Annotated in this window: 55 protein-coding genes and 1 pseudogene; 42 read left to right on the top strand and 14 right to left on the bottom strand. The window is 40.3% G+C overall.

What is annotated here, in order from left to right; genetic code table 11:
* Positions 1-110 precede the first annotated feature (110 nt).
* From BIV59_RS01570 to BIV59_RS01520, 11 genes are all read left to right on the top strand, one after another.
* Positions 111-1,490, top strand: a complete 1,380-nt coding sequence (locus tag BIV59_RS01570; RefSeq protein ID WP_071349678.1) for a Mur ligase family protein — start codon at positions 111-113, stop codon at positions 1,488-1,490.
* Between the two features lie 183 nt (positions 1,491-1,673).
* The gene (locus BIV59_RS01565) at positions 1,674-2,405 is read left to right on the top strand and encodes a MurR/RpiR family transcriptional regulator (protein ID WP_071349677.1); all 732 of its coding nucleotides are present in this window, start codon (positions 1,674-1,676) and stop codon (positions 2,403-2,405) included.
* Positions 2,406-2,528: 123 nt separating this feature from the next.
* Positions 2,529-3,998 carry a glycoside hydrolase family 1 protein gene (locus tag BIV59_RS01560; protein WP_071349676.1) on the top strand — a complete coding sequence of 490 codons (1,470 nt, stop codon included), beginning with the start codon at positions 2,529-2,531 and terminating at the stop codon, positions 3,996-3,998.
* Between the two features lie 32 nt (positions 3,999-4,030).
* Positions 4,031-4,351 (top strand): PTS sugar transporter subunit IIB, encoded by a 321-nt coding sequence (locus tag BIV59_RS01555; protein ID WP_071349675.1) that lies wholly within the window; start codon positions 4,031-4,033, stop codon positions 4,349-4,351.
* A 64-nt stretch (positions 4,352-4,415) separates the two neighbouring features.
* Positions 4,416-5,765 carry a PTS sugar transporter subunit IIC gene (locus BIV59_RS01550; protein WP_071349674.1) on the top strand — a complete coding sequence of 450 codons (1,350 nt, stop codon included), beginning with the start codon at positions 4,416-4,418 and terminating at the stop codon, positions 5,763-5,765.
* 10 nt (positions 5,766-5,775) lie between these two features.
* Positions 5,776-6,012: a hypothetical protein gene (locus BIV59_RS01545; protein WP_071349673.1), complete on the top strand. Its 237-nt coding sequence runs from the start codon at positions 5,776-5,778 to the stop codon at positions 6,010-6,012.
* 8 nt (positions 6,013-6,020) lie between these two features.
* Positions 6,021-6,923: an ROK family protein gene (locus BIV59_RS01540; RefSeq protein ID WP_170846064.1), complete on the top strand. Its 903-nt coding sequence runs from the start codon at positions 6,021-6,023 to the stop codon at positions 6,921-6,923.
* A gap of 28 nt (positions 6,924-6,951) precedes the next feature.
* Positions 6,952-7,296, top strand: a complete 345-nt coding sequence (locus tag BIV59_RS01535; RefSeq protein WP_071349672.1) for a PTS lactose/cellobiose transporter subunit IIA — start codon at positions 6,952-6,954, stop codon at positions 7,294-7,296.
* Between the two features lie 36 nt (positions 7,297-7,332).
* Positions 7,333-8,661: a 6-phospho-beta-glucosidase gene (locus tag BIV59_RS01530; RefSeq protein ID WP_071349671.1), complete on the top strand. Its 1,329-nt coding sequence runs from the start codon at positions 7,333-7,335 to the stop codon at positions 8,659-8,661.
* Positions 8,662-8,914: 253 nt separating this feature from the next.
* On the top strand, positions 8,915-10,156 hold the full coding sequence (locus BIV59_RS01525) for an NAD(P)/FAD-dependent oxidoreductase (protein WP_071349670.1): 1,242 nt from the start codon (positions 8,915-8,917) through the stop codon (positions 10,154-10,156).
* A 254-nt stretch (positions 10,157-10,410) separates the two neighbouring features.
* Complete coding sequence (locus BIV59_RS01520; protein ID WP_240501832.1) at positions 10,411-11,424, top strand: M42 family metallopeptidase; 1,014 nt, start codon at positions 10,411-10,413, stop codon at positions 11,422-11,424.
* A 177-nt stretch (positions 11,425-11,601) separates the two neighbouring features.
* Here BIV59_RS01520 and BIV59_RS01515 read toward each other — a convergent pair whose 3' ends face one another.
* The 4 genes from BIV59_RS01515 to BIV59_RS01500 form a co-directional block, all read right to left on the bottom strand.
* Positions 11,602-14,691, bottom strand: a complete 3,090-nt coding sequence (locus BIV59_RS01515; protein WP_071349669.1) for an efflux RND transporter permease subunit — start codon at positions 14,689-14,691, stop codon at positions 11,602-11,604.
* Positions 14,692-14,770: 79 nt separating this feature from the next.
* Positions 14,771-15,394 carry a TetR/AcrR family transcriptional regulator gene (locus BIV59_RS01510; RefSeq protein ID WP_071349668.1) on the bottom strand — a complete coding sequence of 208 codons (624 nt, stop codon included), beginning with the start codon at positions 15,392-15,394 and terminating at the stop codon, positions 14,771-14,773.
* 309 nt (positions 15,395-15,703) lie between these two features.
* Positions 15,704-16,348 (bottom strand): GDSL-type esterase/lipase family protein, encoded by a 645-nt coding sequence (locus BIV59_RS01505; RefSeq protein WP_071349667.1) that lies wholly within the window; start codon positions 16,346-16,348, stop codon positions 15,704-15,706.
* Positions 16,349-16,387: 39 nt separating this feature from the next.
* Positions 16,388-17,125, bottom strand: a complete 738-nt coding sequence (locus BIV59_RS01500) for a class I SAM-dependent methyltransferase (RefSeq protein ID WP_071349666.1) — start codon at positions 17,123-17,125, stop codon at positions 16,388-16,390.
* 179 nt (positions 17,126-17,304) lie between these two features.
* On the opposite strand from BIV59_RS01500, the gene BIV59_RS01495 reads away from it, so the two are divergent.
* The 8 genes from BIV59_RS01495 to BIV59_RS01460 all read left to right on the top strand — a co-directional run bounded on the left by BIV59_RS01495 (position 17,305) and on the right by BIV59_RS01460 (position 22,931).
* On the top strand, positions 17,305-17,583 hold the full coding sequence (locus BIV59_RS01495) for a hypothetical protein (RefSeq protein WP_071349665.1): 279 nt from the start codon (positions 17,305-17,307) through the stop codon (positions 17,581-17,583).
* Between the two features lie 256 nt (positions 17,584-17,839).
* A complete protein-coding gene (gene poxB, locus BIV59_RS01490; protein ID WP_071349664.1) occupies positions 17,840-19,564 on the top strand; it encodes a ubiquinone-dependent pyruvate dehydrogenase in 1,725 nt (574 codons plus the stop codon).
* Positions 19,565-19,589: 25 nt separating this feature from the next.
* Positions 19,590-19,883 (top strand): hypothetical protein, encoded by a 294-nt coding sequence (locus tag BIV59_RS01485; RefSeq protein WP_071349663.1) that lies wholly within the window; start codon positions 19,590-19,592, stop codon positions 19,881-19,883.
* Positions 19,884-19,986: 103 nt separating this feature from the next.
* Positions 19,987-20,190 carry a DUF1657 domain-containing protein gene (locus BIV59_RS01480; RefSeq protein WP_071349662.1) on the top strand — a complete coding sequence of 68 codons (204 nt, stop codon included), beginning with the start codon at positions 19,987-19,989 and terminating at the stop codon, positions 20,188-20,190.
* A gap of 118 nt (positions 20,191-20,308) precedes the next feature.
* Positions 20,309-20,788: a stage V sporulation protein AC gene (gene spoVAC / locus BIV59_RS01475; RefSeq protein WP_071349661.1), complete on the top strand. Its 480-nt coding sequence runs from the start codon at positions 20,309-20,311 to the stop codon at positions 20,786-20,788.
* On the top strand, positions 20,788-21,801 hold the full coding sequence (spoVAD, locus tag BIV59_RS01470; RefSeq protein ID WP_071349660.1) for a stage V sporulation protein AD: 1,014 nt from the start codon (positions 20,788-20,790) through the stop codon (positions 21,799-21,801). Before spoVAC ends, spoVAD begins: the two co-directional genes overlap by 1 nt.
* 34 nt (positions 21,802-21,835) lie before the next feature.
* Positions 21,836-22,042 (top strand): DUF1657 domain-containing protein, encoded by a 207-nt coding sequence (locus BIV59_RS01465; RefSeq protein ID WP_071349659.1) that lies wholly within the window; start codon positions 21,836-21,838, stop codon positions 22,040-22,042.
* Positions 22,043-22,070: 28 nt separating this feature from the next.
* Positions 22,071-22,931, top strand: coding sequence for a DUF421 domain-containing protein (locus tag BIV59_RS01460; RefSeq protein ID WP_071349658.1), 861 nt, complete (start codon positions 22,071-22,073; stop codon positions 22,929-22,931).
* A 123-nt stretch (positions 22,932-23,054) separates the two neighbouring features.
* Here the strand turns inward: BIV59_RS01460 and BIV59_RS22630 are convergent, their stop codons facing one another.
* Positions 23,055-23,159: a YjcZ family sporulation protein gene (locus tag BIV59_RS22630; RefSeq protein WP_083391989.1), complete on the bottom strand. Its 105-nt coding sequence runs from the start codon at positions 23,157-23,159 to the stop codon at positions 23,055-23,057.
* A gap of 34 nt (positions 23,160-23,193) precedes the next feature.
* A complete protein-coding gene (locus tag BIV59_RS22625) occupies positions 23,194-23,319 on the bottom strand; it encodes a YjcZ family sporulation protein (protein WP_083391988.1) in 126 nt (41 codons plus the stop codon).
* Between the two features lie 242 nt (positions 23,320-23,561).
* Here BIV59_RS22625 and BIV59_RS01455 point away from each other — a divergent pair, with 242 nt between their 5' ends.
* The 5 genes from BIV59_RS01455 to BIV59_RS01435 all read left to right on the top strand — a co-directional run bounded on the left by BIV59_RS01455 (position 23,562) and on the right by BIV59_RS01435 (position 27,369).
* Positions 23,562-24,173: a TetR/AcrR family transcriptional regulator gene (locus BIV59_RS01455; RefSeq protein ID WP_071349657.1), complete on the top strand. Its 612-nt coding sequence runs from the start codon at positions 23,562-23,564 to the stop codon at positions 24,171-24,173.
* A 244-nt stretch (positions 24,174-24,417) separates the two neighbouring features.
* Complete coding sequence (locus BIV59_RS01450) at positions 24,418-24,948, top strand: GNAT family N-acetyltransferase (RefSeq protein ID WP_071349656.1); 531 nt, start codon at positions 24,418-24,420, stop codon at positions 24,946-24,948.
* Positions 24,911-26,146 carry an MFS transporter gene (locus BIV59_RS01445; RefSeq protein ID WP_083391987.1) on the top strand — a complete coding sequence of 412 codons (1,236 nt, stop codon included), beginning with the start codon at positions 24,911-24,913 and terminating at the stop codon, positions 26,144-26,146. The genes BIV59_RS01450 and BIV59_RS01445 overlap by 38 nt, the downstream gene beginning before the upstream one ends.
* 21 nt (positions 26,147-26,167) lie before the next feature.
* Positions 26,168-27,052: a GNAT family N-acetyltransferase gene (locus BIV59_RS01440; RefSeq protein ID WP_071349655.1), complete on the top strand. Its 885-nt coding sequence runs from the start codon at positions 26,168-26,170 to the stop codon at positions 27,050-27,052.
* A gap of 134 nt (positions 27,053-27,186) precedes the next feature.
* Entirely contained in the window at positions 27,187-27,369 is a 183-nt protein-coding gene (locus BIV59_RS01435) for a hypothetical protein (protein WP_071349654.1), read from the top strand.
* Positions 27,370-27,463: 94 nt separating this feature from the next.
* On the opposite strand, the gene BIV59_RS01430 is transcribed toward BIV59_RS01435, so the two are convergent.
* The 4 genes from BIV59_RS01430 to BIV59_RS01410 form a co-directional block, all read right to left on the bottom strand.
* Positions 27,464-28,423 (bottom strand): D-2-hydroxyacid dehydrogenase, encoded by a 960-nt coding sequence (locus tag BIV59_RS01430; protein WP_071349653.1) that lies wholly within the window; start codon positions 28,421-28,423, stop codon positions 27,464-27,466.
* A 155-nt stretch (positions 28,424-28,578) separates the two neighbouring features.
* Positions 28,579-29,454 (bottom strand): aldose 1-epimerase family protein, encoded by an 876-nt coding sequence (locus BIV59_RS01425; RefSeq protein WP_071349652.1) that lies wholly within the window; start codon positions 29,452-29,454, stop codon positions 28,579-28,581.
* A gap of 774 nt (positions 29,455-30,228) precedes the next feature.
* Complete coding sequence (locus BIV59_RS01415) at positions 30,229-31,179, bottom strand: MerR family transcriptional regulator (protein WP_071349734.1); 951 nt, start codon at positions 31,177-31,179, stop codon at positions 30,229-30,231.
* 335 nt (positions 31,180-31,514) lie between these two features.
* Positions 31,515-32,459 carry a glycine-rich domain-containing protein gene (locus BIV59_RS01410; RefSeq protein WP_071349650.1) on the bottom strand — a complete coding sequence of 315 codons (945 nt, stop codon included), beginning with the start codon at positions 32,457-32,459 and terminating at the stop codon, positions 31,515-31,517.
* 230 nt (positions 32,460-32,689) lie between these two features.
* Here BIV59_RS01410 and hutP point away from each other — a divergent pair, with 230 nt between their 5' ends.
* From hutP to BIV59_RS01380, 6 genes are all read left to right on the top strand, one after another.
* Positions 32,690-33,127: a hut operon transcriptional regulator HutP gene (hutP, locus tag BIV59_RS01405; RefSeq protein ID WP_071349649.1), complete on the top strand. Its 438-nt coding sequence runs from the start codon at positions 32,690-32,692 to the stop codon at positions 33,125-33,127.
* Positions 33,128-33,254: 127 nt separating this feature from the next.
* Positions 33,255-34,781, top strand: a complete 1,527-nt coding sequence (hutH, locus tag BIV59_RS01400; RefSeq protein WP_071349733.1) for a histidine ammonia-lyase — start codon at positions 33,255-33,257, stop codon at positions 34,779-34,781.
* A gap of 19 nt (positions 34,782-34,800) precedes the next feature.
* Complete coding sequence (gene hutU, locus BIV59_RS01395) at positions 34,801-36,468, top strand: urocanate hydratase (RefSeq protein WP_071349648.1); 1,668 nt, start codon at positions 34,801-34,803, stop codon at positions 36,466-36,468.
* A gap of 6 nt (positions 36,469-36,474) precedes the next feature.
* The gene (hutI, locus tag BIV59_RS01390; RefSeq protein WP_071349647.1) at positions 36,475-37,752 is read left to right on the top strand and encodes an imidazolonepropionase; all 1,278 of its coding nucleotides are present in this window, start codon (positions 36,475-36,477) and stop codon (positions 37,750-37,752) included.
* Positions 37,721-38,662 (top strand): formimidoylglutamase, encoded by a 942-nt coding sequence (gene hutG / locus BIV59_RS01385; RefSeq protein ID WP_071349646.1) that lies wholly within the window; start codon positions 37,721-37,723, stop codon positions 38,660-38,662. The genes hutI and hutG overlap by 32 nt, the downstream gene beginning before the upstream one ends.
* 221 nt (positions 38,663-38,883) lie before the next feature.
* Positions 38,884-39,105 (top strand): hypothetical protein, encoded by a 222-nt coding sequence (locus BIV59_RS01380; protein WP_071349645.1) that lies wholly within the window; start codon positions 38,884-38,886, stop codon positions 39,103-39,105.
* A 72-nt stretch (positions 39,106-39,177) separates the two neighbouring features.
* Here the strand turns inward: BIV59_RS01380 and BIV59_RS01375 are convergent, their stop codons facing one another.
* The gene (locus BIV59_RS01375) at positions 39,178-40,386 is read right to left on the bottom strand and encodes a cytochrome P450 family protein (protein ID WP_071349644.1); all 1,209 of its coding nucleotides are present in this window, start codon (positions 40,384-40,386) and stop codon (positions 39,178-39,180) included.
* Positions 40,387-40,630: 244 nt separating this feature from the next.
* On the opposite strand from BIV59_RS01375, the gene BIV59_RS01370 reads away from it, so the two are divergent.
* The 3 genes and pseudogenes from BIV59_RS01370 to BIV59_RS23990 all read left to right on the top strand — a co-directional run.
* A complete protein-coding gene (locus tag BIV59_RS01370) occupies positions 40,631-41,224 on the top strand; it encodes a carboxymuconolactone decarboxylase family protein (protein ID WP_071349643.1) in 594 nt (197 codons plus the stop codon).
* 155 nt (positions 41,225-41,379) lie between these two features.
* Positions 41,380-42,117 carry a hypothetical protein gene (locus BIV59_RS01365; RefSeq protein WP_071349732.1) on the top strand — a complete coding sequence of 246 codons (738 nt, stop codon included), beginning with the start codon at positions 41,380-41,382 and terminating at the stop codon, positions 42,115-42,117.
* A gap of 149 nt (positions 42,118-42,266) precedes the next feature.
* A pseudogene (locus BIV59_RS23990) lies at positions 42,267-42,356 on the top strand (YjcZ family sporulation protein); the annotation flags it as partial.
* 114 nt (positions 42,357-42,470) lie between these two features.
* On the opposite strand, the gene BIV59_RS01360 reads toward BIV59_RS23990, so the two are convergent.
* The gene (locus tag BIV59_RS01360; protein ID WP_071349642.1) at positions 42,471-43,349 is read right to left on the bottom strand and encodes a VanW family protein; all 879 of its coding nucleotides are present in this window, start codon (positions 43,347-43,349) and stop codon (positions 42,471-42,473) included.
* Between the two features lie 299 nt (positions 43,350-43,648).
* On the opposite strand from BIV59_RS01360, the gene BIV59_RS01355 reads away from it, so the two are divergent.
* The 9 genes from BIV59_RS01355 to BIV59_RS01315 all read left to right on the top strand — a co-directional run bounded on the left by BIV59_RS01355 (position 43,649) and on the right by BIV59_RS01315 (position 55,740).
* Complete coding sequence (locus BIV59_RS01355) at positions 43,649-44,902, top strand: M20 family metallo-hydrolase (protein ID WP_071349641.1); 1,254 nt, start codon at positions 43,649-43,651, stop codon at positions 44,900-44,902.
* Positions 44,903-45,535: 633 nt separating this feature from the next.
* Positions 45,536-46,426 carry a nitrilase-related carbon-nitrogen hydrolase gene (locus tag BIV59_RS01350; protein ID WP_071349640.1) on the top strand — a complete coding sequence of 297 codons (891 nt, stop codon included), beginning with the start codon at positions 45,536-45,538 and terminating at the stop codon, positions 46,424-46,426.
* 37 nt (positions 46,427-46,463) lie between these two features.
* Positions 46,464-47,831: an NAD(P)-dependent oxidoreductase gene (locus BIV59_RS01345; RefSeq protein WP_071349639.1), complete on the top strand. Its 1,368-nt coding sequence runs from the start codon at positions 46,464-46,466 to the stop codon at positions 47,829-47,831.
* Between the two features lie 22 nt (positions 47,832-47,853).
* Positions 47,854-49,134 carry an NAD-dependent dihydropyrimidine dehydrogenase subunit PreA gene (preA, locus tag BIV59_RS01340; protein ID WP_071349638.1) on the top strand — a complete coding sequence of 427 codons (1,281 nt, stop codon included), beginning with the start codon at positions 47,854-47,856 and terminating at the stop codon, positions 49,132-49,134.
* Between the two features lie 11 nt (positions 49,135-49,145).
* Entirely contained in the window at positions 49,146-50,561 is a 1,416-nt protein-coding gene (gene hydA, locus BIV59_RS01335) for a dihydropyrimidinase (protein WP_071349637.1), read from the top strand.
* Positions 50,562-50,639: 78 nt separating this feature from the next.
* The gene (locus BIV59_RS01330; protein ID WP_071349636.1) at positions 50,640-50,864 is read left to right on the top strand and encodes a hypothetical protein; all 225 of its coding nucleotides are present in this window, start codon (positions 50,640-50,642) and stop codon (positions 50,862-50,864) included.
* A gap of 187 nt (positions 50,865-51,051) precedes the next feature.
* Positions 51,052-52,668: a PucR family transcriptional regulator gene (locus BIV59_RS01325; RefSeq protein WP_071349635.1), complete on the top strand. Its 1,617-nt coding sequence runs from the start codon at positions 51,052-51,054 to the stop codon at positions 52,666-52,668.
* A gap of 243 nt (positions 52,669-52,911) precedes the next feature.
* Positions 52,912-54,372 (top strand): CoA-acylating methylmalonate-semialdehyde dehydrogenase, encoded by a 1,461-nt coding sequence (locus tag BIV59_RS01320; RefSeq protein WP_071349634.1) that lies wholly within the window; start codon positions 52,912-52,914, stop codon positions 54,370-54,372.
* A 30-nt stretch (positions 54,373-54,402) separates the two neighbouring features.
* Positions 54,403-55,740, top strand: a complete 1,338-nt coding sequence (locus tag BIV59_RS01315; RefSeq protein ID WP_071349633.1) for an aspartate aminotransferase family protein — start codon at positions 54,403-54,405, stop codon at positions 55,738-55,740.
* A gap of 115 nt (positions 55,741-55,855) precedes the next feature.
* Here the strand turns inward: BIV59_RS01315 and BIV59_RS01310 are convergent, their stop codons facing one another.
* Positions 55,856-56,893 carry an alpha/beta fold hydrolase gene (locus BIV59_RS01310; RefSeq protein WP_071349632.1) on the bottom strand — a complete coding sequence of 346 codons (1,038 nt, stop codon included), beginning with the start codon at positions 56,891-56,893 and terminating at the stop codon, positions 55,856-55,858.
* Entirely contained in the window at positions 56,886-57,416 is a 531-nt protein-coding gene (locus tag BIV59_RS01305) for a hypothetical protein (RefSeq protein WP_071349631.1), read from the bottom strand. Before BIV59_RS01305 ends, BIV59_RS01310 begins: the two co-directional genes overlap by 8 nt.
* Positions 57,417-57,671 lie beyond the last annotated feature (255 nt).

Raw genomic sequence — 57,671 nt, 5'->3', positions numbered from 1 at the left:
CCTAGTAATGGACAAAGATTAGGCAGTCTTTTTTAACGTAATCTCTAAAAATATTAAAGGTTATTGCTGGCATCATTCAATGTGGCTTCAGCATCGAAAGGAGAGATAGCTTGAAAACCTTATATCTGGAAAGTATTCTAAGGACCATGAAAATGGCCCCCTCTGTGTCACATGAAAATGTAAAAATTTTTCATGTGACACGTGAACTTTCTGAAGCTGGAAATAACACTGTTTATTTCAGGGTAAAAAAAGGAAGAAGACTTGATGGTAACAGGCTTAAGAAATATAAACATTTTTATATAGTGACGGATGAACTTTTTTCCAATATGGATGTGTTATCTCCATCCCAAATCATCAGGGTAAAAGATGTATTTAAAGCATTTTATTCATTCACATCATATTACAGACATTTATTTGATATTCCAGTGGCAGCCATTACCGGTACTTGCGGCAAGACCTCAGTGAAAGAAATGCTTAAGCATATTCTTACAAAAGATAGGACTGTCCAGGCAACTAAATCCAGCAAGAATGCCAACTGCTATAATATGCCTTATTTGCTTGGTATTGATGATAATACAGACGCTGCAGTTTTCGAGACAGCTGTTTCAAGGCGCGGAGACATGATGGAAGCCTGCAGGTATTTCTTTCCTACGATTGGCATTATTACGATGATAGGTATAGACCATACAGACAAAATCCCAACTTTAGAAGCTTATATAGCAGAAAAGGGTAAGCTGATGGAAGGCTTGCAAAACCGTGGAACACTTATTATTAATAGTGATGATAAAAATATCATGACAATCAATTTTTCCGGTTACTTAGGGAAATTAATGACCTATGGAAGAAATAAGAGTGCTTTTATGCAGATTAAAGAGATTCATTATGATAATGAATTCATGAAGTATAAGGTGTGCTGCCGAAATCAAATATACGAGGGGACTATTCCAGGAATGGGTGAGCATTGTGTGTATAATGCCGCTGCTGCCATAACTGCCGCAATGGAAATGGGAGTCGGCATACAGGATTCAATTAGCAGGCTTGAGACTTTTCCTTCATTAAAATCACGGTTTGAAATGATCAAGGGGAAAAATGATATGACCATAATTGACGACACATGGAAATCTAATCCAGCTTCTTTAGAAAGCGGACTGCAGACTCTAAAAAAACTTAAATCAAAATCCGGCAGGAAAATTGCTGTACTAGGCAGGGTAGCGGCACTAGGAAAATATGCCGATTCTGAATATGAAAGAATCGGCAAAATGGCTGTACAATCAGGAATAGATAAACTGATTACAAAAGGGTCCCTGGCTAAAGATATAGGAAAAGCAGCGGTAAGTGCCGGGATGAAAAAACAAGATGTTTACAATTCTGCAAATGAAGAAGATATACTGGAAATTTTTGATAAATGGCTTCTGCCGGGTGATATTGTCTATTTCAAAACTGGCGGAGACGATGAAGCGTTTGAAACATTCATTTCTTATTTAATATAGTTAAGCAGACACTTGGAAAATAAAATAATACATTATATAGATTACAGCGCTGCTGAAATAGCATCGCTTTTTCATGTTAAGTAACCATTTTGGAAAACAAGTTTTTATAAATTCATAAATAAAAAGGGTTTTCTCTTAAAATCTGAGAATAGATAGTTACATGAAAAATAAGGAGGAACGGAGATGTTTCCCAACAAAATAATTTCTTCTTTTAACGAACTGGAATATTCCCTTTATAATTATATTACTCAACATGCCAATAAAGTGATATATATGCGCATTCGCGAGCTTGCGGACGAGACACATGTATCCACTTCCACAATCCTCAGATTCTGCCGTAAAAATGATTGTGAAGGCTTCTCAGAGTTTAAAGTGAAGCTAAAGCTGCATTTAGAGAAAAGGGCAGAAAACAATTTAAAAAGTACACATCATGCATTATCAGAATTTGTTGAAAGAACCCTTAAGGGCGGATTTGAATCATATATCCAGGAATCATCACACCTTATAGCACAATCAGGAAGCGTTATTTTCCTCGGAATCGGCAGTTCCGGCATTATGGCTGAATATGGAGCACGTTATTTTTCAAGTCTTGGGAAATTTTCTCTGTATATTAAAGATCCTTTCTTCCCAATACATAACAGGCTTCTTGAAAATAGCATCACCATTGCCATGTCTGTGTCAGGGGAGACACACGAAATCATCAATTTAATAAAAAAACTGAAGGAGAAAGGAAGCACGATTATCAGCATCACCAATCAGAAAAACTGTACCATTGCAAATATTTCCGATTTGAATATTTCCTATTATGTTACAGAGGAATACATAGAAGAATCCAACATTACCAGCCAGATCCCTGTGGTGTACATACTCGAATCTATTGCGCGTGAAATTCACAGGAGCGGTAAAAGGGAATAAAAAAACACCTTGTTTTTCAAATGTAACAATTACCAAGGAATGAGGCAAATTACAGAATATTCAAAACTTATTTACAACATATTTGAAAGCGCATACAATTTAATCAGAAAGGAGGAGATGTCAATGATACATACAGGTAAGGGCCGCTTTCCTGATAACTTTCTTTGGGGTTCGGCCACAGCTGCCTATCAGGTAGAGGGAGCTTGGGATAAAGACGGGAAAGGCCCATCCGTTTGGGATACATACACAAAATTGCCTGGCACGACCTTTAAAGGCACTAACGGCGATGTTGCCGTAGACCACTATAACAGGTTCAGGGAAGATGTTGCATTAATGGCTGACATGGGGCTGAAAGCATACCGTTTTTCCATTGCATGGAGCAGGATATTCCCCAAGGGGAATGGCGAAACAAATGAGCTGGGACTTTTATTTTATGACCAGCTTATTGATGAATTGCTCAGATATAAAATTGAGCCGATTATTACGATTTACCACTGGGATGTTCCGCAAGGTCTTATGGATGAATACGGGGCATGGGAATCAAGGCAGATTATTGAAGATTTTAATGATTATTGCATAACCCTTTATAAACGCTACGGCAGCCGTGTAAAGTATTGGGTCACTTTGAATGAACAAAATGTATTTATCGGTCTTGGCTATAAGTCAGGGATTCATCCGCCGGGCGTAAAAGATTTAAAAAGAATGTACAATGCCAATCATATTGCTAATTTGGCCAATGCCAAAGCAATACAGTCCTTCAGGAGATATGTGCCAGGAGGCAAGATAGGGCCAAGCTTTGCCTATGGACCCAACTACCCATTCTCATGCCGCCCGGATGATGTGATGGCGTTTGAAAATGCAGAAGATCTGAATAATCATTGGTGGCTGGATATCTATTGCTGGGGGAAATATCCAAAAGCATCATGGAAGTATTTAGAAGAAAATGATCTGGCTCCTGATATCCATGCAGGTGACTGGGAACTTCTTGAATTTGGCCGGCCTGATTTTATCGGCATCAATTATTACCGGACCGGTACAGTAGAAATGAATCCGGCTGATGGAGTTGGCCAGGGGGACATGAATACGACCGGCCAAAAAGGCACTACTCCGGAAAGCGGCGTTCCAGGACTGTATAAATCTATAAGAAACCCTCACTTAGAAGCTACCAATTGGGATTGGGAAATCGATCCCGAAGGTTTGCGCATTGGACTCCGAAGACTTACAAGCCGGTACGGGCTGCCTATTTTGATCACTGAAAACGGACTGGGAGAGTTTGATACTTTAGAGGATCATGACATCATCAATGATGATTACCGGATAGATTACTTAAAATCACATGTTGAAGCCTGCCAGAATGCAATAAATGATGGTGTCATGCTGCTTGGATATTGTACTTGGTCATTTACAGACATCCTCAGCTGGCTGAATGGATATCAAAAAAGGTATGGTTTTGTATACATCAATCGTGATGAACACAGTGAAAAAGATTTACGGAGGATAAAGAAAAAAAGCTTTTACTGGTACAAAGAAGTCATCAAGTCGAATGGAAATCATTTGAATTTTATTCCTTCACAAACTGAGGAATCCAGATAACATCCTAAATTAAAAGCATAGGGGGAAAAGTGATGAAAAAAATTCTGCTAGTATGTGCAGCCGGCATGTCTACAAGCCTTCTGGTGAACAAAATGAATGATGCAGCAAAAGAGAAAGGGATAGAAATTGATATATTTGCTTTACCTGTATCGGAATGCTCCAGTGTTTCTGCAGAAGTTGATGTGGTGCTGCTTGGCCCGCAAGTACGCTACCAAAAGCCGCAGGTGGATGCCATCATAGCTGGGAGGGTGCCTGTTGAAGTTATAGAGATGAGAGATTACGGAATGATGAATGGAAAAGCCATTCTAAGCAGGGCGCTGGATTTAATGAGCCAGTTTGAAGAGAATTTATAATTTTTATTCTAGCTCCAATGAATTTAGTAAATAGATGTTTAATCCACTAAAGGGGGAAAAATGAATGGGATTCATGGCGGGATTTGAGGGGTTCATGGAGAAGGCTCTGGTTCCAGTAGCAGCCAGGCTCAACTCACAAAGGCATATTGTTGCTATACGCGATGCCTTTATCTTAGCATTTCCGATTACATTGGCGGGATCTTTGATCGTACTGCTGAACTTTGCCGTTTTAGCACCGGACGGATTTATTGCAAAAATACTTTTCCTGAATAAACTGTTTCCGCATCTTTCTGATTATCAGCATATTTTCACACCGGTCCTCAATGGTTCTTCCAATGTGCTGGCAATGTTCATTGTTTTTCTGGTTGCAAGGAATATGGCACTTGCCTTAAAAGCAGATGAGCTGCTATGCGGCCTGACTGCTTTATCCACGTTTTTTATTATTTACCCTGCCTATAAAGTCGTTGATGGAGCAAGCTTCCTTACTACGCAATGGCTGGGAGCTCAAGGTTTATTTGTTGCCTTGATTGTAGGATTGATTGTGGGTGAGCTTTTCAGCAGGCTGTCAAAGTCCAAAAAACTTCAGATTAACATGCCTGCTTCTGTCCCTCCTGCAGTTGCCCGAAGCTTCAAGGTGCTATTTCCTATTATCATCATTACCGTTGGGTTTTCAATTGCCAACGCGATCATTTTAGAAATTTATCCTAAAGGTTTACATGAACTTATTTATGCAGTCCTTCAAACTCCTCTTAAAAATCTGGGAACCAGTATTTTCTCGCTTGTTATTTTGGCTATTGTATCCAATCTTCTATGGGTATTTGGCATTCATGGACCTAATACGGTGGCAGCCATCCGTGAAGCCATGTTCGCTGAACCAAACCTTGAAAACCTGAATTATGTTGCACAGCATGGATCTGCATGGGGAGCTCCATACCCTGTAACATGGGCGATCAATGATGCATTTGCCAACTATGGCGGATCTGGAATGACATTAGGGTTGCTGATTGCTTTGTTCATTGTTTCTAAAAGGAAGGATTACCGGGAAATCGGAAAACTTTCAATCGCTCCAGGACTCTTTAATATTAATGAGCCTGTAATATTCGGATTGCCGGTAGTTCTTAATCCAATATTGATCATTCCTTTCATCCTTGTCCCGGCCATCAATGTTATCATCGGTTATACTGCCATTACCACTGGGCTCATTCCGCCAATTGCCTATCAGGTCCCATGGACAACACCTGGACCGTTAATCGCATTTTTAGGAACAGGCGGAAATTACGTTGCATTGCTGATCGGATTTGTATGTCTGGCAGTTTCCACAATTGTTTATCTGCCATTTGTATTAGCATCAAATAAAGCCGCTTCCGTTAATAATTCAAGCAGCAAGAAAAATCAGAAAGACCTTCCAGCATAAGGAAAGAACGATGAATACTTATAAAATAAAATTTTATTGCGGGCAAATTTCCTTTGTCCGCAAATTCTTTAATGAATATCAGGATGAAAAGGTAAAGACAGTTTTACTTTCAGAAACCAAAATAACAGCTGTTTTTGAGGTAGTCACTTCATTGTCAGGGCAAGAAGCTGAGCAGTATTTAATGGACATATTCAAAAAATCGAAATACGGACCGGCTCTGTATTATACCGCTAGTTGTATAAAGTAAGCATAGAGGTGAGAACAATCGAAAAATACCTTGCGTTTGATATAGGCGGGACAGACATTAAATATGCTGTTCTCGACAAAGAAGGAAACTTCCTCCAGAAGGGTTCGTATCCATCAAACCGTTTTGACGGTTCAGCTATTTTGCAATCCATTATAGGGCGGGCTTTACAGACGGAAGGATTGACTGGCATTGCACTAAGTGTGCCTGGATTTGTGGATCACAAAACAGGCTACATTGAGGTTGGCGGCGCTATAAGTGATTTTAACCGCTTTAATATCAAGGAATATCTGGAGGAACAGCTCAACATCAGCGTAAGTGCTGAAAATGATGTGAACTGTGTTGCTTTAGGGGAGAAATGGAGAGGCAATGCACAGAATGAAGCAGACTTCCTTTGCATGACAATCGGGACGGGAATAGGAGGAGCAATCTTTATCGATAACAAGCTCTACCGGGGAAGTACAAATATGGCGGGTGAATTCGGATATATGATTACTCAGGGACTTCAGAATAATCTGGCCGAAAAATGTACCCTGAGCTATACGGGTTCAATATATGGGCTGCGTGAAAGGTTTGCAAAATATAAGGGAGTTAAAGTGGAAACTGTTACTGGCTTTGATGTTTTCGATGCTTGCGAACAAGGAGAGCCACGCGCCCGGCATGAGGTTACTTCCTTTTACAATAGCCTGGCTATCGCTGTTTATAATTTGCTGTTTATGTTTAATCCGAAGAAGCTTTTTATCGGAGGCGCGGTAAGCGAGAGAAAGGAACTTATCAGTGAGCTTACGTGGAGAATACAAAGTATGGGCTCTTATGGCAAAGAATCTGCATTAGAATGCTGCGGGTTAAAAAATGATGCAGGCCTGCTCGGGGCGCTTTATCATCATTTGCAGGCTTGCACAAGTAAGATTTAAAAGGGCAGAAAGGGAGGATCAAAAGACGATGGAAGAAATGGAATTGACGGCATTTACTATTATCTCAAACGTAGGCACAGCCAAAAGTCTTGTCATGGAAGCTTTATATGCTGCTAGAGAAGGACGATTTGAAGAAGCAGAAAATAAGCTTAAAGAGTCCAAATCATATTTGATTGAGGGGCATAAATCTCATTCAGGCTTGATTCAGCAGGAGGCATCTGGAAAGAAACTTGAATTTTCCCTGATTATCATGCATGCAGAAGATCAAATGATGAGTGCTGAAACGATCAGCGATTTAGTTGCTGAAATGATTCTGATGTATAAGCAGATGGAGGCAATAAAAATCAAAATGGATGAGCGGCAGATACAATAAGATTATTAGTTAAAATTATTTACAGGAGGTTTTTTCATGAAACAAGGACTTAAAATAGTGACGATTGGCGGAGGGTCCAGCTATACACCAGAATTAATTGAAGGTTTTATCAAACGCCACGACGAACTTCCGGTCAGGGAGCTTTGGCTTGTTGATATAGAAGCAGGAAAAGATAAACTTGAAATAGTCGGAAATCTTGCGAAAAGAATGGTTAAAAAAGCTGGACTACATATTGATATTCACCTAACCTTGGATAGAAGAGAAGCATTGAAAGGCGCTGACTTTGTTACTACCCAATTCCGGGTAGGCTTGCTTGATGCAAGGGCAAAGGATGAAAGGATCCCTCTGAAATATGGAGTGATTGGCCAGGAAACCAATGGGCCAGGGGGGTTATTTAAAGGGCTGCGCACTATTCCTGTGATTCTTGGAATCTGCAAGGATATGGAAGAACTTTGCCCTGATGCATGGCTGGTTAATTTCACAAATCCTGCTGGCATGGTTACAGAAGCGGTTCTCCGCTACAGCAAAATCAAGAAGGTTGTAGGCTTATGCAATGTACCAATCGGTATGAGGATGGGGATAGCTAAGTCACTCGAAGTGGATCCATCACGTGTGTCAGTTAATTTTGCCGGATTGAACCATATGGTTTTCGGTCTTGATGTATTTTTAGATGGTGTAAGTGTAAAACAACAAGTCATTGATGCAATGTCCGATCCTGAAAATAAAATGACTATGAAAAATATAGCAGGGCTTTCATGGGACCCTGACTTTATTAAAGGGCTGGGAGTCATACCATGCGGATATCATCGGTATTATTACAAAACCAGCGAAATGCTTGAAGAAGAAATGGAAGCGTCGGCATCCGCCGGCACACGTGCAGAGGTGGTACAGGCTCTTGAAAAGGATTTGTTTGAACTCTATAAAGATCCAGAGCTTTCCATAAAGCCGCCACAGCTTGAAAAACGCGGAGGAGCATTTTATAGCGATGCAGCCTGCAGCCTGATCAATTCCATTTATAATGATAAACGGGATATCCAGCCGGTTAATACAATGAATAATGGTGCAATTGCCAGCATACCTGATGATTCAGCCGTTGAAATCAATTGTGTAATTACAAAGGATGGACCTAAACCAATAGCAATCGGTGACCTTCCTATAGCAGTGCGGGGGCTTGTACAGCAGATTAAATCCTTTGAAAGAGTGGCTGCTGAAGCTGCAGTTACAGGAAATTATCATACAGCGCTCGTTGCAATGACAATAAATCCATTAGTGCCATCGGATACCATTGCAAAAAAGATTCTGGATGAGATGCTTGAAGCACATAAAGAACACTTGCCGCAATTTTTTCAGAAAGCAGTACAGTAAATTCTGCTAAAGAGACAGGATGATTTCCTGTCTCTTTTTGATTCTTCCGTTATTAAATATTACTTCTTGATATTCATATTTCTCATTACTAATTTAATCGCCTCATTGTTTCTGCCAGGTTCACATATGCAGCTTTAGTATCAAAACAGGCAATTCTTCTAATCTCTCACTTAGGAACATACATGTAGGTTTGCTTTTTTAACTGTTAGGGAAATTATCCAGTATTGATGTAAAGATGCAGGAGGAATTGATTATGGATTTGAATACAGGAAAACTATATTGGAACGGAACACTCGAAGAAAATATGGAGTTTCCTCCATTAGAGGAAGATATCACTTGTGACGTTGTTATTGTCGGAAGCGGATCTTCAGGTGCTCATTGTGCCTATTTTATGGCTGAAACAGGACTAAAGGTTGTCCTTGTGGATAAAAGAGACATAAGCGGCGGAAGTACATCTGCTAACACCGGCCTGCTTCAGTTTTCGAATGATAAGTCCCTGACTTCCCTTATAAATACTTTTGGGGCGGAAGCTGCGGTCCGGCATGTCAATCTATGCGCGCAAGCCCTTCAAACCCTGGGTAACAAAATTGTTCCAAGCCTTGATGAAGATCCGGATTTCAGGTTTCGCCAAAGCCTTTACTTTGCTTCCGGAAATGAAGATGTTTCTATGCTCCAAGAGGAATATCAGCAATTAATAAAATATGGTTTTCCTGCAACGTACCTGACAGAAAATGAGATAAATAAAAGCTTCCCTTTTTCAAAACCAGCAGCACTGATTACAGATGGAGATGCAGAAATTAATCCTTATAAACATGCCCATTATTTAATTAAATATGCCCAGGACAAGGGGGTCAGGGTTTTTTCAAACACCAGGATTAATGGGAAAATATTAAAAGAAGACAAAACGATATTATATACAGATCAAGGGTTTTCCATTTCTGCAGATAAGGTTATTTTTGCAACAGGCTACGAAGCACAGGAAGAGGTGTCAGAAAGAAATGCTCAAGTAGTCAGTTCCTATGCAATTGCTACAAACCCTGTTTATGATGACATCGGGTGGAAAGAAGATATGATGATATGGGAAACGGCACGGCCCTATATTTATGCACGCCGAACAGCAGACCGTCGCATAATAATAGGCGGCCTTGATGAATATACCACATACAGGAACAAAAGGGATTCCATGATCATTCATAAAAGAGATAAGCTTATCGAAGAGCTTTGCAATCTATTTCCTTCGCTTAAGGGGAATGTGAAAGCAGAATTTTACTGGGGAGCATTTTTTGGGGAAAGCAAGGATGGACTTCCCACGATAGGAATGTATGAAAACTATCCAAATTGCTACTTCCTGCTGGGATACGGCGGAAACGGAACAGTGTACAGCATTATTCTTTCTCAAATTATCCGGGATTTAATTACAACAGGTTCACATCCAGATATAGAGCTGTACAGATCTGGAGGAAAAGAACGGAAAGAGTCTATTGCAGCAATTTAGAAAAGCAGGCGCTTGCCTGTTTTTTTATTTTGATATATTGCATGAATGCTAATAGTTAGGTTTGGCAATTTATGATAAATAGTCTTGTAGATCATAATCGCAGAGTGGCCAAATAGGCAAATATTAAGAGTATTAATAGATTTATAGGATATTTAAAACTATAATAAAATAGAATATTTAAAATAATTAAAAAGGTGATAAAAACATGCTAAAACTCTTGAAAACATTAACAGACCTTGCCGGGCCATGCGGGTATGAGCAAAATGTATCCTATTTACATAGAGGAATACTTAAGAAACAAAGTCGATTCAGTTTCCATTGATAGCATCGGCAACGTTATTGCCATAAAAAAGGGGGACAGGCCTGGCCCAAGAATTCTTATTACTTCCCATATGGATGAGGTAGGCTTTATCGTTAAAAAAATTGAAGAAAATGGACTTCTACGTTTTGAGAAGCTTGGCGGCCATGATGACCGAATATTATTGGCCAAGACTGTTAATTTGCTTGGAGATAAAGGTAATATCAGCGGTGTTATAGGCACAATATCAGCACATTATGTAAAATTTGATGATGCAAAAAAGGTGCGCAGTCATCAGAATATGTATATTGATATAGGCGCATCCTCCAGGGAGGAAGCAGAAAACCTTGGCATTGGAATTGGTACTCCGATTACATGGGAAGCAAATTTTAAATTGATAGGCCCTGAGGAAAAGCCTAAAATCCGTTCTAAAGCCTTGGATGATCGTGCAGGATGTACAGTAATGATCCAATCTTTGGAAGAATTAAATGAAACATCATTCGCAGGAGAAATTGTCCTTCTCTTTACGGTACAGGAAGAAGTAGGCTTGCGGGGTGCTAAAACAGCAGCAGAGCATATTATGGCAGACGCAGCGATAGCAATCGATACGACAGCAGTCAGTGATACTCCAGAAGAAACCATGGATCACAGCTTAATGCTTGGTGCTGGAACAGGAATAAAGGTTATGGATTTCAGTCTAATTGTACCTAGAACTATGAAAAATCTCCTGATTTCTTTGGCAAAATCAGAAAATATCCCATATCAGCTCGAGGTTTTCCCTGGAATCGGTACAGACGGCGGGGCAGTGAACTACGCAAATAGAGGCATTCCAACAGGTGTTCTTTCCATCCCTTCAAGATATGCCCACTCACCTGCAGAAGTCATCGATCTCAGTGATTTGGAAGCAACAAAAGATTTACTGAAAGCCTTTATACTCAGCATGGAGGAAAACCAGTCTTTTCGATTCTGAATCCCCAGTATAGATAAACATAACAAAAAGCAGGGTTATTTCCATCAAGGAACTGACTCTGCTTTTTTGGTTCTATATTTGCAAAGGTAAATATGTTTTTGAAGCTGTGATGTTCCATGCAAGCTAAATCTCCCATAAAAAAACAGGGCAGCCCGGGTTTATGCGGGCTGCCTATACTCATTTTTCCTGTTTTCGCTGTTTTTTAGCTTTCTTGAAGAAGAAAAGCTCATATACAACAGGAACAATGATTAATGTTAACAATGTTGAAGATGTAAGCCCCCCAATTACTGTGATTGCAAGGCCTTTTGAAATTAAGGTTCCTGTAGAAGATGTAAGTGCCAATGGTATTAATGCTGTAATCGTTGCAAAAGCAGTCATTAATATAGGGCGTAGCCTAGTTTTTCCTGCTTCAATCAGCGAGTCGCGAATTGTTAAGCCTCGGTCGCGGTTTTGCCCGACTCTGTCTACAAGCACAATGGCATTGGTGGTTACAATTCCGATAAGCATTAAGAATCCAATCATTACACTTACCGACAATGGCTCTTTTGTAATAAATAATCCAATTAATGAACCTACTGGAACAAATATCAGGGACGAAAGGATAACAAATGGTATACGTGCTTTTCCGAACGTGATTAACATAGTCAGATACACAAGACCAATAGCTACGGCAATAGCAATGCCAAGGCTTTGGAATACCTGGGCCGTATCGTCGCTTCCACCGCCGCTTTCAAGTGAGACAGATTTTGGAAGGCTAAGATCTGATTTAACCCCATCAGATATTTTTTTCGTAACCGCCTGCACATCATTGCCTTTTACCTGTGCGGTTACACGGGCGTATACCTTGCCATCAAGTCTTTGAATGGAAGTAAAGCTGTCTGACTTCTTCACATTCGCCACTTTCGATAATGGGACAGGGCCTTTATTTGAAAAAATCATTACTTTCTTCAAATCATCCGGAGAGTTAAGGCCTTCGCTATAGGAAAGCTGGACGCTTTGAAGTTTTCCATTAAGCTTAAGCTCACCGGCATCCACTGGACTCGTTTGGTCATTGATGGTACCGAGAATCTGTCCTCCGCTTAATCCAAGGGCAGCTGCTTTTTCTGGATCAATTTCAACCAGATACTGAGTTTGTTTGTCAGAGAAATTATTTGTAACATATTTCAGGTCTTTGTCTTTATTCATATAGCTTTCAACCTGTTTGGAAGCCTTTTGCAATGCATCCAGATTGTTCGAATAAAGATCGATATCTACATTATTATTAGTTGGGGGACCGCTGGTGTTAAGCTCCGCTATATTGATTTTCGTTTTCGGAGCATCATTTTCTGTGATTTTTTCAAATTCTTTTTGAAGCTTTTTAATGGAAGCTTCCACATCTGCATTTTCTTTAAGATTAATAAAATAGCTTGCCTTATTTTCAAGCTTCAGGTTAGTTTGATAATCACGGCTGCCGATGCTTGCTGTTACTTGTTTAACATATTCTTTTTCATCCAGCATTTTTTCAATATCCATTGAAACTTTATCTGTTTTTTCCAAGGAAGACGCTGCCGGGAGTTCAATGGAGGCGTTTAATGTGCGCTGTTCTTCATTCGGTATGAAAGTAAAGCCAAGAGTGGGCACAATGGTAAAAGAACCAGCTAATAATAATATTGAAACAACTAAGATGATGATCTTATGATTAAGAGAAGCAGATATCATTCTGCCGTACACTCGCTGAAGTGCCCCTTCTTTTTCTTCCTTCGGTATTTTCTTGAAAGCAAACTTCGCCATAATAGGGACGATGGTTACTGCCACTAATAATGAGGCAAGAAGCGAGAAAACTATAGTCAGTGCAAAAGGAAGGAAGAACTTCCCTGTAATTCCCCCTACAAAACCAAGAGGGAGGAATACAACGACTGTAGTAATCGTTGAAGAGGTAACAGCCTTCAGAATTTCCTTTGTTGATTCCAGAATGACATGATTGGTCATCCCTTCTGAAGATTTACGTACCCTCCTGAATATATTCTCAATGACAACGATACTATCATCCACTACCCGGCCGACTGCAACAGCCATACCGCCCAAAGTCATTATATTAAGCGACACATTCAGCTGTTTGAGGAAAATCGCCGATATAAGCAGGGAGAGAGGAATTGATATGATCGCAATTAATGTCGCCCGGATATTCCTAAGGAAAAGGAGGACGGCAATGGATGCGAATAAAGCTCCAAGAAGGCCTTCTTTAACAAGAGAAGATACAGATTTTTTTACGTCTTTTGCTGAATCAAGACCGATAGAATAATCGAGCTTATTGTCATATTTTTTCAATACCTTCATAACCCCATCAGCCACTTCAACTGTATTGGCATCCTGTTTTTTTGTAATAGCCATAGACAGCGAGCTTTTAAGGTTATACCGCGTTTTTTCCTCCTGCTTTGTAACAGTTTCCACTTTGGCTATATCTTTTAACAAAGTGGGCTTCGCTGATTCCCGCTTTTGTCCTTGTCCTGCGCTGCTGCCGGGCTGAACTGTATTCTTGCCAGCTGCCTGGGAAATGGCGGAATTAAGCTGCAAGCCTTCCAGTTCTTTTACTGTATCTAATTTTTCTTCTACGCGAATCGGGATTTTTACATCAGAATCCTTCAATTGGCCAGCTGGGAATGAAATGAATTTTTCATTGATTTGATCTTTAATGGCACTTAGGCTTAAACCGGATTGCTCTGCCTTTTTCTTGTCGACGGTTACCTGCACCAATTGATCCTTAAAGCCGCCAACAGAGACGCTGTTTACTCCATTTATTTTTTTCAGCTCCGGTATTACATCTTCTTTAAGCAGCTTATCTATATTTGTTGAGCCTTTGCCAAATAAAGAAATATTGTAAATAGGGAACGAGCCGAAAGACAATCGATTAAGCTTCACACTAACTTTGTCAGGCAAACCCGCATCTTTCACAAGAGAATTCATTTGCTGTTCAATTTTATCTAAATCTGTATTAAAAGGAAATTCTGCATTCACAACTCCCACGCTTTCGTAAGCGGAGCTTTGAATGGTTTTGACACCCTCAATCGATTTGAATTGATCTTCTAACTTTGAAACTACCTGAGTGCTGACATCATCCGGCGAAGCACCAGGATACACGATTTCTGCAGTAATCTGCGGGAACTCAATATCAGGAAACTGAGTTACCTGAAGCTTTGAAAAAGAATAAATCCCTCCCAAAATAAATAAAAAAGAAATGATAAAGATAGCTACAGCATTTTTCAAACTGAATTTTGTTAAAAAGCTCATCCGGAATTCCCCTCATTTCAACTTAGTATTCCACTTATCAAGTGATAAACAGTTTGCAAACAAATACAGACTTGTCGGGCTAGTTGTCTGTCAGTCCATAAAGGAGGACATGAACAACTAACTTTGCATGCTTTATTGTTTTCTCCTTAATTTCTTTTTCTGTAAGATTTTTAATAGGAAAGGAGTGACTCAGCATACTTAGTAAAATATAAGACATGCTAACTGGATTTGTTTCTGTGCCTTCCGAATTTTTTAGCATCCCGCTTTTCAGCCCTTCTTCAAAAACTCCTGCAATTGGCAGCAGATATGCGTTGAACCACCATTTTTCGATGGATGGCTGAAATTCATCCGGCAGCTCGTGCCTAATATCATGAAACATTTGTGACAGGTTTTGCGGACTGTTCACCAAAATATAGTGAATGACCTCGTAAAGCCGTTCTTCAATACTGCTTGATCTTTTTATGATTCGTTCAATAGCAGATTGAGCCGTCTTTAGCTCATCCTGCAAAACAGCCACATATAAATCATTTTTATTAGAAAAATAATGGTATAATGCTGGCTGTGTCAAGCCGCATGCTTCAGAAATTTTCCTTGTGGAAACTGCCCTGTAGCCAAGTTCCATAAATAATTTCCGGGCGGTGCTTATGATGGTGCTCCTGGTTTCGCCTATGCTGATTTCTGAAGAATCGTGTCTTTTTTTCATTTTGAAGATCTCCTTTGCAAGCTCACGCTGAGCGTAATACAGGCTCCTTTCTAAAATGACTGAATAAAATTTATCAACTGATAAGGGAAAATAACTTCAAGTCTAATTTTCCCCTTTAAGTTATTTGAAGAATACCATCATTCTTACTTCATTACAATTCAAAACCTGCTGTAAATGTGCTAAGTGAAATTTCCGAAAAAATTATCATGTGAATCAATTTATGTATTAGCTTCATAAGAATACTTGGCTAACAGAGCGAGCATTAAAAAATACAAAAAGGGGCCTCAATAACTAGGCTCCTTTTCGGTTTTATTGGGGGCTTGCAACAAAGCTATATCCCAGTTTTCTTAGCGTTTCAGCCATTAGCTGATAGCCTAGGCTATTTGGATGGATGCCGTCCATTGAAAGCAATTCTTTTTCACGGCCTTTAAAAGCTGCGTATATGTTGGCAATCTCAACGTGAGGGGCGTTGCCGAACTTCTGGATGTGCTCGTTGAAATTTGTGATCCACCTATCGGCAAGGCTGACTTGAGGAAGCGGATTATACAGGTTAAGAATCCTGACCGCATATGGCGAATCGTTATTTCGTTTTATTTTATATATTTTAGATATAATCTCTGAAAAATTTTGCTGAGCAGAATCCAATGTTTCAGCGAAAATTTTTTCATCCCTCTGCTGCTCATATTTTCTCAGGGCGTGAATTAAATCATTTCCTCCGCCTGTAATTGTTATCAAATCTGCACTCTCTACCCATTGTACGACAAACCGGTTATTAAGAAATATGGAGATATCTTCTGTTTCAATTCCCGTTCTGGCTTTGACCTGAAGAGCTACTCTTTCTTGCAGGTCCTCTTCCAGCATTTTTTTATATCTTTGAACAAAACCGGGAGAGAAAAGAGGGGTTCCTGTACCGATTGTCAGGGAATCTCCCAAGGCTGTATAGTGAATGGCCATATTATTCCTCCAATACACACTTTTATATCAGCAGCTACTTTAGCTGAATTGACTTCTTGACTTTACTGCCCTGAATGCCCGGTACCCTAGCTTATCGCCATGTGATAATGTCAAAAGCTGATGCTTATGCATAATTTCATCAAACTCTTTATTTGCAGGGGCAAGAGGCATATTTGCAAAATCTGAGATCGGCATCTCTTCTAATTCCTTTAATATGGTATTCGATTTAAGGATCTGTACACCTTTGAAATTCGCTAAATTATGAGCCTTCAGCCATTCATTCTCTGTGAAAATTTCTTTCATTTGATAAAACTTTTTCAATTCTGCCTTTTCTTCTTTTTTTAATGAGGGTTCTGCAGTCATATCAATATGAAGCAAGACACCTCCTGGTTTAAGGACCCTATACAGCTCTCTCAGTGTATTATTGATATTTGTAAACGCTATTGAAGACTCGGCAATAATAAAATCAAAACTGCCATCCTTAAAAGGTGTCGACTCCATCGAACTTTGTAGGATTTGAATCGGAATTTTTTCTTGCTTAAAACGCTGTAAAGCTTTTTTAATCATTTCAGGATGTGTGTCAATAGCTGTAACCGGGCACGAAAATGTCCTGAAAAGATAGGAAGATGTTTGCCCCGTTCCGCATCCGGCATCAAGCACAGTTGTCTTATCCGATATTTTTTCTTTTGCCAATATCTTCTTTGTAAGCCCGAAGCCTCCCGGATGGGCGCCTTCAATACCATAAAATGCCAGGACATCCTGATAGGTCAGATTCACGGTTTCAACTCCTATTGTGTTTGTTTTTTGTTTTATACTATGTATCCAGTACTGAGATGAATGGGCATATATAGCACATTTAACTGAAAAGCACTGTTTTTTGCCCTCATTTGTGTGTATGTCCATTCGAAAAAAAAACCCTTGCATATTCTATAAAAAAAGGAGGTGCATACCAAATTATGGTAAATAATAACTACTATGGAATGTGTAAAAATGGTATCGGCAGAGCAGTTGAAATACGGACTAACCGTGGCACAGTTCACCGGGGCATTATTGAAAGGGTAACCCCTTACAAAGTTTACATCCGGCCTTTAAGAGGCGGGGGCCGTAACTATCGGGGTTATGGATATGGATATTATGGCGGAGGATATGGCTGGGGCTGGGGCTGGGAGGGCGCAGCTGCAGGTTTCGCATTAGGCGCCATTACATCTCTTGCTTTTCTTGCTTTTTTATGGTGAATTGATAAATACAGCGGATTTTTATCAAGAATGTGCAGAGCAAAGAATGCTGGCATGCAAATACAAGAGGAAGAAATTATTGTTACTAAGAGGTGCTTTCAGCGCCTCTTTACTTTTTTCCTGATACATAACTTAACTAAGACACAATTAGCATTTACAGTGTATAGCCCTTAATCTTCCGATAAAGAATAGAAATGGAAGTTACCTGCTTTTTAAGGATCTTTCTCTAAATACCGGTACATAGGGAGATGTCAATATGAAACAAACAATTGCTGACTTATTAATCGATTCATTGCTTCATGCTGGGGTAAAACGAATTTATGGAATTGTAGGAGATTCCCTTAATGCCGTTCTCGATTCCATCCGAAGCTCTGGAAAAATAGAATGGATTTCCGTGCGGCATGAAGAAGTTGCTGCTTTTGCAGCAGGTTCCGATTCCATTTTAACTGGCAGTATTGCTGTTTGTGCAGGCAGCAGCGGTCCGGGAAATTTACACTTGATTAATGGATTGTATGATTGCCACCGAAGCCGGATACCTGTACTCGCCATCGCTGCTCATATACCAAGCAGCGAAATAGGGGGAGACTATTTTCAGGCGACGCGTCCGGAACAGTTATTCAAAGACTGCAGCCATTTTGCGGAAGTCATGACAAGACCTGAACAAATGCCGCGTCTTGTAACACTTGCCCTTCAGCAGGCAGTATCCAAAAAGGGGGTAGCCGTTTTGGTTCTTCCTGGTGATATTGCTGCTTTGCCGGATACCGAAACAGTTCCTGACCAGGTCATCCACCTTACTAATCCAGTGATCCGGCCATCTGAAGAAGAACTGAGCCGTCTGGCTGAATATCTGAACCATGGCAAAAAAATCACACTATTATGCGGGGCAGGGTGCGAGGGCTCTCATAGTGAATTGATGAAACTATGCAGTAAGCTTAAGTCTCCAATGGTAATCGCTTTAAGAGGAAAAGAACATTTAGAGTATGACAATCCATATTCTGTTGGCCTGACGGGCCTTATCGGCTATTCTTCCGGCTACCATGCAATGATGAACTGCGATGTTTTGCTAATGCTTGGCACTGATTTTCCGTACCGGCAATTCTTCCCCAAAAAAGCAGTCATCCTTCAAGTCGACATCCGTGCGGAGCATCTTGGAAGAAGAGCTGACTTAACAATGGGACTATGCGGAAATGTCAAAGATACTGTAGAATGTCTGCTTCCATATTTAACAAATGAGCATGACTCCAATCATCTTGATAAATACACGGATCATTATAAAGAAGTCCGAAAAGGGCTCGATAAGCTGGCAGCAGGAAAACCGGGAAGAAAACCGATTCATCCTCAATACCTCACCAAACTTGTAAGTGATCTGGCAGAGGAAGACGCTATTTTTACTTGTGATGTAGGCACTCCGACATTATGGGCAGCACGATATCTTCAAATGAATGGGAAAAGGAGACTGCTAGGGTCCTTTAATCACGGAACAATGGCCAATGCTTTGCCGCAGGCTATAGGGGCCCAGACCTCAAAAAAGGGCAGGCAGGTTATAGCACTATGCGGGGATGGGGGTCTTTCCATGCTTATGGGTGATTTGCTTACAGTTAAACAATATAATCTGCCCATTAAAATTGTGGTGTTCAATAACAGTTCATTGAACTTTGTAGAATTGGAAATGAAGGCATCCGGCTATTTAGAAACTGGTACAAGCCTTAATAACCCGAATTTTGCAGCAGTTGCAGAGGCACTTGGCATTAAAGGCTGGCGTGCAGAAGACCCAGGTGAGCTGGAAGAAACATTGCGTTCAGCCTTTTCACACGATGGGCCTGCACTTATTGATATAACGGTAAACCGCCAGGAGCTTTCCCTTCCTCCAAAAATAAAATTTGAACAAGCACACGGTTTCACTTTATGGATGCTAAAGGCCGTATTAAATGGACATGGAAGCGAATTAATTGAACTAGCGAAAACTAATTTGAGGAGATAATGATTACAAATTAAGGAGAAATAGTATGGAGTTTATGTGTTTTAGGATTGAGGCAAGTCTGGATGAAGATGCGAAAGGTATATTAAACGCGGTATGGAATGAAAAACAATTTAGAGAACTTGACCGATTAGACACGATAGATCTTTCAGCATTAAAAGATCATTATACGATAACCTCCAGGCAAGCCGGCAAAAGCAAGTGGATCATTTCAATCGAAGACAACTATACCGGCTGGATTGCTGCACAATGTGAAATCAGTTTAAATGACATTCAAAACGGGAGAATGGACATTGGAAATATAGAGATCGTTATGGGTTGACCGAATTGCCCGCTTGATTTGGTTAAAATTAGAAAACATAAAACAAAGCATTTTTCATCATTCTATTACTGTAAGTAGTATATAAAAAGGAGCTGAAAACAAAATGACTGTAATCAATCAGGTCAAAACGACACTGGCAGGTTTAAAGAGTGCTCAAGCCAACTTTGAAGCTTTTGCTCTTGGTACAGATAACCAGCAGGCTAAACAGCTTTACCAGAATGCAGCCCAGCAAACTCAATCACTTGTTGAAAGTCTTTCTCCGCGCATTCAGGAAATGGAGCAGGAAGAACCGCAATATAAGCAATAATCCGCACCAAAAGGGGCTGGCATTCTCAGCCAGCCCTTTTATTTGAACAATATGGATTGGTTTAATTATTACATACAACCCAAGACATCATATATCAAGATTAAAAGTAGGTGTTTATATGTCCAGCAATAAAAAGAAAAAACTGACCCCTGTGCAGCAGGAATATCAAAAACTGCAATCACAGATTGAAATAAAGAGGCCTGTATTTATGAATTGTATACGGGCATTTGTTATTGGAGGGCTCATTTGCCTGATTGGCCAAGCTATTTCCTTAGTGTATATGCACTTTTTTAACTTTACAGGCCAGACAGTCGGAAATCCCGTTGCTGGTACAATGATCTTTTTGTCCATGCTTTTAACTGGATTTGGAGTTTATGACCGAATCGCCCAATTTGCAGGTGCCGGATCGGCTGTACCGTTAACCGGATTCGGGAACGCAGTCATTTCAGCTGCAATTGAACATCGGACAGAAGGATTTGTACTCGGAGTAGGAGGAAATATTTTCAAATTAGCGGGTTCTGTCATTGTTTTTGGGGTATTTTCCGCCTTTGTGGTTGCAATGATTAAAACAATTCTCATCAAATGGGGGGGACTATAATGCTTACCGGGCATCGCACATGGATTTTTGAAAACAAGCCAGCAATTATATCCTCCTCAGCAATAGGGGGCCCTTTTGAAGCAAACGGGCCGCTATCAGATGACTTTGACCTGCTTCATGCAGATTTGTGGCTTAAACAGGATTCCTATGAAAAGGCTCATAGAGTTCTTTTAGAGGAAGCCTGCCAAAAAGCGATAGAGAAAGCGGGGCTTCAAAAAGAGCAGATTCAATTTTTCCTTGGCGGAGATCTTATCAACCAGATTACGCCTACAAGCTTTGCGTTAAGAACTATGGGAACTCCATATTTAGGCTTATTTGGAGCCTGCTCGACTTCAATGGAAGGGCTCGCTCTTGGAGCATACCTTGTCAATACGTCCGGTGCCAAGTATTTAATGACCGGAGCATCCAGTCACAACGCAGCTGTTGAAAAACAATTCCGCTATCCCACAGAATACGGGGGGCAGAAACCTCCAACCGCACAGTGGACAGTTACAGGGGCAGGCGTTGCCTTGCTGAGTGACCAGGGAAATGGCCCTCGTGTTACATCAGCAACTGTCGGTCGCGTCATTGATATGGGATTAAGCGATCCTTTTAATATGGGAGGAGCGATGGCACCGGCGGCTGTGGATACGATTGAGGCACATCTTAAGGAAAGGAATATTGACCCTTCCTATTATGATTTGATAGTGACTGGAGACCTTGGGAGTATTGGCCATGAAGTGTCTCTGCAGCTGTTAAAAAAGCATGGAGTCAAAATTAATGAAAATCAATACAAGGATTGCGGAATGATGATATACAAAAAAGGACAGCCGGTTCTTGCAGGTGCGAGCGGTCCGGGCTGCTCTGCCACAGTTGTTTATGGACACTTGCTGAACTCCATGAAAAAAGGAGAATTAAACAAAATTTTAGTGGTTGCAACAGGTGCTCTCCTATCTCCATTATCCTTTCAGCAAAAAGAAACGATACCATGTATTGCCCATGCAGTGTCAATTGAGTCCGACATGGTACCGTGAATGAAAAACACTAAAAGAGGGAAGGTGAACGAGGATGACAACAGCATCTGCAGTAAAACAGTGTCTTGCCAGCCTGAAGGGTATTGAATCTGAATTATCTGGCCTTGCTATAAGAACAGAAGATGAAGAATCACAGCGAAAACTCCATCAAGCGATGATTACTGTTCATGAAATAGTGTTGGATATGGAGCGCAGAGCAGGGGAAATGGAGCAGGAAGAGCCAACTTACAAGGGATTTTAACTTATTTATTAAGCAGGAGGTGTTAGGCATGCCTGAATGGATCAATATAATTTTCCGGTCTTTCTTATTCTTAGTTGTCCTGTTTTTTATTACAAAATGGCTGGGCAAAAAACAGATTTCTCAGCTCTCATTTTTTGAGTATGTTACTGGCATTACAATCGGAAGCATCGGCGCAGAAGTGGCCACAAAGATTGAACACAGCATCATCAATGGAGTGGTCTCGATAGCAACCTTTGCTATTGCGCCCTTTATAGTTGGCCTGATATCTTTAAAAAGCAAATCATTCCGTGGTTTTGTAGAAGGCAAAGGAACAGTATTTATCAAAGACGGCAAAATCATGGAGGATAACTTAAAAAAAGAAAAATACACTACTGATGAGTTACTTGAACTGCTTCGGAAAAAGGATGTATTTAACGTTGCAGATGTTGAGTTCGCCGTTCTCGAAGCAACCGGTGACCTGACCGCAATGCTAAAAAAAGAAAAACAGCCATTGACCCCAAAAGATCTTCAAATGAATATAGCACCCATTAAAGAATCCCAAGCTGTTATTATGGATGGAGAAATAATGGATGAACCATTATCTACAGCAGGGAAGAATCGCAAGTGGCTGCACACGGAATTATCTAAAATGGGTATTACAGTTGAAAATGTATTTCTTGGCCAAATTGACTCTTATGGAGAGCTGACAGTTGATCTTTTTGATGATAAACTTAAGGTAGCATCCCCGCAGGAAAGGCCGCTCCTGTTGGCATCTTTCAAAAAATGCCAGGCAGATTTAGAGCTCTTTGCCCTAGGAACAGATTCGCAGGATGCTAAGAATATGTATCATAAAAACAGTTTAAAACTGCAAAAAGCGATTGATGATGTCACGGCAATTTTAATAAGCTGAAAAAGCAGAGGTTTTTCAATCCTCTGTCTTTTTTTGCAACTGGAGTTTTGGGGCTTGTCCGTGATCCTCCAGGAAAAAAGAACAGATAAAATCTGTCCTTTTAACTATACCTTCCTAAAAACTTTAGTATAGTCCTGCACATGAACATCCAATGATGATCAATAAAATGAACAGAACAACTATTAAAGCAAAGCCGCTGCCGTAACCTCCGTAACCGCCGTCACCCATATTTATACCTCCATTCCTAATTTATGTGTTAAACTTAATTCCAGCACGCGCAACCAATGATGATTAATAAAATGAATAACACAACGATTAGTGCAAAGCCGCTACCATAGCCGGTAGAAACAGGTGCTGTGTATCCATATCCGCATCCGCCAAAGCACATTGAATATTTCCTCCTTAAAAGGGTACTCGGAGCTGCCTTAAATGCAATTCCTAATGCTATGTTATGTAGCAAGACAGCAGTTGTTACGGACAATCATCCAGATAATTGAGAAAGGGCTTGAAGGATAATAACCCTTTTCAGGCATAAAACCGGTTAATTAAAGATACCTATTTGAATTATTTTCTTGCTCTTGATAAACTAAATAGTCAGTTTAATAAAAATCCCGGTAAAGGAGAATCAACATGCCTAAGGTGTCGGATGATTATAAAGAGAAGAAACGTGAGCAATTATTGGAAAGCGCATTAAAATGTTTTGGTGAAAAAGGATATCAGGCAGCAACTATGGATGATATTGTTGCTTATTCAAAAACAAGCAAAGGCTTAATTTATAATTATTTTAAAAGTAAGGAAGAGCTATATTTATCATTGATGGAAGAACGGACGAGCAAATCCTTTAAGCAGCTTTCTGAACGATTCACTGCTATCGATTCTGCAAAAGAAAAAATACGAGTATTGTTCAGCATCTATAAAGAAAGACCGCAGACATCTGAGTGGAGAAATATAATCAGTGTTCATATGGACTTCTGGATCAATTCAGCTAAACAGGATAAATTGGGTGAAATAATGAAAAATCGGTACAAAGAACAATACAGGCTTTTCATGGCTGATATCATTGAAGAGGGGAAAAAGAAAGGGGAGTTTAAAAAAGAGGTTTCTTCTGAAGTTGCCGGCAGTTTATTTTGGGCGATGATTGATGGTATTTGCCTGCACTATTCCGTTGTTGCAGAAGATTATGCGTATACAGAACATTTTGAAACAGCTGAAGAAATGTACATGAATTATCTTCTTCAATAACATCAAAAAAATCAGGCTGGATCATAAAGGTCCACCTGATTTTTTAGTCTCGTGTAAATAAACAATTTTTTAGTGATTACCATTCCCCCATAAAATTAAAGTGAGAAGATATGCAGCTTAACAAGGTTTAAAGGTTTCTCATTTACTTAATTCTAAAAATTGTTTGACAATTTTAGGAGCAGTGAATAAAATAAACTTAACAGTCAGTTTTATTTAATTAAATAAAAGAAAGGGAGGTTTTTATATGGCAGTAAAAAACAAATTAATAACCGATAGACTGATCCTCCGGCCATTCCAGCTCTCTGAGGATATGGAAGCGTACGCATCAATAGCTGCGCAGCATGAGGTGGGAAAGTGGCTTCCAAAAAGAGGGGGATACACCTTCGAAGAAGCAAAATCAATGATGAAAAATTTTATCAGGCATTGGGAAGAGGAGGGTTATGGGCCATGGGCATTGACCAAAAAGGATGGTACTTTAATTGGACATATAGGTTTGAATAAAATATCAGACTTAGGAGAGGTTGAGCTTTTATATGCAATTGAGAAGGATAGCTGGGGAAAGGGGTATGCAAGTGAAGCGGCAGCTGCTTCGGTTTCATTTGCTTTTCATACACTTGGACTTAAGAAATTAATCGGACTGATCAAGCATGATAATGATCGTTCAAGAAGAGTGCTGGAAAAAGCCGGAATGACATATGTGAAAGAAATCAGATGGCGAGGAATGGATTTATTTTATTATGAGCTCCATTGCCAGAATCCACGGAAAGATGGGTAAACAGTCGTACTTTTTATATACTAAATCTTTTTCTGACATGGGCAGCATGATGGAAATGCTGGTTATGAATTCTGTTATATTTTCAAAAACGGAAAGCACTGTCTGGCTTTCTGCAGTATTATCGGCAAGAGTTTTTGGAGGGATTCTCTCAAGCATAGTTTCCGGTATTCTTGCAGATCGCTTCAACCGGCGGCAAATCATGATTTATAGTGATTTTATCAGAGGGGGAATAATATTAACACTCTGTTTCTTTTCTTCTCCATTTTTATTGCTTTTAGCTGCATTTTTAATGGGAATATTCTCAAGCTTTTTTTCGGTAAGTTTTAATGCTGAAATACCTCAAATTTTTGGAGAAGAAAAGGCAGTCAAGGTCAACTCGCTGCTTTCAAGGCTAAGTGCAATATCAATGGTAATCGGCTTTTTTGGGGCAGCCTTCCTTGCGGAAGTTTTAAATCCCATGGGTATTTTCGTTATCGATGCCCTTTCATTTTTTCTATCAGGAGCAGCACTGCTCAAAATTAAATGGGATTCAATTAAGCCAGTTTCTAAGGCCGTTCCAACGCATTGGCTTAAGGAGAGCCTTGAAGCCTGCAGGTTTGTCAGGGAAAGACCGCTGCTTTTAATGATATTTATTATTTTTCTATGTCAAACTTTTGCAGCAAGCTCACAGAATCTTGGAATTCCTCTTTTATCTGAAAGCTTGAGCTCTGAAAATTTCTCATTTTATCAGGGAATGATATGGGGATGCTGGGGTCTTGGGTGTATTTTAACGAGCATGTTTGTTCCAGGATTGAAAATGCTTAACCACAATTTTTTCCTTTCTTATATGGTTTTTTCAATGTTCGCCTCAATGGGGTTTATTTTATTAATGTGGAATAACGCCATCTTTTATATTATGGTGTTAGCTTTTATTACTGGAATGTTTGATGGAGGAACAGGTATCTATTTTAATGCTATTCTCCAAAAAACCGAAAATCGCATACGGGGAAGAATCTTCGGTATAGCAAACTTCTTAAATCGGCTGGGATTCGCTTTCGGATTTTTAGCAGCAGCTCAAGTGCTAAGGCATGTATCGATGCCTATGCTTGTTCTTTTTTTTCACGGGGGAATGATAGTAGCCGTATTATTAGGTTTCATTGTTTTATTATCAAAAAGACAGAATGTAAAAAAAACCATTATAGAAAATGAATCTATATAACAAATAAAGGGAGTGTCAGGAATGGCAATTGATCGCTTAACAGAAAAATTTGTGATTGTTAAATGTTCCGATGTAAAAATTGAAGATGTGTACAGTGCTTTTGACGCTGGTTTTTCTGATTATATTATTCCAATGAAAATTTCTCAGCAGGCGTTCATTGATAGATTTTTTGGTCCTGAGGGAAATCAGCTTGAAACTTCATATATCGCTTACTATGAAAATAAGCCAGCCGGTGTCATTCTGGGAGGAATCAGATATTTTGATGGCATAAAAACAATAAGGTGCGGGGCGATGGCCATTTCAGCTGAATTTCGCGGAACCGGGATAAGCAGGATCCTTTTTGATGCTCATAAAAAAGCAGCGGAGGAAAACAACTGCAGGCAGCTTTTTTTAGAAGTGATCAAAGGCAATGAAAGGGCTATTGCTTTTTATCATAAATGCGGATATGAAAAAATATACGATATATCCTATTTTGCAGCTGAAAATCCTGAAAAATTAACACGCTTTCAAGCAATTGGCAAAAATCCTGCAATTAGGATTGATGAGGTGGATTTTCAATTATTCAGTGCTGCTGCCGATAACTGGGAATTTCATATTAATTGGCAAAACGACTTACCTTATTTGGAAAGCAGCGACAATGTCAGTTATTTTGCTGCATTCGATGATGAACAAGTGATTGGCTGCCTTTCTGTCAACAGTGGCGGAAATATCAGTTTATTATATACAGACAAAAGATATCGAGGAAAGGGAGTAGCAACCAGGCTTTTATTTGAAGGAATAACGAAGCTGAAGGCAGCAAAACTCCAAGCGGGATTTCCCAACAACAGCCTTGCTGAAGGATTTTTAAAAAAAGCGGGTTTCAAAAAAACAGCACTTGCTCAATATGAAATGTACCTCTTGCTTTAAAAGTGTTCCATTTGGAGCAGGAGGAAACATGACCCCGCTATACTGCCCGGTCCCCTTATTTATATCAGATAGATAATTAAGAGGGATTGAGATGCTAAAACTCAGGCTGAATACACATTCAAGGGGAGAGAGGGATGAAAAGCATGATAAATGATTATGAATGGATGGAATTATATAAGCTTCAAAGACAGGAACTTGAAAGAAAAGCCAAAATGGCCGGTGAAAGGGCCGAAAGATTGAATGCCGCCAAAGTAAATGGCTTAAGAAAGGAGACAATAAATCTAAGAGAAAATCAAATATGCCTGGACTGCGAGTGATGTGAAAATTGTCCAGACCAAGCACACACAGCAAAAGCCCATAATATTATGGGATGATGGCTGTGTGTGTTTTTTTGATAGATAAAAATTATCTTTAATACCCTTTTTTATAATCAACAAGATTTAAAGAAGGCATTTGTCCTTCTGCGTATTCTTTCAGATTAGGAATAAATATTTCCTCAATCAGCCGTTTGTCATAATATTCTGTGGATCCTGCAGTATGGGGTGTAACGATTACATTCTCAAGCTCCCATAATGGATTATTTGCAGGAAGAGGCTCTTGTTCGAATACATCCAGTCCAGCACCAGCAATTTTCTGATTCTTAAGAGCTTCAATCATTTCACTTTCAACTGCTATTGAGCCGCGGCCGATATTGATAAAAAACGAGGACGGCTTCATTAAACTGAATTCATTTTTGCCGAACATTCCTTTAGTTTCTTCTGTTAGGGGCAGTGTGACCACAACATAGTCACATTGAGGCAAAACGGTATGCAATTTATCAGAAGTAAACATTTCGTCTACAAATTCTGCTTGCTGGCCTGAGTGACGTACTCCTAGCACCTTCATGCCAAAGGCTTTTGCAATTTTAGCCGTTTCAAGGCCGATTGCCCCAATTCCAAGAATACCGATCGTTTTCCCATGGATTTCTGCGTTCATATTGGCATGATCCCATCTCTTGGATTGCTGATTCTTGACATATGTATGAATTTTCCTGGTTAACGAAAGAATAAGTCCAAATATGGTTTCAGAGATAGGGTACGAATGTACACCATTTGCTCCTGTAATCAATATTTCCTTCACTTTCAGATCTTTAAGAGGCAAGTTGTTAACTCCTGCACTCCATGTTTGAATCCAGCGAAGCTTGCTGCTGTTTAAAACAGTATCTTTCACATTCGGTTTCCAGCCTGCCAGAACTTCTGCATCATCCAAATGTTTTTCCCAAATTTCAGGTTCCTTTCCATAGATCACTTCCCAATCTGGAATGATCTTTTGAATTTTTTCAGCAAGTGATTTTTCTACATTATGAGTTATTACAAGTTTACGCTTTGCCATATTACGCTCTCTCCCTGCCTTTTTAAGTAGTGAAAACGAATAACTTAATAAATAGAAAATATAATTTCAATATTGTAATTATATCAATAAAAGCAATAAAAATGAAAAATAAGGGATAAAATGCGCAAACTATTTGGCTTGCGCATTTTATCCCTTTAAGAACCAATTGTAATTTTATAGCTGCATGAATAGGTTTCCCCTGGATCAAGTGAAACGATTCCTTTTTTATTCTTCAGTTCCCCAGGCTCTCCAGATGCATCTGCAATGCCTTGCCAAGGTTCAATACAGACAAATGGCGCTTCATTATGAGGTTTCCATATACCCGCGTAGGGCATCCCTGCAAACTCAACCTCAACAAAGCATGAGTGTTTTTTTGAACGGAGGGCAATTTTATTTTGTTTGAGATTTTCAAAAATTAGAGCATCCTTTTCAAATAGATCATTGTTAAGCTCAAGAGTTTGCGAGGCAGGGGCAATTTGCCTTTTTTCAGGCATGCGTGTGCCGCCTTCCAATTCAAATACTGTCATTTTCTCTTTCTCGCCAAAGTCTAAATAGTAATCCTCGAACTGTTCATCCTCAAACACAGGGCAGCGAAAAGCAGGATGGCCACCGATTGAAAAGTACATAGCTTCCTTGCCAGGATTATTCACTTGATATCGGACCAAAACACTATTGCCTGCTAACTCGTACGATATTTCTAAATGAAAAGGAAAGGGATATATTTCTAAAGTGCTTTTTGTAGAAGAAAGGGTGTATGCATGTTTTGATGCATGGGATTCGCTTTCCTCAAATTCCAGATCCCTGGCAAAACCGTGCTGGGAAAGGTGAAAATCCTTTCCATTCACATAATATGTATCCTTGTTGACCCTTCCCACAATTGGAAACAGAACAGGAGCATGTCTGCCCCAAAATGCCTTATCGGCTTGCCACAAGTATTCTTTGCCATTTTCCTTTGAAAAGATACTGACAAGTTCAGCACCTTTGTCCTGCATTTTTACAATAAGTGTTTCGTTTTCAAGCTGTGATAACATGTTGATAGCTCCTTGCTTTCATAGATTTGTTCTTAGCATGCGCAACTTTTGAAATTAAAAGCCCCTGTCAACTGCCAGGTTGATTTACCAATCCTGCAGTAAAGTTAACATGTTTTACACAAATTTTCCCTGTATCTGTAACATTATCATCGCTTAGTGCTTTAATCTCAGCCTTATATGGATCATTTTGGAGGATGCTACAGAGAATGTTAACTAAATGGGAGGTCCCGGAATTTTAAGACATTACCAAATCATCTCGTTCAGTTTTGTGGGGAATGATGCGGGATTTGTTATCTTTCCAGTTTATCAACGCCAACGCAGATGCTGACGTCTGCATGACCTTATGAAATGAAATTGTCGAAGCACTGCTATTATGAGTGATTCCTTCATTATTTACCCTGGGACGGCTGAAGGAGAATATGATGAAGCCATAATTGTTCGTCAAGCAAACCTCGTGCGCCAGAACCTTTTTGCGGGTTATTAAGCTCAATCCCTGCCTATTCAAATTTTCCGATCGTTTAACGTGCCTTCCAATACGGAATACAGGCACCTCGCCCTTTGTGAAAAAATCATAAATCTTTATTTGGAAATCCATAGATAGATATATTTCCCTCCGGCATTTATTTTATCTTACATGTATCGCTATGTAAAACAGCACACTTTGAACTTGTGCAGAAGGTTCCGCACTTTCCGGCTAAAAATCATTTCAAAGTTTTTTATGGTCCAAAAAAAAGAACCGGCAGCATGCCGGCTCCATCTCAGTTCGATCTTTAATTATGACCAGACATTCCACCATTTTTTATGTTTTTTTGCAGCAGCAGCCTCTCTATAACCGGTTACCATGTCTTGAAAAGCTTCCTCACGCTCTTTGACTGCTTCAGTGAATTGCTGCAGATTAAGGTTCATAACATCTACCATGTGCTCCCTTTCATGCTGAAAGGTTTTCGACATGCTTGTTATATCCTTCTGGGCTTCTTTAACAGTTCGAGAGATTTTAGTTAACATATTTTTACTTTCATTCATCGTGTTCCTTGAAGATTCTGTAATTTGCTGTGACAGCAGTTCGTAAGTATCTTCCGAAGCTTTCGCAATGCAGTCGGAGATGGTTCCGAAAGTTTCGAAAGTAAGTTCCGAAGCTTTCTCAATAGCATCGTTCAGGAACTGAATTTCAGCTTGGCGTTTGTCATTTGAACGCTGTATCGATTTGGCAACTCCTTGGATCGTATGCATGTTTCCTTGATTGATGACCGTCTGAAGGTCTTCCACAATTTCCGTTTTACCATTTTGAATGACACCTTTAATCTCCCTGATCATATCCTGTCGGTAGTTTTCCATAACTGTTAGCATTTCTTCCATTCTCAAAACTTCTGGCGCCGGTTCATTAGGCGCGGGGGCGTTTGGCACTGCAGCAATTATTTCATTTGTTTCACTTGGCTTTCCGGAACCTCCGAAGGTTTCGGAAGCAGGTTGTGAAACGCCATTCAGGTGTTGTTCCAAAAGCGTTCGTATCATTTCTCTGCTAATATTTTTATCCCGCATTTCCTTGATCTTTTTCAAGAGGGCCATTTCCATATCAGTGTAAAATCTGGCACCCTGCTTGGATCTTGGAATATGCAGAAGCCCCGTAAAGTCTTTTTCCCATTGTCTGATAGTACCGGTTGGAACATTGATTTTTTTAGAAACATCCTTTATTGAATATGCTCTGGTTATTTGATTTGCACTCATTAATATGTCAGCCCTTTCACAGCAAATTTTTATTGAAGCTTGATAGCATGTATATTCTCTCATTACTTTCAGTTTTTCCTGCCATCTGACAAAAGCTATCAAAAGAAGAAGGGATTCAGCAAAACCTTGTAAAAACCATCAATTTCTTTATGAATGGCTGTTTTCGTAAACTTTGTTGCTATGGAACAAGGGGGTGATTTCCGCTACAGGATGCTCCAATCAACCTGCTTTAACAATCGATTTACCTCGGAAACTTATTAAATAACAACAACCTTTAAGAAAAGAGCCTTATGAAAATAAAAAATTCCATACTCCGAAAAGTATGGAAAGAACATTCATGAAGAAGAGCAGGAGCTGCAGGAAGTGCAAGAAGAACAGCTGGAGTCCCAACCAAAATGGCTTCCTCCATGTCCGGTGTCTCCATGGTGTCCGCTTAACCCTTCATGATGTGAATGATGACTGTGAGTCAGGCTGTCATCACCGAAGATATGCCTGCAGTGAATTTGATAGTTGCAATCATCTGTTTGGGCGAAAAAGAAGTAGGCGTAACTTGCATCATTATTATATCTATATAGATTTTTCCAGTCGGCAGCGTCTTCCATTTTGCTATTTTTTATCTTGGAAACAAATGTCTCAAAAACACGGATTGTCTCCAGGTTTGCCTGATTGCGCATATATTTATTTTTCAGATAAGAAAGATCTTCATTTATAAATTCATTGAAATATACCTGGCCTATTCCTTCTTTGAAAAAAGGTCCCCAAACAGAAAGTGAAGAATTGTCGATCGAGAATAATTGTACATAGCAAAAGTCAAAAAATGTTCGTTCAAAGGGCTTGTAAACAGGTTCTGTTTTGGGGTGATGGAAAATTTCGCATCCTGCAAAGTCCTTGCAGAATTGCTGGTACTCATCCTGATGATTCAACATGGTATGCCATAATTCATCAACCTTTGGACTAAACATTTCCATACTTTTAAAAATGGAGGCCATCAAAAGATAACGCTGAATTTCCCTCCAGTATAAGGCAGCCTGTGATTGGGACATCCTTGGGAATTTATTGCGGAATTCTGTATTGACCTTTTCCATATATTCATAGTGTAAAGCTTCATTCATGGATGAGGCCAACGGCTCAGCAATCTCATGATGTCCAATGTTTTTTATGCTTTCGAAAACAGCCTTGAAGTCTCTTTCAAATCGTTCATGTCTTGCGGCTCCTCTTTTTAATTCCGCCTGAAAAATCAATATTAAGATAGCAGCTCCTATAATTAATAACCAGACCATGATTTCAGCCCTTCCTAAAATAAATTAGGTTAAATTTTACAAATAAAACTAATTATACCACACGGTCATCAGGGATAAGACATGAAGTTTTGCCTTTATTGGAATTACATCTAGTCTTTACCATGCTGCCTTATTAATAGACTGAAATTTCAAAATATTTGTTTGACAGATTAAAGAAGGGGACCTTACAATAAAAGAAGTTATTAGTGAATAGAGAATTGGTGAAAATTATGAGCCAGACTGTCCAAATAGGAAAAATTGCTATTCTGCTTGCTGCTTTGACAGAAGAAGAAATAAAGGGCTTTCTTCCAGCCTTACATTCCGTTAGATTTTGCCAGGGAAAAGTAGGCTCGATGAATATGCAAAAAATCATCTCTGCTGTTGAAACGGCTGCAAAAAGAAATAAATTGATTTCAGAAGAACATTACCGGGAAACACACTCCTTATATCACGCGATTATCGAAGCAATCGAAGGTGTTACACGAGGGCAGATTGCAATAGGGGAAATGTTGAGAACGGTTGGTCTCAGGTTTGCCGTAGTCCGGGGCAGGCCATATGAAAAACAAGGTGAAGGAGAATGGATTGCAGTAGCATTTTATGGAACCATCGGTGCACCTGTCAAAGGACTGGAGCATGAAACAGTTGGTTTGGGCATCAATCATATTTAACTAACATTGCCTAAAGTCATTAGCGATTGAGGGGGCGATGATGGCACTACCATGCCATTATCGCCTTTTTGTGCAGAAAAAAACGGGTTTATCAATTTCAATCAGGAATATTCAGGAGGCAGGTAACATGATTGAATTGTCAGGGCATGCATTGTCATTGGATAAAATCGAAAGAGTGTGTTTTGAAAATGAATTGGTTTCCATTAGCACCGGCAGCATGGAACGGGTAAAAAACAGCAGAAAGGCAGTAGAAAGAATAGTTTCTGAAAAAAAAACCATATATGGAATCAACACTGGGTTTGGCAAATTTAGTGACGTAACCATTGATGAAAGTGATGTAAATGATCTTCAGCTACATTTAATCAGGTCACATGCCTGCGGGGTGGGTGAGCCATTTCCAGAAGAAGTGTCAAGAGCCATGCTGCTGCTGAGGCTAAATGCGCTGCTAAAAGGCTTTTCGGGAATCCGTCCCATCATAGCTGAGCAGCTGGCAACCCTTTTAAACAAGAGAATCCATCCGGTCATTCCGCAGCAGGGTTCATTAGGCGCATCAGGCGACTTGGCACCTCTCTCTCATCTGGCGCTCGTTTTGTTGGGAGAGGGAAAAGTATTTTATAAAAAACACATCATTTCTGCTAATGCAGCATATTTGCAAGAGGGATTGAATCCTGTCAGCCTGCAGGCAAAGGAAGGGCTAGCCTTAATTAACGGAACTCAGGCAATGACGGCGATGGGAGCTGTGTGCTGGCTGGAGGCAAGCAAGCTGGCATATCAAAGTGAGATGATTGCTTCACTTACAATCCAGGGGCTTGAAGGAATAATAGATTCCTTTCATCCTGCCATCCATGAGGCCCGCGGATACCAGCAGCAAATAGATGTTGCTAAAAGAATCAGGGTCATTTTACAAGGCAGCAGCCTTGTCACCAGACAGGGGGAAAAAAGGGTTCAGGATGCATACTCAATCCGCTGTATCCCTCAGGTTCACGGGGCATCCTGGCAGGCTTTGGATTATGTGAAGGAAAAACTTGAAATAGAAGCGAATGCGGCAACTGATAATCCCCTGATTTTTAACGAAGGGGAATTGATTATCTCAGGAGGAAATTTTCATGGACAGCCGATAGCCATCAGCATGGATTTTATGAAAATTGCTGCAGCAGAACTCGCAAGCATTTCTGAACGGCGAATTGAAAGGCTTGTTAATCCGCAGCTGAATGATCTCCCTCCCTTCTTAAGCCCTAATCCCGGCCTTCAATCAGGGGCTATGATCCTTCAATATTGTGCAGCTTCTCTTGTTTCTGAAAATAAAACCCTGGCACATCCTGCAAGCGTCGATTCTATTCCATCCTCAGCCAATCAGGAAGATCACGTCAGCATGGGAACAATAGCAGCCAGACATGCTCATGCAATTATTCAAAATACCAGGCGCGTTTTGGCGATTGAGCTGATATGCGCACTTCAGGCTGCGGAATACAGAGGACCAGATAAATTGTCGCCTATAACCAGGGATTTTTATAATAAAGCCAGAAAAGTCGTCCCTTCCATTAAAGAAGACAGAGTATTTTCAGAAGACATTGAAAATGTAACAAAATGGTTAAAAAAAAATGAACTGTGCTGGACAATGACTCAGGGAAGAGAAATTGTACTGCAATCATAAAAATAAAGGGGGAAGAGATATGCCAATTGAAGCGAACCGAAAAATTACTGTAAAAAGAGGGCTGACATTGGAATGCAAGGGATGGGAGCAGGAGGCAGCATTAAGAATGCTTTACAATAACCTTGATCCTGACGTAGCGGAAAAGCCTGAAGACCTTGTTGTTTATGGAGGCATCGGGAAAGCTGCAAGAAACTGGGAAGCCTTCGACGCTATTGTTGAAACACTGAGGCGGCTGGAACATGATGAAACACTTCTGATTCAATCTGGAAAACCTGTTGCTGTTTTCAGAACCCATGCCGCGGCTCCCCGTGTTTTGTTATCTAATTCTGTGCTTGTGCCCAAATGGGCTACATGGGAACATTTTCATGAATTAGACCGTAAAGGCCTGATGATGTATGGACAAATGACTGCCGGAAGCTGGATATATATTGGTTCACAGGGTATCCTTCAAGGCACGTATGAAACTTTTGCCGAGCTTGCCCGCCAGCATTTTGGCGGTTCACTGAAAGGAACAATAACTCTTACTGCGGGCCTTGGAGGAATGGGGGGAGCACAGCCGCTTGCTGTAACTATGAATGGCGGTGTCTGTATTGCAGTTGATACAGATGCCAAGCATATCAAAAAACGAATACAGACAAGGTATCTCGATGTTTTTGCAGATTCTTTGGATATGGCACTCATCATCGCAAATGAAGCAAAAATTAAAGGCAAGCCCCTTTCCATCGGATTAAAAGGCAATGCAGCAGAAATTCATCATGAGCTCCTTGACCGGCAGGTGCACTTTGATATCGTGACAGATCAAACATCAGCACATGACCCGCTGAATGGCTATATACCTGAAGGAATGGATGTAACAGAAGCAGAACAGCTTAGACGTGATAATCCCGAAGAATATATTAAAAGATCAACCCGTTCAATGGCAAAGCATGTAGAAGCCATGCTTGAATTTCAGCGAAGGGGGTCAGTAGTATTTGACTACGGAAATAATATCCGCCAAATTGCAAAAGATGCAGGTGTTTCAAACGCCTTTGACTTTCCGGGTTTTGTTCCTGCTTTTATCAGGCCGCTCTTTTGTGAAGGAAAAGGCCCATTCAGGTGGGCTGCCCTATCTGGAGATCCAGAAGACATATATAGAACAGACTCATTGATAAACGAACTGTTTCCTGAAAATGAGGCACTCAATCGATGGATAAAAATGGCTCGTGAAAAAGTTGCTTTTCAAGGGCTCCCGGCAAGAATCTGCTGGCTGGGATATGGTGAACGAATGAAAATGGGTCTGGCCATTAATGAACTAGTGCGGTCAGGCGAGCTGAAAGCTCCTATTGTTATTGGGCGTGACCATCTCGACTGCGGATCTGTCGCATCACCTAATAGGGAGACAGAATCCATGAAGGATGGAAGCGATGCCGTAGGGGATTGGGCTATACTGAATGCTTTGGTTAATGTCGCAGCCGGCGGGTCATGGGTTTCCGTCCATCACGGTGGAGGAGTAGGTATGGGATATTCCCTGCATGCTGGAATGGTAGCGGTTGCTGACGGCACTGATCTTGCAGAAGAAAGATTGAAAAGAGTGCTGACAACAGATCCTGGAATGGGAATTGTACGTCATGCAGATGCCGGTTATGAAGCAGCAATCAAAGCGGCAAGGAAAAAAAATCTCGATATACCATCGCTTAAGAGAGGATGATGATTTATGCACGATCTTGTTGTTAGAAATATTAGCCAGCTGATTCTGCCTGAGTCTTCTTTTTCTCCTTTAAAAGGCAAAGAAATGAGTGTTTTAAAAGTGAAGGAAAATGCTGCATTTGCTGTTAAGGACAAAAAAGTGTCCTGGATCGGCAATGATGAGGAAGCTGATTCTATAAAGGCCGGACAATACATCGATGTACAGCAAAAAATTGTTTCTCCTGGTCTTATCGATCCGCATACACATTTAGTTTTTGGCGGTTCCCGTGAAAACGAAATGCCCTTAAAGCAAAAAGGCATGAGTTATTTGGAAATTTTGGCGGGTGGCGGAGGAATACTTTCAACAGTGGCTTCAACAAAAAGAGCTTCAGAGGAAGAACTTTTTCAGAAGGCATCGTTCCATTTGGAAAGAATGATTTCTTTCGGAGTCACTTCACTTGAGGCTAAAAGCGGATATGGACTGGACCGCGATACTGAAATCAAGCAGCTGCGTGTTATTCAAAGGCTGCAGAATGCATTTCCAGCTGCCATTGTCCCGACTTTTCTGGGACCGCACGCCATCCCGCTTTCCTATAAAGGAAGAGAAGAAGATTTTTTAAATGAGATGATTGGTTTGCTTGATGAAATACGCCATAAAGATCTCGCTGAGTTTGCAGATATCTTTTGTGAGACAGGTGTTTTTACTACCGAACAGTCAAGGAAATACTTAAAAGCTGCAAAAAGCAAAGGATTTGGCCTAAAAATCCATGCCGATGAAATCGATTCACTTGGAGGTGCTGAACTTGCAGCTGAACTTGAAGCAGCAAGCGGAGACCATCTTGTAGCTGTTTCTGATAAGGGAATCAAGATGCTTAGTGATTCAAAAACAGTTGCCGTTTTATTGCCGGGAACCACATTTTACTTAGGAAAGGATGGCTATGCACCTGCTCGAAGAATGATTGACAATGGGCTGGCTATTGCTCTCGCGACTGATTTCAATCCAGGAAGCTGTGTAACTGAAAACCTTCAGCTCATCATGTCGCTTGCCGCTCTAAAGTTAAATATGTCAGCGGAAGAAATTTGGAATAGTGTTACAGTTAATGCAGCCCATGCAATTGGCCTGAACGGAAAAGCCGGGACAATTGAAATAGGAAAACCGGCAACCTTTGTCATCTGGGATGCAGATAACTATCATTACGTTCCCTACCACTTTGGTGTTAATCATGCTAAAACTGTTTATTTGGACGGAAATAAAATATGGGAGAGACAGAAGAATGAAAAATTTCAGCTATCTGACTCCAGGTAAGGAAGTTTTTTTCCAAGACCGTAATATGCCAAAAATCTACGATTGTCTGATTCCTTATTCAACAGGGAGGTCTGGTAAAACAGGGATTATTGGCCTGCCATATTCCAGGGCATCGATTTCCTCTTCACAAGCATCTGAAGCTCCGAAAACTATCCGGAATTGTTTGAGGGGGTTTTCCGCTTATTCAGGTGAACAAGTCCAGGATTACAGCGGAGAAGTTATCCTGGACTTTGGAGATGTACCTACACATCCCGCTAACATTGAAGAAACATTAAAAAGGCTCCGTATTTCTGTGAAAGAAATGCTAGGCACGTTTTCTTGTGAACGCCATATCATTCTTGGGGGAGATCATGGAATAAGCTTCCCTGCTATACAGGCATTCCAGGAAATATACGGAACAATTGGTGTCATTCAATGGGATGCACACCATGATGTCAGAAGCTTTGAAGATGGAGGGAGAACAAATGGCACTCCTTTCCGCAGTCTATTAGAAGGGGGATTTATTAAAGGGGAACATCTTGTTCAGGTTGGCATACGTGATTACTGCAACTCTAAAATATATCATGACTACACAAAGAAAAAAGGCATTACCGTTTATTCCATGGGAGATGTTGAGGAAACCGGCATTATTCCAATAATAAGAAAAGAAATCAGCCGGTTATCGGCAGTAACGGATTTAATCTATTTATCCGTAGATATGGATGTTGTGGATCAGGCCTATGCCCCAGGCTGCCCGGCAATAGGGCCCGGAGGCTTAACAAGCAGGGAGCTTATAAAAAGTATAGCTGAAGCATCACGCCATCCGAAAGTAAGAGCAATGGACATAGTGGAAATTGATCCTTCCAGGGATTTCCGTGATATAACAAGCAGGCTTGCTTCAGCAGCCATGCTCGAATTCATATTTTCCTAATAAATTTTGCTATGGAAACAAGGAGTTGATTTCAGCTCGAGAATGTGCGTTTCCAGTTTAAGCAGGATTCTCACACCTTTCGCGCCAATAAACACCATTGAAAATGTGATCGCCCTGTTCGAAAAGAGCCAATATAAAAAATGCAATGGTATCCCTAATAAAAATTCTTTGTCTAAAGGGCAGAATATAATTCAAACGAACTAACAAAAGAGGGATACCACATGAAAACTTACAGATATATGCTAAAGGAATCACTGGATGCTGCAGAATTAGCTGAAGATTTGAAAGTTCAAATTGCTGTCAACCGTTTTTGCGATGTGAAGATTAGCCATGACGAACACCGAAATGAAATAGTTGTTCATTTGCCTGAAGCTGATGGAACAATTGAGGACGTTGTGGAAATATTCATGGCCGACTATAAGACAGGTGAACTTATTGAATAACCATAAATACCCTGAAAACAGCAGACAATTAAAATTAATAGCCTCCTGCTAAAAAGCAGGAGGCTAAATTATTTAAAATATTAGCGGAATTTCTTTTACACCCCGTACAATCATTCCTGGTCTCCATTGCAATTCATCCGGATCAATGGCCAGGCGAATATCCGGCATTCTGTTTAATAAGGTATTAATGGCAATCTCTCCTTCTAAACGGGCAAGGGGCGCACCAAGGCACAAATGAATTCCTTTTCCAAAAGCAAGGTGCGGGCTTTTTTCCCGGGCAATGTCGAGAATATCCGGATCTTCGAAAACTTGAGAATCACGGTTGGCTGAATTTAGCGCTACAATAACATGATCTCCGCGTTTTAATTCAACATTCCGAAAAATAAGGTCTTCGCCTGCCCAGCGGTCAGTGCTGAATTCAACTGGGCCATTATAGCGGATCAGTTCCTCAATAGCAGTTGAAATGAGCTCAGGATTATTCTTCAGTTTATCAAACTGTTCCGGAAATTCAAGCAGGGATAGGATACCATTACCTATCAGGTTGACTGTAGTTTCGTGCCCTGCAATGATTAAAAGAGAGACAAGACCATACAGTTCCTCTCCCGACAGTTTTTCTACGTCATCTTCTGCGTGAATTAGGTCATTTATCATGCCTTCACAGGGGGTTTCACGCACCTGCGCAAACCAGTCCTCAAGGTAGGCAATGAATTCTGACATATGCTGGCCAACTTCTTCAAAACTTTCAGCAGTTCCACTTTCTATAAGGGAATTGGACCATATCCTGAATTTTCCCCTGTCTTTGCTGGGAACTCCAAGCATTTCGCAAATGACAATGATGGGTAGAGGAAATGCCAAATCATCAATTAAATTTAATTTACCTTTTGCTTTTACATCATCGAGGAGTTCATCGGTTATTTCCTGAATTCTTTCACGCATGCCTTCAATCATTTTGGGTGTAAACGCTTTTTGTACAAGGCCTCTTAACCGTTTATGATCAGGCGGATCAGAAAAGAGCATATTTTGGGTAAAGATGCTGGTATGTGAAGTTGGCTCATCAGTTAATTTCGTATAATCCTTAATAAATCTGCTGTCTTTTAGTAGTTCAGAGGCATCTTCATGCCGTGTAATCAGCCAAGAATGCATTCCCCCAGGAAGAATGGTCTTATAAATGGGAGCCTCCTCTCTAAGTTTTTTGTAAAGTGGATATGGATTTTTAACAAAAGCTTCTGTAAACATATAATTTTGTCCATTTGTTATCTCTCCATTATCTTTAAGTTCCATTTTATATTTCTCCTTCCCAAATGCTTCTTTGCATATTCAGTTCTAATATTTATTATAATACGAAAACGAAAAATTCAGAAAATTAAGTGTTTACTTTACATGGTTTTTTTAGAATGATTTCTAAACAAAGGGATAAGTTATAAAGTGAAGTAACTAACAGTTCGGGTTATCTCTCTTTCAAGTCTATCACTGAAGTTTTAAACAAATGGGATTATAAAAGCGAAATAAAAAGGATGGATCTTATATGCAAACTAACTTATATAGCACAGAGAGCCTGCTTCACCTTAACAGTCTAAAAAGCCTCGTTCCCGAAACACTGCATGCATATGCAACATATAACAGTGCAGTGCTGAAAGCTGGAGCTTTAAACAGAAAAGAAAAAGAAATCATTGCCCTTTCATTAGCATCTGCAATACAATGCCCGTACTGCATCGATATTCATACAAGAAGTGCCAAAACAGAGGGAGCTTCACTTGAAGAACTGTCTGAAGCTATATTTATTGCCGCTGCAGTAAAAGGCGAAAGCACATTTATGCAACAAGAAGAAATAACCGGACAATCAAATGAACGAAATGAGTGCCAAGAAACCTGTAAGAATTTTTTTGATTCAGCCTTCCAGGCAGGAAAGCTGAGCCCGAAAATGAAGGAAATCATTGCACTAGCGGTTTCCCATCTTTTAAAGTGCTCTTATAGCATTAAAAAGTATACAAAGAATGCACAAGCAGCAGGGGTATCCCACCAGGAACAAATGGAGGCAATTTTTATTGCTTCTGCCATATGTTCCGGGGGAGTTTATATGCAAATGGCAAACATGATATCAGTATATAATGAATCTTGATAAAGTCCTGAATATTACTATCCGCAGCCCCTTGAAATAGGGGCTTTTTACTTTTCGCAGCTGTATTGACTGATAAAAGAAACGTTTATATGGATGCTAATCCTTATTTCTTCATATATTGGAAATGGAGAAGTCAATAATTTATGGAGGAAATCATGATATTAATAGACGGGAAGCAAACAAACCTCGAGTCCCTGCAAATTGAAGGCTATGACTCAGAGTCAATTATTAAAAAAATGATTGCCTACAATGCGAAATATGAATATCCAAGCCCTAAATATTTGAGGTTCGAACTGTTTACACGCAGCAATATTTTAGAAGCCTCAAAAAAATTGAATGAGAGCGGAGCGGGATTTGAGACATTTGAACATTCAATGTGCAATAAAAAATATTGGGACCGGCTGAATAATGGAGGATTTTTGCTAAAAAAGGACGTATCCCCCGCATCAGCCATCTTAGATATCCTAAATAACGGGGAATATTATGCATTTGAATGTTCAACTGCCATGGCAATAGTTTTATATATAACTGTAATAATGACCATCGGAAGAGCTTCATTTAACAAATATTTCGAAGGAATACTTTTAATGGATGGATATTTCGATGAAGACCTTGAGCTGTATTCAAAAAAAGGCGATGATTTTTTGCCAGGTGATATATTGTATTTTAAAAATCCGGATTTTGATCCAAAACAGCCTCAGTGGAGAGGGGAAAACGTCATTTATTTCGGGAATGACAAATTTTTCGGCCATGGAATAGGCATTCAAAGTTCAGTTGAAATCATTAGCTTTCTCAATGAAACAAGAGCAAAGGACGGAAGTGAATCAGCATTTTTGACACGATCCATTACAAGACCTGATTTTATTTCGTTATATAATTTAAAGAACCTGTAAGTATATACAATTATATTCAGGCAATCTGAGCTTTTAACCACCCGAAGATTCAGTTCCGATTTATCCTTCCTGTCATACACTGCAATTAACCAAATAAAGGAATAAAAAAATAAGGAGTGTTATTGATGACAGCTGTTGCTGGCGGCTAAGGTTTCGGTAATGGTTTTTTTTTATTAGTGGTATTGTTTATACTTTTAATCATTATAAGGTACAGCTGCCTCAGGGGCTACGGAGGATTTAATGGATTAATTGATCAATCGACCTGCAATAATCTGCTGCAAAAAATGAAACACCCATATTTCTTTTTTTTGCAGCAATTTTTTGCAGCCAAAACTATGGGGCCATGGCCACGGTTATCTGTTAATATCTTTATGGGCGGAGCCTGCGTTGATTGAATCTGAAGAAAAAATATTCACAACCAGCATTTCCCCCAGAACATGTGCCCTAATAAGGACGGCTTGATTAAGCGTATTGGCAAACTGGAAATCGGGGCCATACCAGCTGACTGTCGCATCTCTACCTTTTGGTACATACGGAACAGCCCGGCTATGCGAGTACCTTTGAACAATGTCCAATCCAGCAATATCTGCAGCATTGAAAAGGGTAGAAGATACCTGGCAAATGCCGCCGCCTATCCCTTCCGAAAATTCTCCTTTCACAATAACGGGAGCCTTTAAGTATCCCTTACTTTCGGTTCTCATTCCCACTGCTTTATTAAAGGAAAAAATCTCACCCGGAAAAACAACATAATTATTGAGTGCATTTGCAGCAAGGCTGATATTATGCGAGCGATTTTTGTTGCTTGATTTAAAATAGGTTACATAATGGCCAATCCTTTTGGTCCGGATATTTGATAGAAGTTCACTGTCCACTTTAGGATAAATGGAAATCATCGGTGTTTCCAGATGAACATCCCTTCCGCTGAAGAAGAACGCATAAAATTGCCTGGTAAATTCCTGCTGATAAAGCTTTGAGCCATTCTGCCCTGGCACGATCATCCCCTGTTCATTAATCTCTGCATTCTTTGGTGGCTGATAAGTCTGCTCATCAAGCATTTTAATGAAAGTGCGATATCTCTCCATATTTAAAACTGGAAAGCCTGGTAAAGGAATAGAAAAATCAGAATGGTCAGCTTCAGCAATTGTGCGGCCCATATAGCTGACTGTCAAATGTGCTGATGAACTCCAAATATTCGTGATAAGCATTAAACTGGCGAACCAATGGAAAATCATTTCATGTATACACCGCCGTACATATTAGTTTTCATATAATTCCACTTCTATTAATATAACCAGCTTAGACGATTGAATGTATAAACACCCCAGAAGTTTAATTTGCCCTGTACCAGTTGAAACTTCAATTGAATGATTACAAATTCAGCATGGATACTGATTAGGCTGGCTACCCAAGAACAACCTGTCCAAATTAGGACAGCAAACATCTTACATAATGTCTACTAAAGTAATTTAAGGCTGGCTGTATAATCAATAGACATAAAATTTCAAAAATATTTGATGAAAGTGGTGGAAACATGATTGCAGCGCGCTCAATAAACAGCAAGAGACTGCAACAGCGTATAGAAAAACTAGCGGAAATAGGCAAGATCAGTGATACTGGTGTGTGCCGTCTTGCATTGTCCATAGAGGACCGGCATGCAGTAGACATTGTCCGCGGCTGGATGGAAGAGGCTGGCTTAAAAACACGCATCGATAACTTTGGGAATTTAATAGGGAGGCTTGAAGGGAGCAATCCTGATATGCCCTCTCTGATGCTGGGTTCGCATATTGATTCACAGCCTTATGGAGGAAGGTTTGATGGAACTATAGGAGTGCTTGGAGCCATTGAGACCGTACAGACCTTGCAGGAAAAAGGGATTGTTCCTGATATTCCAATTGAAGTGGCAGCCTTTTGCGATGAAGAGGGATGCCGATTCAATAAAGGGATTTTTGGTGTCCGGGGCATTTGGGGCGAACTTGAAGAAGGAGAACTGCAGAGAGTGGATAAAGACGGCATCACAAGGGAACAGGCCCTGATCAGTTTTGGATGCGATCCATCAAAATTTGCTGAGTCGCAGTATAAAAAAGGGAGTGTTGCTGCTTTTCTTGAGCTGCATATTGAACAGGGGCCGGTTCTTGAAAAATTAAATAAACCCGTGGGAATTGTAACTGGCATTTCGGGTCCATTATGGCTGACCGTAGACTTTACTGGCTTCGCCGGCCATGCAGGCAGTGTCCCTATGGATATGCGGAAGGATGCATTGCTTGGTGCCGCAAAAGTAATTGTGGCACTAAATGAGATTGTAGCCCGCAATCCAGATTCACCAGCAGTTGCAACAGTAGGAAACATTGAGGTATTTCCTAATTCCCGTAACATCATTCCTGAAAAAGTCACTTTTACTGTTGATTTACGGGATATTGATATTGAACAGAGAAACCGGAATGAAATGGAGTTAAAAAGGGAGATTCAGAAGATCGCCGAACAGCATGGACTTAAAGCAGTTATAAGAGAAGACACCAATACTGAACCCCGTTACTGTGCAGAGTGGATCAAAGAGGCCATACGCAATGAAGGCAAAAAAATGGGTATTGAGCCCGCTGAGCTTATGAGCGGACCTTTTCATGACAGCATGGTCATGTCAAGATATTGCGATTATGGAATGATTTTTGTACGCTGCAAAGACGGAATCAGCCACAACCCTCTTGAGTATTCGTCGAATGAAGATATTGCACTTGGAACAGAACTGCTATACCTGACTGCATTATCCGTCATTGAAGCGAAGAAATAATCTATAAAAACACTGGGGGTGAGTTCAGTTTTCATCCCCGCATTTTTATGAGCAAGGTTCTTATTTAAGGGCTCTTTTTGTAAGGCTCTTTTCTTAAAGATTGCTGTTACTTAAATAAATTCCATTGTTATAGCAGGTTGGCTGGAGTGGAAGGTGTGGAGACTCCTGCGGGATCAGCGCACGCCCCGCGGAAAGCGAAGCATCCTGGAGCGGAAATCAACCCCTTGTTTCATAGCAACAAAGTTTACGAAAACAGCCTTTTGTAAAGATTTTTTTTATTTGTTATGTGAGGATTCCAATTGCCAAGTCAGGCTGATATGAACGTAAGGTGAACCTTTGTGAAAAAGAGATCCGGGGCAGAAGCTGTTTGAAAAACCTTACAGAATGAGAACAGTACAGCTGGTTTGAGTTGCAGAAAAACCAGAATGCGAGGATGATAATTGATTTGATGTAGATTTGATGTACATATTCTACAGCGCTTTTCTGCGAACTAGTTTTTACACTATGTATGAATCGGCAAATTATATACTTACAAAGTGTTTAATGAATTGCAATCTTTGTCATTATAAAATAAGTGAAATGAATACTGATTATTCCGTATACTTTATTAATTTGAAAACAGGAGGGATTTTCATGACTGATAAAGTGATGATTGGGCTTATACAAGCGGCAAATGATATTCATGGAGATGAGCCAGTGGAAGTCCATAAAAAAAGGGCAATTGAGAAACATGTGGATTTAATCAGGAAAGCAAAAGAGAAATCGGCGCAGATCATCTGCCTTCAGGAAATTTTCTATGGTCCATATTTCTGTGCGGAACAAAAAACCAAATGGTACGATGCAGCTGAAGAAGTACCAAATGGACCAACAGTAAAATTTTTTCAGGAACTGGCAAAGGAACTTAGTGTCGTTCTCATTCTTCCAATTTATGAACGGGAGGGAATAGCCACCTATTACAACACTGCCGCTGTCATTGATGCAGACGGCTCTTATTTGGGCAAATACCGTAAAAACCACATTCCGCATGTTGCAGCAGGAGAAGAAGGCTGCGGATTTTGGGAAAAATATTATTTTAAGCCTGGTAATCTTGGCTATCAAGTGTTTGATACCGCCTACGCCAAAATTGGTGTGTATATATGCTATGACCGGCATTTTCCGGAAGGTGCACGGCTTCTTGGGCTGAAAGGAGCAGAAATTGTCTTTAACCCGTCCGCGACGGTAGCTGGCACTTCTGAGTATTTATGGAAGCTGGAACAGCCTGCACATGCAGTAGCAAACGGATACTATATTGCCGCAGTCAATCGGGTGGGTACCGAAGCGCCATGGAATATGGGAGAGTTTTATGGCCAGTCATACCTAGCAGACCCAAAAGGAAATTTTGTTGCCATGGCAAGCAGAGATAAAGATGAAGTTATTGTTGGGGAAATGGACAGGAAGCTAATCAGGGAAGTCAGGGATGCCTGGCAATTCTACCGTGACCGCCGGCCGGAAACTTATAAAGAAATGACGGCTTTGCTGCCATAAAAAAATATATAAAAATAGCCAAGAAGGGAGAACGTTCATGAATAAAGCTGAAAGAATATCTCTGCATCAGCTGGAACGGAATTTTGAAGAAATTGAACCTGCTTTGACAAACCGGCAGGCTATTGAAGAAGCAAATCGATGTTTATATTGCTATGATGCCCCTTGTATTAAAGCTTGCCCTACAGATATAGATATCCCTTCTTTCATCAAAAAAATTGCATCCGGCAATTTAAAAGGTTCGGCTAAAACAATTATGACTGCAAATCCTGTAGGTGCAAGCTGTTCAAGGGTATGCCCTACAGAAGAGCTATGCGAAGGAGCTTGTGTGCTTAATCATGCCACTTCCCCAATCATGATTGGAGATCTTCAAAGATATGCAACGGACTGGGCGATCAGGAATGAAGCAGTCCTTTTTAAGGCCGGAAAAAAGACCGGGAAGAAGGTAGCTATTATAGGGGGCGGCCCCGCCGGTTTATCTGCTGCCAGGGAGCTTGCTATTTTGGGACATTCGGTCACAATATTTGAGGCCAAGGAAAAAGCGGGAGGAATGGATACATACGGAATCGTTTCTTTCCGTCTCCCTCAAAGCATATCATACTGGGAAATTCAGCAAGTAAAAAACCTTGATGTGGAAATCAGGACAAATACGGCAGTAGGCAAAGATATCGCTCCAAAAGCCATATTAGATAACTATGATGCTGTTGTTCTTGCCATAGGCATGTCTGAGGTTCCAAAGTTAGGAATTGACGGAGAGGAATTAGACGGTGTGTATGATGCGATTTCATTTGTTGAAGCTACCAAAACAGGAACACTTACCAAAGACTTAATAGGAAAAAAAGTTGCGGTAATCGGTGCAGGAAATACGGCAATAGACGCGGCCACCTGTTCTGTCCGCCTGGGTGCAGAAGACGTCAAAATCATTTACCGGCGATCTATTGATGAAATGACAGCCTATGACTTTGAATACGAATTTGCGATACATGATAATGTGGATTTCCAATGGCTTACTGCACCTGTAAGGATCATTTCTGATGGCCAGGGAAGGGTATCTGCAATTGAATGCATCAAAATGATCTTAAGTGAACCTGGCGACGATGGGCGGAGAAATCCGCTGCAAGTGCAGGGCTCTGAATTCACCCTGGAAATTGACGCGGTTATCAGAGCAATTGGACAATCCCGTTATATATCTTTATTAGAAGAATTTGGTGTTGAACATAGAGGAGGAGTAGTTAAACTTATCCCTGATTCATATAAAACCACATGCGATAAAGTATATGCCTGCGGTGATGTGACTTTTGGAAAAGGACAGGGTGAAGCAATGGTGGTCTCCGCTGCACAGCAGGGAAAACTGACTGCCTATGAAGTTCATAAAAGTCTTGCAGGCGAAGTAACCGCAACTGCCTAAATAGCTAAGAAGGAGGCATAACATGGCTGATTTACACATTAATCTTGCAGGGATAAAATCACCTAATCCCTTTTGGCTTGCTTCAGCCCCCCCGACCAATTCAGGCTACCAGGTGCAAAGGGCATTTGAAGCAGGATGGGGCGGAGCTGTATGGAAAACACTCGGAGACCCAATTTTGAATGTAACCTCCCGTTTTGCTGCAGTCGGGTTCAATGGCCAGAGAGTAGCAGGCTTTAATAATATTGAACTGATTACTGACAGACCCCTTGAAGTGAATTTAAAGGAAATCTATGAAACTAAAAAAAGGTTTCCGGATCATGCTATCATCGCCTCATTAATGGTTGAGCCAAAACAGGAGAAATGGCATGAAATTGTTAAACGTGTAGAAGATGCAGGAGTAGACGGTTTTGAGCTTAATTTCGGCTGTCCTCATGGAATGGCGGAACGGGGAATGGGCTCCGCTTCAGGACAAGTACCTGAACTCGTAGAAAAACAGACATATTGGGCAAAAGAAGCCGCACGCTCACCCGTTATCGTAAAGTTAACTCCCAACATAACAGATATTACGGTAACAGCAGAAGCTGCGGTAAGAGGCGGAGCAGACGCCGTCAGCATGATTAATACGATAAACAGTCTTGCAGGGGTTGATATACATTCCTGGAATACGATTCCTCATGTAGCTGGAAAAGGGGCACATGGCGGCTATTGCGGTCCGGCAGTTAAGCCTATTGCCTTGAATATGGTAGCGGAATGTGCCCGGAATGCACTTATAGATGTACCAATTTCAGGAATAGGAGGAATATCCAATTGGCAGGATGCCGTTGAATTTATTTTAATGGGTGCTACTGGAGTTCAAGTATGTACAGCGGCTATGCATCATGGTTTTAGAATAGTAGAAGATATGATAGAAGGACTATCCAATTATTTAGATGAAAAAGGCTTGGCCTCAGTCATGGACCTTATAGGAAAATCCGTTGGACGCTACTCAAACTGGGGCGAGCTCGATCTAAATTATAAAGTAGCAGCCAGAATCAATACAGAAGTATGCATTAAGTGTAATAAATGCCATATTGCTTGCGAAGATACTTCACATCAATGTATTGATATTCTTACCGGAGAAAATGGAAACTCTTATTTGCGTGTGCGGGAAGAAGATTGCGTGGGGTGCAATCTTTGTTCCATCGTTTGCCCGGTTGATGGTGCAATTGATATGGTTGAACTAGAAAGGCAGCTGCCGCCGATGACATGGAATCAAAGACAAAGTGCAATTGGAATGCTTGGTGAAAGAGACCTGGTTAAATAGGAGGGTATACTATGAAAAAAATAATCCGAAACGGAAAAATTGTCACTGCATCAGATGTCTATAAAGCAGATATATTAATAGAAAACGAGAAAATATCAGCTATAGGCATAAATCTCAATGCAGAGGGTGCAGAAATAATCGATGCTGCCGGTTCTTATATTTTTCCTGGCGGAATTGATCCCCACACACATTTGGATATGCCCTTTGGCGGAACAGTTACTAAAGATGATTTTGAAACTGGAACAATTGGTGCGGCTTACGGCGGAACGACAACTATTATTGATTTTTGTTTAACTGAAAAAGGGGAACCATTAAAAAAAGCCATCGATGTCTGGCATGAAAAGTCCAGGGACAAAGCAGTCATTGACTATAGTTTTCATTTAATGATTTCAGAGATAAATGAAGATGTACTTAATGAGATTCCAAAAGTAGTTGAAGAAGAGGGGATCACTTCTTTTAAGGTGTTTATGGCTTATAAGAATGTTTTTCAGGCAGACGATGAAACACTCTTCCGGACACTTGTTACAGCAAAGGAACATGGGGCATTGGTGATGGTACATGCAGAAAATGGGGATGTTATCGATTATTTAACAAAAAAAGCACTTGTAGAAGGTAAAACTGAACCGATTTATCATGCATTAACCCGTCCTCCCGAAATTGAAGGAGAAGCAACGGGCAGGGCTGCTCAGCTTGCCGGCCTTGCGAATTCGCAATTATATGTCGTTCATGTATCCTGCCAGGATGCGGCAGAAAAAATTATAGAAGCAAGGAAAAAAGGGTTTGAAGTGTGGGGAGAAACCTGCCCTCAATACCTTGTGCTAGATCAATCCTACATGGAAAAGCCAGACTTTGAAGGAGCAAAATATGTCTGGTCCCCTCCGCTTCGGGAAAAACATCATCAGGATTTTCTATGGAATGCACTGAAAAGCGGTCAGCTGCAGACCATTGGCTCTGATCAATGCTCCTTCGACTTTAAAGGCCAGAAAGATTTGGGAAGAGAAGATTTCACAAAAATACCTAACGGGGGCCCCATGATTGAAGACCGAATGAGCATCCTTTTTTCAGAAGGTGTTATGAAAGATCGGATCACCTTAAATCAATTTGTTGATATCACTGCCACAAGAGCCGCCAAGCTGTTTGGTCTTTATCCACAGAAAGGAACGATTGCCGTTGGATCAGATGCTGACTTGGTAATATTTGATCCATCCGTAAAAAGAGTGCTTTCTGCAGAAACTCATCATACTGCTGTCGATTATAGCGCTTTTGAAGGCATGGAGATAACAGGGGAGCCTGTAACTGTTTTATCCAGGGGGAGTTTTGTCATAAAAAATAAGCATTTTGTAGGGGAGCCAGGAAAAGGGAATTATCTTAAACGCTCAAAATACGGAAAAGAATCTAAAATCAGGGTAGAAGAACTTTCATTATAGAAAAATCTTTTCCAGACTGAGCCACTTCGCCTGGCCTAAGTCAGCTGATTGCTTAAAATGTGGGGAAGGGTGTGCGGAATGTCAGATTTCCAAGAGTTCCTAGAGGAAAAAGAAAAGATTGATAACCTGGTGAACCAAGGGTACAGAATAGAACATATAACTGAAAATCTCAGCGGTGCGTTTGTAGACTTTAAAAAATCTAAAGAAGTAAATGAATATCAGCAGCTTCATATTAAAACAGCAGAAGGCAGAAAATATTTCTCAGTATTATTATTAGAAGCAGCTTACAGCAACAAAAAATAATTACCGCAAATATTGCGGGAAATGTCTAACCATATCCCTTTTTATCCTATTTTAGAGACATGAAGAAAATCATGTCTCTTTTTGATGTTAGAAAAACTGACAGTCCTATGGCTGAGATGACTGATTTTTATTATAATTATAATAATATGAAACAATCATAATCATAATAGGAAATGAGGCTGCAGCAATGAATTCTTTTATTACAATAGAAGAAATCTTAAAGCGAAAACACTTTGATAAAAGCTGCATAGCAGCAGGAAATCAAGGAATACAGCGTTTAGTGAAGTGGGTGCATGTTGTAGAATCCACCCAAGTCAACCACTTGCTGAATGGAAATGAATTAATTCTTACCACCGGCCTTGGCTGGAAAGATGATGAATCATTATTTATGCCATTCTTACAGCAGCTGATTGCAGCCCAGGCCTCTGGAATATGCATAGAATTGGGCACCAATATTGTTAACATTCCTCAAGAAGCAATTGAATTAGCTGACCGCAGCAAATTTCCTATCATCCTTTTTCATCATGAAGTACCCTTTGTCGAAATAACCCACGATCTGCATTCCATCATCATTAATAAGCAATATCTTTTGATCTCAAACATTGAAAATTATTCCCAGGAGCTGAACAAAAATCTCTTGGAAATCGACCATTATGAGCAAATACTTAAGTTTTTGCAAAATTACTTGGATCTTCAGGTATTAATTGTTTTCAATGACAATAAATCGCTCTCTTTTCCTATAATAAGGGGAAAAGAGCTGCTGTTATTGCTTGAACAGATAAAAGAATATGACCGCATTCAGCATACATCCATGTTAAAACAGACAATCACAATTCTTGGAGAAAGCTATGCAGAACTGATCATTTATGCCAAAAACCGTATGTTGAATGAATTTGATCTCATTATTTTAGATCGGACAGCCACTGCACTTGCTCAGCATTTCTTAAGGGATTTATATGTGGAGGAAAGAAAACTGGCCGAAGAAAGCAAATGGATCAGAAGCTGGCTGGATGGCGAATATAGCGAAGAGGTTATACGCAGCCAGCTTTCATACAGCCATCCGCAAACTAATCTTAATGGAGGGACGGTCTGCATTTGCAAGCTTAAGGCAGCTTCCAATAAAAACTCCTCAGTAGACCGCACATATTTTAAATTATTGTTCAGGACGGTTTTCGAACAAAGTGGATTTCAGCTATTTTCTACTGAAATTCAGCATAATCTGATTTTTATTCTAGGCGATAAACGAAATCCGGATAATTGGAAAGAAAGGATGACTGATGCTTTTATCAGGATAAATAAAGCTGAAAACAGCGGGAGAAAGAGATTAATTGGTATTTCATACGGAGTTGGAAAATATGTAACTGATTTAGGTGATGTGTATAAGAGCTATCAAACAGCTAAAGAGACACTTCTTCTTCAGGATTCCCTTGCTGAAGAAAACAAAAGCTATTTTTATCAGGATCTTCATATGCACAGGATTTTATCTTTAGTTAAACAGCATAGCAACCTGGAGGAAACAGTAAATGAATATCTTGAGCCAGTGCTGAATTATGACAGACGGAATAACGGTGAATTACTTAGGACATTGAAAACCTATCTCGCCTGCAGCGGGTCTAAACAGGAAACTTCAAGCAGGCTTTTTATTGTCAGGCAAACCTTATATCATCGGCTAGAAAAACTCGAAAAGCTTCTCGGCCAAAATTTCATGAAGTCCGAGAAACGGCTTGAGCTTGAATTCATGGTGCTTGCACACGAATATTTGACAAGCTCAAAAAAAAACCTGAAGCTCAAGGCAGAAATCTAAGACTTAGCTGGCAGGGGAGAAAATAAAGTCTTAGATTCATAATTTAAATACCAAAAATGTAAAACGATACTTGCCTTTGAGTATCGTTTTTTTGTTGAAGAATTTCAATAGCGATTTTCTTGCACAGTGCAACAAACTGTAGGAATTTCGATTATATTCTTTTACATAGTGTCTAATGAAGCTAATCCATGCGGCTACTATAATAAAGTCAATATATATGACATTATTCCGGAGGGGATTAACATGACAGTTACAAAGCCGGCAGTTGAGATTTTAAAGAATTTTGTAGGCGGAAAGTGGGTGGATTCTTCCAGCGAAAAACATGAGGATGTGCCTAACCCTGCAACAGGGGAGCTATTGGCGAGGGTGCCTCTTTCCTCGCAGGAAGATTTAAATTCTGCTGTTGCAGCGGCAAAGGAAGCATTCAAAACCTGGCGTAAAGTTGCGGTTCCGCAAAGAGCAAGGATTTTGTTCAAATATCATCAGCTTCTCACCGAGAATTGGGAAAGCCTTGCAAAATTAGTAACTCAGGAGAATGGAAAGAGCTATGAAGAAGCTTACGGGGAAGTGCTCCGGGGAATTGAATGCATTGAATTTGCCTCAGGAGTACCAAGCTTGATGCAAGGGTATCAGCTGCCTGATATTGCAACAGGCATAGAATCTGGCATGTACCGCTACCCTATTGGGGTCATCGGCGGAATAACACCATTCAACTTTCCTATGATGGTGCCTTGCTGGATGTTCCCGCTTGCGATCGCATGCGGAAATACATTTGTCCTAAAACCTTCTGAAAGAACGCCTCTTTTGGCAAACAAACTGGCTGAGCTTCTTAAGGAGGCAGGTTTGCCTGATGGTGTTCTAAATGTAGTCCATGGTGCACATGATGTAGTGAATGGTTTATTATGCCATGAAGATATTAAAGCCATTTCTTTTGTCGGCTCACAGCCGGTAGCTGAGTATATTTATAAAACAGCTGCCGCAAATGGCAAGCGCGTACAAGCGCTTGCGGGTGCTAAAAATCATTCAATCGTGCTTCCGGACGCTGACATGGATAATGCTGTGAGGAATATAACAATGGCTGCTTTTGGTTCTGCCGGTGAGCGGTGCATGGCTGCTTCTGTTGTAGTTGCCGTGGGAAATACAGCGGACGAACTGGTTAGCCGCCTTAAGCAGGCTGCAGATGGGATCATTATGGGGAACGGCATTGACAAGGATGTCTTTCTTGGACCTGTAATCCGTGAAGCCCATAAAGAAAGAACACTTCAATATATACAGCATGGCGAGCTACAAGGAGCAAGGCTTGTTAGAGACGGAAGAAAGGACGATGGTCCGGAAGGCGGCTACTTTATTGGACCGACAATCTTTGACGAAGTGAATACGGATATGAAAATTTGGAAGGATGAAATTTTTGCTCCCGTTCTTTCAGTTGTACGGGTAAATACACTCGATGAAGCAATTGAATTGACAAATAAATCGGAATTTGCAAATGGTGCATGCATCTATACGGATAGTGCGAAAGCCGTACGTCTGTTCAGGGATGAAATTGATGCAGGCATGCTCGGTGTAAATCTCGGGGTTCCAGCACCGATGGCATTTTTCCCTTTTTCGGGCTACAAAAAATCATTTTATGGAGATCTGCATGCAAATGGAAAAGATGGTGTGGAATTTTACACTAGAAAAAAAATGCTGACAGCAAGGTATTAACGAAATTCTACAAAGAATGGAGCTGATAGAATGCAAAATACCGGGAAAACTCAATCACTTCAGGAACTGGATGAAAAATATTTATGGCATTCCATGAAGGGGGCGGCACCTGGACAGTCACACATGATAATCAAAGAAGGCAGCGGTGCATGGATCACAGATAGTGAAGGCAGGCGTTACCTCGATGGTATGTCAGGTTTATGGTGTGTAAATGTTGGTTATGGAAGGCATGAACTTGCAGATGCAGCTTATCAGCAGCTTAAGGAGCTCGCTTATTTTCCTTTAACGCAAAGCCATGCACCTGCCATTAAGCTTGCAGAAAAGTTAAATGAATGGCTGGGAGAAGACTACGTAATTTTCTTTTCCAACAGCGGGTCGGAAGCGAACGAGGCAGCTTTTAAGATAACACGCCAGTATCACCAGCAAACAGGAGGGCATAACCGATATAAATTCATTTCCAGGTACAGGTCATATCATGGAAATACAATGGGTGCTTTAGCTGCGACTGGCCAGGCACAGAGGAAGTATAAATACGAACCGCTTGGCCAGGGATTCCTGCATGTTGCTCCTCCTGATCTTTATAGAAATCCCACTGATGCTGCAACCCTCGCTTCTGCAGAAGAAATTGACCGTGTGATGACATGGGAGGTAAGCGAGACAATCGCTGGAGTCATTATGGAACCTATCATTACCGGAGGAGGGATCCTGATGCCTCCAGATGGTTATATGGCAAGAGTGAAGGAAATTTGCGAAAAACATGGTGCCTTGCTGATTTGTGATGAGGTAATATGCGGCTTCGGCAGGACAGGCAAACCATTTGGATTTATGAATTACGGTGTTTCACCTGATATTATTACGATGGCAAAGGGCATTACAAGCGCATATTTGCCTTTATCGGCTACAGCAGTAAAAAGAGAAATATATGAAGCTTACTCAGGTAACGAGGCATATGATCGTTTCAGGCATGTAAATACGTTTGGCGGGAATCCGGCTTCATGTGCAGTAGCGTTAAAAAATCTGGAAATCTATGAAAGTGAAAATTTAATCGGACGTTCAAAGGAACTGGGAGAAAAACTTCTATTGGATTTACAGACTTTAAGAAAACACCCGCATGTTGGAGACATCCGGGGTAAAGGACTTCTTATTGGGATTGAACTAGTAGAGAACAAGGAAACTAAAGAACCTCTGCAGCTTGAAAAGGTGACACGGATTATTGACAGGTGCAGGGAGAAGGGACTGATTATCGGAAAGAACGGAGATACAGTGGCAGGCTTTAATAATATCCTGCAGCTGGCACCTCCACTTTGTATCACAGAAAATGATTTGTCCTTCATTGTAAAAACTCTAAAAGAGAGCTTATTTGAATAATAAATAAAAAGATCGACAAACAGCTAAAATCCATCTTAGCAGGATTTTAGCTGTTTTATTAATCTATACTGCTGCTGGAATTCTTCAATTTTGATTGAAATATCTGGATGTTAATTTACTCTATAGCTTCAGATCTTCGCGGCAGCCATTCTCTTAAATAACCTGGAAGCTTGCCCCCTCTGGTAAAAGATGAATGCCCGCTCTTAAGGAGCAGATATTTTTTATCATGTGTTGTCAATTTCTCCATCACTGGAAGTATCATATCATCTGGAACCAAGCGATCATTTTCATTGGCTATCACGAGAATATTTGCAGATATATTTTCTAATTCTGCTTGCTGCCCAGAAATCAAAAGACCGCCTTCAATCAGTTTATTTTTCTTTACCAGTTCATTTAAAATCTGTTTGACCGCTGCACCTGTCATCGGCACATACGAAGTGGCCCAATGATTGAATCTTCGCCATTGCTCAGTGTATTCTTTAACATCCGCTTTTTCCAGCAATGAGAAATAATGGGCAAAGTAAATGGGGGAGGTAATTATTCGCATGCCTGCTTGTATTGAATTTGCAGGCAAGATCTTGAAAACGTCAACTATATCCTCAAATCCCGCTGAATCTTCAAGCAGAGCTTCCATCCATTGATCAAAGATTTGTACCTTCCCAAAATTAATCGGGGCTGCAGACAAAATAAGGTTTTTTATAGGCTCTTCCGCTACTGATGCATATATGGCTGCCAGCGTGCCTCCGAGACAAAACCCCATTACTGTTATTTCTTTAGCATTTGAATGCTTTAATGCCCGCCGCACTCCTTTGGCGATATAATCTGTTATATATTGGTCCAGGCCGAGATCGCTGTCTTCATACCCTGGAATGCCAAAATCCATTAAATAGACTTCAAACCCCTGGTTTACAAATGCTTCAATTAAACTATATCCAGGAGCTAAGTCCAATAATATAGGTTCATTGACAAGAGAATATATTAAAAAAATGGGCACTTTATATTTTTTTTCTTTGGGCATGTAATACCAAAGGGTTGCTTTATTTTTCTTCCAGATTGCCATCCGGGTTGTCAGTCCCATATCCGGCAACGGCTCTTTCCAAAGTTCAAGAAAATGTTTCAATTTACTCTCATATGGTTTTTTAATATTATCCATGAATATTCTTCTTTTTACTTTTTTTCATACGAGCGGGATCATAAACTCCCTCAATTTTTCTATTTTTAATTTTGGCTGCTAATCGTTCAATTAAAACAGCTTGTAAGCGTGATACTGCCTGAGGTTCTTTTTGCGGGGCTCCAGATTTTTCATTTAGCCCTGAAAGAGCATTTTCTAATAATCCACTGGCAGGAAAAACCGCTTTTTGGGAATTAATTTCTTTAATTTGCTGGGATAGCTCAGTAAGAGTTTCTTCTATTTTTTCCACTTTTTCTTCTATTTGTATGGCCAGTTTGGCAACAGCTGCTACATCATTTTTAGTCGGAAAATTATAAATGACAGATAGCTGTTCTATATTGTTTTGCAGCTTCTTCAGAACTGGCATTATTTCTTTACCTTTCTGATTAGCAAAAACCATAAATTCCTTTTTATTTAAGAATTCTTGAATGAAAGTATTAAGTTCCTCTTCTGTTTTGACTCCCCACTCCTTAAGTTTCTTATAAAAATCCTGTGAATCATTCATTATATTTCTCCTTTCTGACATTTAAAAACATACTAAGCAAGCAGTTTTAGAACCCTTAAATTCTTTATTATTATAGATATGCATGTACATAGGTGTGCTTAAAATCGAGAAGAACCAGCGCCTTTTTTCCTGATATTATAGTTGATACAAACCTTCTGGACAAAACAGTGAAAAAATGGGTAATTCCGGGTTTCCTAAACGTTTTAATGAAAACAAAAATAACCCCCGCATGGGAGAGGCCACTGAAAAAGTCCA

Source organism: Bacillus sp. MUM 13, assembly GCF_001866725.1.
Classification (GTDB): domain Bacteria; phylum Bacillota; class Bacilli; order Bacillales; family DSM-1321; genus Peribacillus.
This window is presented reverse-complemented; position numbering and strand designations above follow the sequence as displayed.

Bases quoted from the DNA above. Each gene is read 5' to 3' on its own strand.
- BIV59_RS01565 (WP_071349677.1), top strand. From the start codon at position 1,674: ATGTTTCCCAACAAAATAATTTCTTCTTTTAACGAACTGGAATATTCC.
- BIV59_RS01560 (WP_071349676.1), top strand. From the start codon at position 2,529: ATGATACATACAGGTAAGGGCCGCTTTCCTGATAACTTTCTTTGGGGT.
- BIV59_RS01555 (WP_071349675.1), top strand. From the start codon at position 4,031: ATGAAAAAAATTCTGCTAGTATGTGCAGCCGGCATGTCTACAAGCCTT.
- BIV59_RS01550 (WP_071349674.1), top strand. From the start codon at position 4,416: ATGGGATTCATGGCGGGATTTGAGGGGTTCATGGAGAAGGCTCTGGTT.
- BIV59_RS01545 (WP_071349673.1), top strand. From the start codon at position 5,776: ATGAATACTTATAAAATAAAATTTTATTGCGGGCAAATTTCCTTTGTC.
- BIV59_RS01535 (WP_071349672.1), top strand. From the start codon at position 6,952: ATGGAAGAAATGGAATTGACGGCATTTACTATTATCTCAAACGTAGGC.
- BIV59_RS01530 (WP_071349671.1), top strand. From the start codon at position 7,333: ATGAAACAAGGACTTAAAATAGTGACGATTGGCGGAGGGTCCAGCTAT.
- BIV59_RS01525 (WP_071349670.1), top strand. From the start codon at position 8,915: ATGGATTTGAATACAGGAAAACTATATTGGAACGGAACACTCGAAGAA.
- BIV59_RS01520 (WP_240501832.1), top strand. From the start codon at position 10,411: ATGAGCAAAATGTATCCTATTTACATAGAGGAATACTTAAGAAACAAA.
- BIV59_RS01515 (WP_071349669.1), bottom strand. From the start codon at position 14,691: ATGAGCTTTTTAACAAAATTCAGTTTGAAAAATGCTGTAGCTATCTTT.
- BIV59_RS01510 (WP_071349668.1), bottom strand. From the start codon at position 15,394: ATGAAAAAAAGACACGATTCTTCAGAAATCAGCATAGGCGAAACCAGG.
- BIV59_RS01505 (WP_071349667.1), bottom strand. From the start codon at position 16,348: ATGGCCATTCACTATACAGCCTTGGGAGATTCCCTGACAATCGGTACA.
- BIV59_RS01495 (WP_071349665.1), top strand. From the start codon at position 17,305: ATGGTAAATAATAACTACTATGGAATGTGTAAAAATGGTATCGGCAGA.
- poxB (WP_071349664.1), top strand. From the start codon at position 17,840: ATGAAACAAACAATTGCTGACTTATTAATCGATTCATTGCTTCATGCT.
- BIV59_RS01485 (WP_071349663.1), top strand. From the start codon at position 19,590: ATGGAGTTTATGTGTTTTAGGATTGAGGCAAGTCTGGATGAAGATGCG.
- BIV59_RS01480 (WP_071349662.1), top strand. From the start codon at position 19,987: ATGACTGTAATCAATCAGGTCAAAACGACACTGGCAGGTTTAAAGAGT.
- spoVAC (WP_071349661.1), top strand. From the start codon at position 20,309: ATGTCCAGCAATAAAAAGAAAAAACTGACCCCTGTGCAGCAGGAATAT.
- spoVAD (WP_071349660.1), top strand. From the start codon at position 20,788: ATGCTTACCGGGCATCGCACATGGATTTTTGAAAACAAGCCAGCAATT.
- BIV59_RS01465 (WP_071349659.1), top strand. From the start codon at position 21,836: ATGACAACAGCATCTGCAGTAAAACAGTGTCTTGCCAGCCTGAAGGGT.
- BIV59_RS01460 (WP_071349658.1), top strand. From the start codon at position 22,071: ATGCCTGAATGGATCAATATAATTTTCCGGTCTTTCTTATTCTTAGTT.
- BIV59_RS22630 (WP_083391989.1), bottom strand. From the start codon at position 23,159: ATGGGTGACGGCGGTTACGGAGGTTACGGCAGCGGCTTTGCTTTAATA.
- BIV59_RS22625 (WP_083391988.1), bottom strand. From the start codon at position 23,319: ATGTGCTTTGGCGGATGCGGATATGGATACACAGCACCTGTTTCTACC.
- BIV59_RS01455 (WP_071349657.1), top strand. From the start codon at position 23,562: ATGCCTAAGGTGTCGGATGATTATAAAGAGAAGAAACGTGAGCAATTA.
- BIV59_RS01450 (WP_071349656.1), top strand. From the start codon at position 24,418: ATGGCAGTAAAAAACAAATTAATAACCGATAGACTGATCCTCCGGCCA.
- BIV59_RS01445 (WP_083391987.1), top strand. From the start codon at position 24,911: ATGAGCTCCATTGCCAGAATCCACGGAAAGATGGGTAAACAGTCGTAC.
- BIV59_RS01440 (WP_071349655.1), top strand. From the start codon at position 26,168: ATGGCAATTGATCGCTTAACAGAAAAATTTGTGATTGTTAAATGTTCC.
- BIV59_RS01435 (WP_071349654.1), top strand. From the start codon at position 27,187: ATGAAAAGCATGATAAATGATTATGAATGGATGGAATTATATAAGCTT.
- BIV59_RS01430 (WP_071349653.1), bottom strand. From the start codon at position 28,423: ATGGCAAAGCGTAAACTTGTAATAACTCATAATGTAGAAAAATCACTT.
- BIV59_RS01425 (WP_071349652.1), bottom strand. From the start codon at position 29,454: ATGTTATCACAGCTTGAAAACGAAACACTTATTGTAAAAATGCAGGAC.
- BIV59_RS01415 (WP_071349734.1), bottom strand. From the start codon at position 31,179: ATGAGTGCAAATCAAATAACCAGAGCATATTCAATAAAGGATGTTTCT.
- BIV59_RS01410 (WP_071349650.1), bottom strand. From the start codon at position 32,459: ATGGTCTGGTTATTAATTATAGGAGCTGCTATCTTAATATTGATTTTT.
- hutP (WP_071349649.1), top strand. From the start codon at position 32,690: ATGAGCCAGACTGTCCAAATAGGAAAAATTGCTATTCTGCTTGCTGCT.
- hutH (WP_071349733.1), top strand. From the start codon at position 33,255: ATGATTGAATTGTCAGGGCATGCATTGTCATTGGATAAAATCGAAAGA.
- hutU (WP_071349648.1), top strand. From the start codon at position 34,801: ATGCCAATTGAAGCGAACCGAAAAATTACTGTAAAAAGAGGGCTGACA.
- hutI (WP_071349647.1), top strand. From the start codon at position 36,475: ATGCACGATCTTGTTGTTAGAAATATTAGCCAGCTGATTCTGCCTGAG.
- hutG (WP_071349646.1), top strand. From the start codon at position 37,721: ATGAAAAATTTCAGCTATCTGACTCCAGGTAAGGAAGTTTTTTTCCAA.
- BIV59_RS01380 (WP_071349645.1), top strand. From the start codon at position 38,884: ATGAAAACTTACAGATATATGCTAAAGGAATCACTGGATGCTGCAGAA.
- BIV59_RS01375 (WP_071349644.1), bottom strand. From the start codon at position 40,386: ATGGAACTTAAAGATAATGGAGAGATAACAAATGGACAAAATTATATG.
- BIV59_RS01370 (WP_071349643.1), top strand. From the start codon at position 40,631: ATGCAAACTAACTTATATAGCACAGAGAGCCTGCTTCACCTTAACAGT.
- BIV59_RS01365 (WP_071349732.1), top strand. From the start codon at position 41,380: ATGATATTAATAGACGGGAAGCAAACAAACCTCGAGTCCCTGCAAATT.
- BIV59_RS01360 (WP_071349642.1), bottom strand. From the start codon at position 43,349: ATGATTTTCCATTGGTTCGCCAGTTTAATGCTTATCACGAATATTTGG.
- BIV59_RS01355 (WP_071349641.1), top strand. From the start codon at position 43,649: ATGATTGCAGCGCGCTCAATAAACAGCAAGAGACTGCAACAGCGTATA.
- BIV59_RS01350 (WP_071349640.1), top strand. From the start codon at position 45,536: ATGACTGATAAAGTGATGATTGGGCTTATACAAGCGGCAAATGATATT.
- BIV59_RS01345 (WP_071349639.1), top strand. From the start codon at position 46,464: ATGAATAAAGCTGAAAGAATATCTCTGCATCAGCTGGAACGGAATTTT.
- preA (WP_071349638.1), top strand. From the start codon at position 47,854: ATGGCTGATTTACACATTAATCTTGCAGGGATAAAATCACCTAATCCC.
- hydA (WP_071349637.1), top strand. From the start codon at position 49,146: ATGAAAAAAATAATCCGAAACGGAAAAATTGTCACTGCATCAGATGTC.
- BIV59_RS01330 (WP_071349636.1), top strand. From the start codon at position 50,640: ATGTCAGATTTCCAAGAGTTCCTAGAGGAAAAAGAAAAGATTGATAAC.
- BIV59_RS01325 (WP_071349635.1), top strand. From the start codon at position 51,052: ATGAATTCTTTTATTACAATAGAAGAAATCTTAAAGCGAAAACACTTT.
- BIV59_RS01320 (WP_071349634.1), top strand. From the start codon at position 52,912: ATGACAGTTACAAAGCCGGCAGTTGAGATTTTAAAGAATTTTGTAGGC.
- BIV59_RS01315 (WP_071349633.1), top strand. From the start codon at position 54,403: ATGCAAAATACCGGGAAAACTCAATCACTTCAGGAACTGGATGAAAAA.
- BIV59_RS01310 (WP_071349632.1), bottom strand. From the start codon at position 56,893: ATGGATAATATTAAAAAACCATATGAGAGTAAATTGAAACATTTTCTT.
- BIV59_RS01305 (WP_071349631.1), bottom strand. From the start codon at position 57,416: ATGAATGATTCACAGGATTTTTATAAGAAACTTAAGGAGTGGGGAGTC.